The 50,495-nt window shown below is 71.0% G+C and carries 47 protein-coding genes, 1 tRNA gene, 1 pseudogene and 1 riboswitch (1 of these 50 only partly in view); of the genes and pseudogenes, 32 read left to right on the forward strand and 17 right to left on the reverse strand.

What is annotated here, in order from left to right:
- Positions 1–524, forward strand: the 3' portion of a protein-coding gene (hppD, locus tag ACIQMU_RS25280) for a 4-hydroxyphenylpyruvate dioxygenase (protein ID WP_352241293.1). It extends 622 nt beyond the left edge of the window; 524 of the gene's 1,146 nt are visible here — the last part of the coding sequence; its start codon lies beyond the left edge, outside the window; it ends in the stop codon at positions 522–524.
- Positions 525–700: 176 nt separating this feature from the next.
- Here the strand turns inward: hppD and ACIQMU_RS25285 are convergent, their stop codons facing one another.
- Positions 701–2,293 carry a tetratricopeptide repeat protein gene (locus ACIQMU_RS25285; RefSeq protein WP_402689744.1) on the reverse strand — a complete coding sequence of 531 codons (1,593 nt, stop codon included), beginning with the start codon at positions 2,291–2,293 and terminating at the stop codon, positions 701–703.
- A 97-nt stretch (positions 2,294–2,390) separates the two neighbouring features.
- Here ACIQMU_RS25285 and ACIQMU_RS25290 point away from each other — a divergent pair, with 97 nt between their 5' ends.
- On the forward strand, positions 2,391–3,758 hold the full coding sequence (locus ACIQMU_RS25290) for an FAD-binding oxidoreductase (RefSeq protein ID WP_402689745.1): 1,368 nt from the start codon (positions 2,391–2,393) through the stop codon (positions 3,756–3,758).
- Positions 3,759–3,780: 22 nt separating this feature from the next.
- Here ACIQMU_RS25290 and ACIQMU_RS25295 read toward each other — a convergent pair whose 3' ends face one another.
- Complete coding sequence (locus tag ACIQMU_RS25295; protein ID WP_352241296.1) at positions 3,781–4,263, reverse strand: SsgA family sporulation/cell division regulator; 483 nt, start codon at positions 4,261–4,263, stop codon at positions 3,781–3,783.
- Between the two features lie 247 nt (positions 4,264–4,510).
- On the opposite strand from ACIQMU_RS25295, the gene ACIQMU_RS25300 reads away from it, so the two are divergent.
- Both ACIQMU_RS25300 and ACIQMU_RS25305 read left to right on the forward strand, forming a co-directional pair.
- Positions 4,511–6,181 (forward strand): RDD family protein, encoded by a 1,671-nt coding sequence (locus ACIQMU_RS25300; RefSeq protein WP_402689746.1) that lies wholly within the window; start codon positions 4,511–4,513, stop codon positions 6,179–6,181.
- Positions 6,182–6,306: 125 nt separating this feature from the next.
- On the forward strand, positions 6,307–6,972 hold the full coding sequence (locus tag ACIQMU_RS25305; RefSeq protein WP_352241298.1) for an RDD family protein: 666 nt from the start codon (positions 6,307–6,309) through the stop codon (positions 6,970–6,972).
- A gap of 28 nt (positions 6,973–7,000) precedes the next feature.
- Here ACIQMU_RS25305 and ACIQMU_RS25310 read toward each other — a convergent pair whose 3' ends face one another.
- A complete protein-coding gene (locus ACIQMU_RS25310) occupies positions 7,001–7,312 on the reverse strand; it encodes a hypothetical protein (RefSeq protein ID WP_352241299.1) in 312 nt (103 codons plus the stop codon).
- 425 nt (positions 7,313–7,737) lie between these two features.
- Between ACIQMU_RS25310 and ACIQMU_RS25315 the strand changes: the two genes are divergently transcribed.
- Positions 7,738–10,140, forward strand: a complete 2,403-nt coding sequence (locus ACIQMU_RS25315) for an immune inhibitor A domain-containing protein (protein WP_352241300.1) — start codon at positions 7,738–7,740, stop codon at positions 10,138–10,140.
- A gap of 124 nt (positions 10,141–10,264) precedes the next feature.
- On the forward strand, positions 10,265–10,672 hold the full coding sequence (locus ACIQMU_RS25320; protein ID WP_352241301.1) for a hypothetical protein: 408 nt from the start codon (positions 10,265–10,267) through the stop codon (positions 10,670–10,672).
- A 27-nt stretch (positions 10,673–10,699) separates the two neighbouring features.
- On the opposite strand, the gene ACIQMU_RS25325 is transcribed toward ACIQMU_RS25320, so the two are convergent.
- Both ACIQMU_RS25325 and ACIQMU_RS25330 read right to left on the reverse strand, forming a co-directional pair.
- Positions 10,700–11,287 carry an isochorismatase family protein gene (locus tag ACIQMU_RS25325; protein WP_352241302.1) on the reverse strand — a complete coding sequence of 196 codons (588 nt, stop codon included), beginning with the start codon at positions 11,285–11,287 and terminating at the stop codon, positions 10,700–10,702.
- Positions 11,288–11,495: 208 nt separating this feature from the next.
- On the reverse strand, positions 11,496–12,824 hold the full coding sequence (locus ACIQMU_RS25330) for a nicotinate phosphoribosyltransferase (RefSeq protein ID WP_402689747.1): 1,329 nt from the start codon (positions 12,822–12,824) through the stop codon (positions 11,496–11,498).
- Positions 12,825–12,903: 79 nt separating this feature from the next.
- Between ACIQMU_RS25330 and clpS the strand changes: the two genes are divergently transcribed.
- The 9 genes from clpS to ACIQMU_RS25375 all read left to right on the forward strand — a co-directional run bounded on the left by clpS (position 12,904) and on the right by ACIQMU_RS25375 (position 19,132).
- The gene (gene clpS / locus ACIQMU_RS25335) at positions 12,904–13,221 is read left to right on the forward strand and encodes an ATP-dependent Clp protease adapter ClpS (protein WP_352241378.1); all 318 of its coding nucleotides are present in this window, start codon (positions 12,904–12,906) and stop codon (positions 13,219–13,221) included.
- Positions 13,222–13,279: 58 nt separating this feature from the next.
- Positions 13,280–13,891 (forward strand): DUF2017 domain-containing protein, encoded by a 612-nt coding sequence (locus ACIQMU_RS25340; protein WP_402689748.1) that lies wholly within the window; start codon positions 13,280–13,282, stop codon positions 13,889–13,891.
- Positions 13,892–14,042: 151 nt separating this feature from the next.
- Complete coding sequence (locus ACIQMU_RS25345; RefSeq protein WP_352241305.1) at positions 14,043–14,465, forward strand: M67 family metallopeptidase; 423 nt, start codon at positions 14,043–14,045, stop codon at positions 14,463–14,465.
- A gap of 78 nt (positions 14,466–14,543) precedes the next feature.
- Positions 14,544–14,644: riboswitch (cobalamin riboswitch) on the forward strand.
- Between the two features lie 58 nt (positions 14,645–14,702).
- Positions 14,703–15,701, forward strand: coding sequence for an ABC transporter substrate-binding protein (locus tag ACIQMU_RS25350; protein WP_402689749.1), 999 nt, complete (start codon positions 14,703–14,705; stop codon positions 15,699–15,701).
- The gene (locus ACIQMU_RS25355) at positions 15,698–16,738 is read left to right on the forward strand and encodes a FecCD family ABC transporter permease (protein WP_402689750.1); all 1,041 of its coding nucleotides are present in this window, start codon (positions 15,698–15,700) and stop codon (positions 16,736–16,738) included. Before ACIQMU_RS25350 ends, ACIQMU_RS25355 begins: the two co-directional genes overlap by 4 nt.
- A 64-nt stretch (positions 16,739–16,802) precedes the next feature.
- Positions 16,803–17,624, forward strand: a complete 822-nt coding sequence (locus ACIQMU_RS25360; protein WP_352241308.1) for an ABC transporter ATP-binding protein — start codon at positions 16,803–16,805, stop codon at positions 17,622–17,624.
- A 44-nt stretch (positions 17,625–17,668) separates the two neighbouring features.
- Positions 17,669–17,797, forward strand: coding sequence for a putative leader peptide (locus ACIQMU_RS25365; protein WP_352241309.1), 129 nt, complete (start codon positions 17,669–17,671; stop codon positions 17,795–17,797).
- Between the two features lie 97 nt (positions 17,798–17,894).
- Positions 17,895–18,182 carry a MoaD/ThiS family protein gene (locus ACIQMU_RS25370; protein WP_352241310.1) on the forward strand — a complete coding sequence of 96 codons (288 nt, stop codon included), beginning with the start codon at positions 17,895–17,897 and terminating at the stop codon, positions 18,180–18,182.
- Positions 18,182–19,132, forward strand: a complete 951-nt coding sequence (locus ACIQMU_RS25375; RefSeq protein ID WP_352241311.1) for a cysteine synthase — start codon at positions 18,182–18,184, stop codon at positions 19,130–19,132. The genes ACIQMU_RS25370 and ACIQMU_RS25375 overlap by 1 nt, the downstream gene beginning before the upstream one ends.
- Positions 19,133–19,194: 62 nt before the next feature.
- Here the strand turns inward: ACIQMU_RS25375 and ACIQMU_RS25380 are convergent, their stop codons facing one another.
- The gene (locus tag ACIQMU_RS25380; RefSeq protein ID WP_352241312.1) at positions 19,195–19,704 is read right to left on the reverse strand and encodes a type II toxin-antitoxin system PemK/MazF family toxin; all 510 of its coding nucleotides are present in this window, start codon (positions 19,702–19,704) and stop codon (positions 19,195–19,197) included.
- Positions 19,705–19,941: 237 nt separating this feature from the next.
- Between ACIQMU_RS25380 and ACIQMU_RS25385 the strand changes: the two genes are divergently transcribed.
- A complete protein-coding gene (locus tag ACIQMU_RS25385; RefSeq protein WP_352241313.1) occupies positions 19,942–20,694 on the forward strand; it encodes an MBL fold metallo-hydrolase in 753 nt (250 codons plus the stop codon).
- A 246-nt stretch (positions 20,695–20,940) separates the two neighbouring features.
- Here the strand turns inward: ACIQMU_RS25385 and ACIQMU_RS25390 are convergent, their stop codons facing one another.
- Together ACIQMU_RS25390 and ACIQMU_RS25395 are read right to left on the reverse strand one after the other, a co-directional pair.
- Positions 20,941–22,203 carry a PTS transporter subunit EIIC gene (locus ACIQMU_RS25390; protein ID WP_352241314.1) on the reverse strand — a complete coding sequence of 421 codons (1,263 nt, stop codon included), beginning with the start codon at positions 22,201–22,203 and terminating at the stop codon, positions 20,941–20,943.
- Positions 22,204–22,482: 279 nt separating this feature from the next.
- On the reverse strand, positions 22,483–23,742 hold the full coding sequence (locus ACIQMU_RS25395; protein WP_402689751.1) for a PTS transporter subunit EIIC: 1,260 nt from the start codon (positions 23,740–23,742) through the stop codon (positions 22,483–22,485).
- 163 nt (positions 23,743–23,905) lie between these two features.
- On the opposite strand from ACIQMU_RS25395, the gene ACIQMU_RS25400 reads away from it, so the two are divergent.
- From ACIQMU_RS25400 to rdgB, 4 genes are all read left to right on the forward strand, one after another.
- Positions 23,906–24,196, forward strand: a complete 291-nt coding sequence (locus tag ACIQMU_RS25400) for a PTS glucose/sucrose transporter subunit IIB (RefSeq protein ID WP_352241316.1) — start codon at positions 23,906–23,908, stop codon at positions 24,194–24,196.
- Positions 24,197–24,345: 149 nt separating this feature from the next.
- Positions 24,346–25,083 (forward strand): ribonuclease PH, encoded by a 738-nt coding sequence (gene rph / locus ACIQMU_RS25405; protein ID WP_402689752.1) that lies wholly within the window; start codon positions 24,346–24,348, stop codon positions 25,081–25,083.
- A gap of 123 nt (positions 25,084–25,206) precedes the next feature.
- Positions 25,207–25,596 carry a hypothetical protein gene (locus tag ACIQMU_RS25410; RefSeq protein ID WP_402689753.1) on the forward strand — a complete coding sequence of 130 codons (390 nt, stop codon included), beginning with the start codon at positions 25,207–25,209 and terminating at the stop codon, positions 25,594–25,596.
- A gap of 66 nt (positions 25,597–25,662) precedes the next feature.
- On the forward strand, positions 25,663–26,265 hold the full coding sequence (gene rdgB / locus ACIQMU_RS25415) for an RdgB/HAM1 family non-canonical purine NTP pyrophosphatase (RefSeq protein WP_352241319.1): 603 nt from the start codon (positions 25,663–25,665) through the stop codon (positions 26,263–26,265).
- Positions 26,266–26,321: 56 nt separating this feature from the next.
- Here rdgB and ACIQMU_RS25420 read toward each other — a convergent pair.
- The 4 genes from ACIQMU_RS25420 to bcp all read right to left on the reverse strand — a co-directional run bounded on the left by ACIQMU_RS25420 (position 26,322) and on the right by bcp (position 29,756).
- Positions 26,322–26,405 (reverse strand) — tRNA-Leu (locus ACIQMU_RS25420).
- A 42-nt stretch (positions 26,406–26,447) separates the two neighbouring features.
- The gene (locus ACIQMU_RS25425) at positions 26,448–27,452 is read right to left on the reverse strand and encodes an HNH endonuclease (protein ID WP_352241320.1); all 1,005 of its coding nucleotides are present in this window, start codon (positions 27,450–27,452) and stop codon (positions 26,448–26,450) included.
- A gap of 161 nt (positions 27,453–27,613) precedes the next feature.
- Positions 27,614–29,110 (reverse strand): glycine betaine/L-proline transporter ProP, encoded by a 1,497-nt coding sequence (proP, locus tag ACIQMU_RS25430; RefSeq protein ID WP_352241321.1) that lies wholly within the window; start codon positions 29,108–29,110, stop codon positions 27,614–27,616.
- 178 nt (positions 29,111–29,288) lie between these two features.
- The gene (gene bcp / locus ACIQMU_RS25435; protein ID WP_352241322.1) at positions 29,289–29,756 is read right to left on the reverse strand and encodes a thioredoxin-dependent thiol peroxidase; all 468 of its coding nucleotides are present in this window, start codon (positions 29,754–29,756) and stop codon (positions 29,289–29,291) included.
- A 130-nt stretch (positions 29,757–29,886) separates the two neighbouring features.
- Between bcp and ACIQMU_RS25440 the strand changes: the two genes are divergently transcribed.
- The gene (locus tag ACIQMU_RS25440) at positions 29,887–30,204 is read left to right on the forward strand and encodes a DUF3618 domain-containing protein (RefSeq protein ID WP_352241323.1); all 318 of its coding nucleotides are present in this window, start codon (positions 29,887–29,889) and stop codon (positions 30,202–30,204) included.
- A 70-nt stretch (positions 30,205–30,274) separates the two neighbouring features.
- Positions 30,275–30,649, forward strand: coding sequence for a GroES family chaperonin (locus ACIQMU_RS25445; protein WP_388539086.1), 375 nt, complete (start codon positions 30,275–30,277; stop codon positions 30,647–30,649).
- Positions 30,650–30,868: 219 nt separating this feature from the next.
- On the opposite strand, the gene ACIQMU_RS25450 is transcribed toward ACIQMU_RS25445, so the two are convergent.
- Entirely contained in the window at positions 30,869–33,352 is a 2,484-nt protein-coding gene (locus ACIQMU_RS25450) for a transglycosylase domain-containing protein (protein WP_402689754.1), read from the reverse strand.
- Positions 33,353–33,539: 187 nt separating this feature from the next.
- Between ACIQMU_RS25450 and ACIQMU_RS25455 the strand changes: the two genes are divergently transcribed.
- The 4 genes from ACIQMU_RS25455 to ACIQMU_RS25470 all read left to right on the forward strand — a co-directional run bounded on the left by ACIQMU_RS25455 (position 33,540) and on the right by ACIQMU_RS25470 (position 37,119).
- On the forward strand, positions 33,540–34,340 hold the full coding sequence (locus tag ACIQMU_RS25455) for an ABC transporter permease (RefSeq protein WP_402689755.1): 801 nt from the start codon (positions 33,540–33,542) through the stop codon (positions 34,338–34,340).
- 133 nt (positions 34,341–34,473) lie between these two features.
- A complete protein-coding gene (locus ACIQMU_RS25460; RefSeq protein WP_402689763.1) occupies positions 34,474–35,277 on the forward strand; it encodes an ABC transporter permease in 804 nt (267 codons plus the stop codon).
- A gap of 50 nt (positions 35,278–35,327) precedes the next feature.
- Positions 35,328–36,314: an ATP-binding cassette domain-containing protein gene (locus ACIQMU_RS25465; protein WP_388539263.1), complete on the forward strand. Its 987-nt coding sequence runs from the start codon at positions 35,328–35,330 to the stop codon at positions 36,312–36,314.
- A 103-nt stretch (positions 36,315–36,417) separates the two neighbouring features.
- Entirely contained in the window at positions 36,418–37,119 is a 702-nt protein-coding gene (locus tag ACIQMU_RS25470) for a DUF1707 domain-containing protein (protein WP_352241380.1), read from the forward strand.
- Between the two features lie 136 nt (positions 37,120–37,255).
- Here the strand turns inward: ACIQMU_RS25470 and ACIQMU_RS25475 are convergent, their stop codons facing one another.
- On the reverse strand, positions 37,256–38,503 hold the full coding sequence (locus tag ACIQMU_RS25475; RefSeq protein ID WP_402689756.1) for an SGNH/GDSL hydrolase family protein: 1,248 nt from the start codon (positions 38,501–38,503) through the stop codon (positions 37,256–37,258).
- 475 nt (positions 38,504–38,978) lie between these two features.
- On the opposite strand from ACIQMU_RS25475, the gene ACIQMU_RS25480 reads away from it, so the two are divergent.
- The 4 genes from ACIQMU_RS25480 to ACIQMU_RS25495 all read left to right on the forward strand — a co-directional run bounded on the left by ACIQMU_RS25480 (position 38,979) and on the right by ACIQMU_RS25495 (position 43,109).
- Positions 38,979–40,313: a DUF445 domain-containing protein gene (locus ACIQMU_RS25480; RefSeq protein ID WP_402689764.1), complete on the forward strand. Its 1,335-nt coding sequence runs from the start codon at positions 38,979–38,981 to the stop codon at positions 40,311–40,313.
- Positions 40,314–40,359: 46 nt separating this feature from the next.
- Complete coding sequence (locus ACIQMU_RS25485) at positions 40,360–41,184, forward strand: alpha/beta fold hydrolase (RefSeq protein ID WP_402689765.1); 825 nt, start codon at positions 40,360–40,362, stop codon at positions 41,182–41,184.
- 20 nt (positions 41,185–41,204) lie between these two features.
- Positions 41,205–41,528 carry a hypothetical protein gene (locus tag ACIQMU_RS25490; RefSeq protein WP_352241328.1) on the forward strand — a complete coding sequence of 108 codons (324 nt, stop codon included), beginning with the start codon at positions 41,205–41,207 and terminating at the stop codon, positions 41,526–41,528.
- 363 nt (positions 41,529–41,891) lie between these two features.
- Positions 41,892–43,109 carry a benzoate/H(+) symporter BenE family transporter gene (locus ACIQMU_RS25495; RefSeq protein WP_402689757.1) on the forward strand — a complete coding sequence of 406 codons (1,218 nt, stop codon included), beginning with the start codon at positions 41,892–41,894 and terminating at the stop codon, positions 43,107–43,109.
- Between the two features lie 70 nt (positions 43,110–43,179).
- On the opposite strand, the gene ACIQMU_RS25500 is transcribed toward ACIQMU_RS25495, so the two are convergent.
- A complete protein-coding gene (locus ACIQMU_RS25500) occupies positions 43,180–44,028 on the reverse strand; it encodes an excalibur calcium-binding domain-containing protein (protein ID WP_402689758.1) in 849 nt (282 codons plus the stop codon).
- Between the two features lie 414 nt (positions 44,029–44,442).
- Here ACIQMU_RS25500 and ACIQMU_RS25505 point away from each other — a divergent pair, with 414 nt between their 5' ends.
- Positions 44,443–45,456 (forward strand): phosphotransferase, encoded by a 1,014-nt coding sequence (locus ACIQMU_RS25505; protein WP_402689759.1) that lies wholly within the window; start codon positions 44,443–44,445, stop codon positions 45,454–45,456.
- Positions 45,457–45,539: 83 nt separating this feature from the next.
- Positions 45,540–45,854: pseudogene (locus ACIQMU_RS25510) on the forward strand (DUF4241 domain-containing protein); the annotation flags it as partial.
- A gap of 117 nt (positions 45,855–45,971) precedes the next feature.
- Here ACIQMU_RS25510 and ACIQMU_RS25515 read toward each other — a convergent pair.
- Together ACIQMU_RS25515 and ACIQMU_RS25520 are read right to left on the reverse strand one after the other, a co-directional pair.
- Complete coding sequence (locus ACIQMU_RS25515) at positions 45,972–46,958, reverse strand: endonuclease/exonuclease/phosphatase family protein (protein ID WP_352241333.1); 987 nt, start codon at positions 46,956–46,958, stop codon at positions 45,972–45,974.
- A gap of 153 nt (positions 46,959–47,111) precedes the next feature.
- Complete coding sequence (locus tag ACIQMU_RS25520; RefSeq protein WP_402689760.1) at positions 47,112–50,249, reverse strand: DUF3427 domain-containing protein; 3,138 nt, start codon at positions 50,247–50,249, stop codon at positions 47,112–47,114.
- Positions 50,250–50,495: the final 246 nt, after the last annotated feature.

Below are 50,495 nucleotides of genomic sequence, written 5' to 3' on the forward strand. Positions count from 1 at the left end.
TGGGCTTCACCAACATGAAGGAGTTCGTGGGCGACGACATCGCCACCGAGTACTCCGCCCTGATGTCGAAGGTCGTCGCCGACGGCACGCTCAAGGTCAAGTTCCCGATCAACGAGCCGGCCATCGCGAAGAAGAAGTCGCAGATCGACGAGTACCTGGAGTTCTACGGCGGCGCGGGCGTCCAGCACATCGCGCTCGCCACGAACGACATCGTCTCCACGGTCCGTTCGATGCGCGCCGCCGGTGTGCAGTTCCTGGACACCCCCGACTCGTACTACGACACCCTCGGCGAGTGGGCCGGCGAGACCCGGGTGCCGGTCGAGACCCTGCGGGAGCTGAAGATCCTCGTCGACCGCGACGAGGACGGCTACCTGCTGCAGATCTTCACCAAGCCGGTCCAGGACCGCCCGACCGTCTTCTTCGAGATGATCGAGCGCCACGGCTCCATGGGCTTCGGCAAGGGCAACTTCAAGGCCCTGTTCGAGGCGATCGAGCGCGAGCAGGAGAAGCGCGGCAACCTCTGAGCCGCCTCGGCCGGGCCCGCGCGTCTCCCGGCCGCCCCGCACAGGGCCGCGCTTCCGCCCGATGCGCGGCCCTCACGCGGAAGCCGCCGCGGTCCGGGGCAGTACCCCGGACCGCGGCGGCCCACGCCGCTCACGGCGCCCCCGTCACGGGCTCTGCGCCGCCCGGCCCCCGGCCGTCACGGGCGCACGCCGCCCGGGCCGCCCGACGGCGGCTCGCCCAGCGCCTCCAGCGCCCGGCGGGCCAGCGGCGCGGCGAGCGGCGAGAAGGCCGGGTTGGTGCGTACGGCCTCCTCCAGACGGCGGCGCGCCGGACCGTAGTCCTCCAGCTCCCGCTGGATCACGCCCAGGTGGTACGCGTACGAGGCGTTCCGCACCCCCGTGCCGACGGCACGCTCCGCGTACCCCAGCCCCTCCTGCGACTTGCCCGCCCGGTGCAGCGCCCAGCCCAGGGCGTCCGCCACCGCCGCACTGCGGTGCTGCTTGCGCCACTGGCCGCGCAGCAGCTCCACGGCCGTCTCCGGGTCTCCGTGGTCGGTCTCGAAGCGGGCCAGCAGCAGGGACTCGTCGACCCCGGCCTTCTCCGCCCCGGCCACCATCTTCCGCAGGTTCGCGTACTGGGTGCGGGCGTCCCCGTCGAGCCCCAGCGACTCGTACAGCTCGCCCAGTTCCAGGGCGTACTCCGGACGCGGCAGCTGTTCCAGCGCGCGCTGGTACCCGGCCAGCGCCTCCGGGGCGCGGTCGAGCGCCACCAGGGCCCGGGCCCGGCCGGCCAGCGAGGCGTGGTGGCCGGCGTCCGTGCGCAGCGCCGCGTCGAACTGCGCCACCGCCTCCTCCGGCTCGCCCCGCTCCCAGGCCAGCTCGCCCAGCCGGTGCAGCGCCGCCGCCTTCTCGGCGGGCCGCGTCGCCCGGTCGGCCGCCTCCCGGGCGGTGGCCAGCGCGTCCTCGCGCCAGCCCTGGTTCCGGTACAGCTCGGAGGTGCGGGCCAGTGCCGGGACGCCCTTGCGCAGCTCGCCGAACTTCTCCGTCGCCGCGGTCGCCGCCTTCTGGTCGCCGAGACCGGTGTACGCGTCGATGAGGACCGGGTACACGCTCCAGGTCTTCGGCTGCCGGGCCTTCACGGTCTCGCCCCATCGCTTCGCCGCGACGAAGTCGTGCCGGGCGTTGGCCAGGGCCGCCAGCCCCACCCACGCCTGCTCGTTCCCGTGCTCGCCCGGCCGCGCGTCCAGCGAACGCTTCAGGGCCTCTTCGGCGCGGGCGTAGTACGCCGTGTCCGCCGAGCGCCGTGCCCACTCCACGTAGGCCGTGCCGAGCGTCGCCAGGGCCGGGGCGTCGGAGGGGTGGGCCTCCACCCACCTCTGACGGTCTCCGATCAGCGCGGTGAGGTCCGAGAGCGAGGCCGGGGAGCCCGCCCTCGCCGCCGCCTCGGCCCGCTCGACCGGCCCCGGCTCCCTCGGCCCCTCGTCCTTCCCGTCCCCCACCGCCACCAGCGCCCCGGCCAGCAGAACCCCGGCGGCGACCGCGCCGAACGCGGCCCGGCGCAGGGTCGTCCGCAGGGTGGGAGGCGGCGGAGGCACGGCGGTGGCGCCCTCGGCGGGCAGTGCGCCGGGGTCCTGCGGGTTCCGCACGCCCGTCGGGTCCTGCGGGTCCTGCGGGTTCCGTACGTCCGTCGGGTCCTGCGGGCTCTCCGGATTCCGCACGTCCCGCGGGTGCCGCGGGGACGGCTCGGGCGGCTGGCGGGGCTCCGGGTCCTGCTGCGGCATGACATCCATGGCGATCACTGTGCGTCAGTCATACGAGCACACCGCGCCTTGGGATCGTTGCCGCCCACGGGTTCACACCATTGGCCCCGGGTGCCACGCTTGGATCATGAGCGATCTCCTCGAACGGCTGCGTGCGGGACTGCCCTCCGAAGCGCTGGTCACCGATCCGGACGTCACCGCGTCCTACGCCCACGACATGGCGAGCTTCTGCGAGGCCGGCGCCCCGGCCGTCGTCGTGCTCCCGCGTACGGTCGAGCAGGTCCAGCACGTCATGCGCACCGCCACCGCGCTGCGCGTGCCGGTCGTCCCCCAGGGCGCCCGTACCGGCCTGTCCGGCGCGGCCAACGCCTCGGACGGCTGCATCGTGCTGTCCCTGGTGAAGATGGACCGGATCCTGGAGATCAGCCCGGTCGACCGGATCGCCGTCGTCGAGCCGGGCGTCGTCAACGCGGTGTTGTCACGCGCGGTGAACGAACACGGTCTGTACTACCCGCCGGACCCCTCCAGCTGGGAGACGTGCACCATCGGCGGCAACATCGGCACGGCCTCCGGAGGTCTGTGCTGCGTGAAGTACGGAGTCACCGCCGAGTACGTCCTCGGCCTCGACGTCGTCCTCGCCGACGGGCGGCTCCTGACCACCGGCCGCCGCACCGCCAAGGGCGTCGCCGGGTACGACCTGACCCGGCTCTTCGTCGGCTCCGAGGGGAGCCTCGGGATCGTGGTCAAGGCCGTTCTGGCGCTCAAGCCGCAGCCGCCCCAGCAGCTCGTCCTCGCCGCCGAGTTCCCCTCGGCGGCCGCCGCCTGTGACGCTGTGTGCCGGATCATGGAGCGTGGTCACACCCCGTCACTCCTCGAACTGATGGACCGTACGACCGTGCGGGCCGTCAACGCCCTGGCCTCCATGGGCCTGCCCGAGAGCACCGAAGCCCTGCTGCTCTGCGCCTTCGACACACCCGACCCCCAGCCCGACCTCGCCGCCGTCGGAGCGCTGTGCACCGCCGCCGGGGCCACCGAGGTGGTCCCCGCGGACAATCCCGCCGAGTCCGAACTCCTCCTCCAGGCCCGCCGGATGTCGCTCACCGCGCTGGAGGCCGTCAAGCCCGCCACGATGATCGACGACGTCTGCGTACCGCGTTCACAGCTCGGCGCGATGCTCGCGGGCACGGCCGCCATCGCCGAGGAGTACGGCCTCACCATCGGCGTCTGCGCCCACGCGGGCGACGGCAACACCCATCCCGTCGTCTGCTTCGACCACCACGACCCCGACGAGTCCCGGCGGGCCCGCGCGTCCTTCGACGCGATCATGGCACTCGGCCTCGGTCTGGGCGGAACCATCACCGGCGAACACGGCGTGGGAGTCCTCAAGAAGGAGTGGCTCGCCCGCGAACTGGGCGAGACCGGCATCGAACTCCAGCGCGGCATCAAGGCCGCCTTCGACCCGCTCGGCCTCCTCAACCCCGGCAAACTCTTCTGACCACCGCCGCTGTCGGCCCCCCTCACACCTCACCGTCCGGGGACGGCGACTCGTCCGCCGCCCACGGGTCGCTCAGCCACAGGTCGTCGGCCGGCAGCGGGGCCAGCAGCTCCGCCAGCGCCTCGTCGATGCCCAGCCGGTCGCTCTCGGCACCCGGCGGCACCACCCGCAGGGTGCGCTCCACCCAGGCGGCCACGGCGGCCGAGGACACTTCGAGCAGGGCGTCGCCGTCCGGGGAGGTGAGGGCCACGCAGATGACGCTGCGCCCGCCGACCTTCGTCGGCCAGATCCGTACGTCCCCGTGCCCGCACGGCCGGAACACGCCCTCCACCAGCAACTCCCGGGCGAAGGTCCAGTGCACGGGCGTCTCGGAGCCGATGTGGAAGGCGATGTGCACGGCGTACGGGTCGTCCGTGCGATACGTCAGCCGGGCGGGTACCGGGATGGACCGCTCGGGGGACAGGACCAGCTGCAGCTCCAGCTCACGTTCCACGATGCTCATCATGGGAATGCACGACCTTCCGGTGCTCATGGGCCGGTCCCGTGACCGTCCCGCACAAGGAGAGAGCGCCCTTCGCGCCACCTATTACGCGACTTCCCGAAAAAACTTCGGACCGTCCCGAAAGTGGTCCCAAACAGGTGGACCGGCCCGGGGGCGGGCGGCTGTCTGATAGATGTGGACCCTTGTATCGAGGCCGTCCGCCCGCACCTCTGGGACGGCCTGAGGCCGCGAAGAGATACGGGACCCGCTGATGAGCGCGCCAACTCCGGCACCCGGTGACGAAATCCCCCGCGAGGGCTACTACCCCGACCCCTCCATTCCCGGCTACGTCCGGTACTGGAACGGCGCATCCTGGGTCCCCGGCACGAGCCGCCCGGCGCCCCGGCAAGCGGGCCCGGCCGCGGCCCCCGCCGCCGGTGCGCGGACCGGGCGGGTGGCGGAGTCCGGGCCGGTGGAGGAGACCGGGCCGATCTTCTTCGACGAGGAGGAGGGCCTTTCGGACGCCCCGGACGCCCCGGACGCCCCGGAGGCTCCCGCCGGCCCCGGGCAGCCCGTGGGCGGTCACGCCGGCCAGGCGGACGCCGCGTCCGTCTGGCAGGCGGACTCCGCGCGCCAGAGCGGTTTCGGCGGCGAACGGGACCGCCGCGTGGAGTGGGGCGGACCGGCGCAGGAGCAGGTCGGCCCGCCGTCGCCGCCGGCCGACCCGAGGGCTCCGCTGTCCCAGGGCCCGGCGGGCGGTGTGTTGCCGGGAGCGCGGGACGGCGGCGGCCCTGCCGAGGAGGCGGGGGCGCGTCCGCCGACCGAGGGGACGGTCACGATCCGCGCGGTGGGACCACGGCCGGACGCGGCACGGGGGAGCGCCCCGAGCCCCCACGCCGCCCCGCCGGCCGCCGTACAGTCCGCCGCCGCACAGCCCGACCCGGCACCGTCGAACGCCCGTACGCCGCAGGGGCCGCAGGCCATGGGCGCACGGCACGGGAGCGCGCAGAACAGCCTCGCGTCGGCTCCGGCGGCCCGGGCCCTCCCGGCGCCGGCACGACAACAGCCGCAGCCGCACCAGCCGCACCAGCCGCACCGGATGCCGCAGCCGCAGGCTTCCACGTCCGTCCCCGCCCCGGCTCCCGTCCCCGCGCAGGAAGGGCGGCAGGGCCCGGTGCAGGCCCCCGCGGCCACGCCGTCCCCCGCTCCCGTTCCTCCGGTGGCCCCGCACGTGCCCCGGACCCCCGGCCCCGGAGGCGGCTCGGCCTCCTGGGCGGAGCAGGTCCACCAACTGGCCCAGCCCGAACCGCGCCAGCACCAGCCCCAACAGCAGCCGCACCAGCAGCGACAGCCGTTCCAGCACCAGGCGCCGGAGGCGGGACCGCAAGCGGACCAGCCCGTCGTGCCCTGGAAGCCGCCGGTCGACGACCACTTCCAGCAGCTCGCCCGCAACCAGACCTCCGCCCGGCCCGCCGGGCTCGGCAAGCGGTTCGCCGCCCGGCTGGTCGACAGCCTGGTGCTCGGCGCGGCCGTCGCGGCGGCGGCGTTCCCGCTGGCCACCCGGGCGCTCGACCACATCGACCGGAAGATCACCGCGGCGAAGGAGACGGGGCAGACGGTCACCGTCTGGCTGCTGGACTCCACCACCGGGGCGATGCTGGGGGCCCTGCTCGCCGCCTTCCTCCTTCTCGGTTTCCTCCTGGAGGCGCTGCCGACGGCCAAGTGGGGCCGGACGCTCGGCAAGAAGCTCTGCGGGCTCGACGTACGGGACATCGAGTCCCACGACGCGCCCACCCTGGGCGCCGCCCTGCGCCGCTGGCTCGTCTACGGGGTGCTGGGGCTGCTCGTCATCGGCGTGGTCAACGTCCTCTGGTGCCTGGTCGACCGTCCCTGGCGGCAGTGCTGGCACGACAAGGCCGCCCGTACCTTCGTCGCCGGCTGAGCGGCCCCCGGGAACGCGTGGCCGGGCGGGTGGCGACCGCCCGGCATAGACTCGTATGCCGCTCCGTGTCCCCCGAACGCACCTGAGCCGTTGCGGGCCCCGGTGGTGCGGGATGCACTGCCCCCATGAGCAACGACCAGCCGACGCCCGGCCAGCCGCCCGAGGACGACGATCCGTTCCTCAAGAAGCCGCAGGAGCCCCCGCCGCCGTCCGAGGGTCGGCCCTACGGCAGTGCGCCGCCCCCGCCGCCGCCTCCGCCCCCGCCGAACGATCCGTACGGCAGCGGCGGCTTCGGGGCGCCCGATCCGCTGGCCGGGATGCCGCCGCTCGGTGAGCCGGGGAAGCGCATCCTGGCGCGGCTCATCGACTTCCTCGTCATCTCGATCCCGCTGTATCTGATCTCGCTGCCCTGGGGCGGCGCGGTCGACGTCAACGGGGACGGCGACGACGGGTTCGGCGACGCGGTCGCCAACGGGTACGGCGGGAGCCAGCTGCTGTGGTCGGTCATCGGCCTGGTGGTCTACGTCGCCTACGACACGTACTTCACCCACAAGGACGGCCGCACGCTGGGCAAGCGGCTGCTGAAGCTGCGTGTCGCGATGCTCAACGACGGGCGGGTGCCCGACACCGGAGCCGCGCTGATGCGGGCCGTGGTGCTGTGGGCCCCGGCGCTGCTGTGCTGCCCGTGCCTGTGGTGGCTGATCAACATCGTGCTGATGTTCACCGACAAGCCCTACCGGCAGGGGCTCCAGGACAAGGCGGCGAAGACGGTCGTGGTGGCCGTCCGCTAGCGGACGACCGGTCCAGCCGGCCCCGAGGTCACCGATCGAGGTGGTCCGCCCGCGCCGGCGAACCGCCCGCCGTGACCCGCTCCCGGGTCCCGACGTCCTCCGGGGCGTGGTGGGTTCGGGCGGCGGCCGGGCCGGTCGCCGCCGGTCCGGCTCCCTCCGCCGCACCGTGGCGGGGGAGTGGCAGGCGTACGGCGACGAGGAGGCCGAGGGCCAGCGCGGTCGCGCCGATGGCGGACACGCCGGCTGCGGACTCCGTGCGGAACAGCAGCAGCAGGGCGAGCGTCGTGACGACGACGGTGGCCGAACCGTAGGCGAACTGTGCGGCAGTCGGACGCGGCATGGCGGTTTCCGTCCTCGGGACGTCGGATGGGCGGGGCGGTCGGCACGGTCGCAGGTGTCGAACGACCCTACGACGGTGGATGCCCGACCCGGACCGGTAGTAAGCGTGACCTAACCCACGGTACCGGTGCACAGGGGGCGCATGGATTCACGCCTCTCAGCAACCGGACGTGGCGGCGCGCCCGTTGAGGCGTGCCGTCGGACCGGTCAGGGGCGGCCGACCGTTCTTTTACCGTTCCCATGCACTCCACATACCGTCCGCATACCGGAAGAACGCTCCGCATAGTGCACTTGGTCTGTTCAAGTCAAGGTCTGTCTTTTCTCTCATAACTCCGATCGAATGTCGTCACTTGTGACGCGTTTACGCGCACGGCCCGCTTCCTGCCCCCTGGCCGTTGCGCGGACGCCCGGGGAGGACTGCATCAAGTGACCAATCAGAGACGGGCGCTTCGCGCCGCTGCCGTTGTCGTGGCCATGGCTGCGACTGCTGCTACGGCGTCGACCTTCGCCACCGCCCAGGCGCACGACAGCTCATCAGGTTCCGGTGTCTCCACCGTCGACCGCCATGACCCGGCGCCGGCCAAGGGGCATGTGGAGCACAACCTGGAGGGCCCCTTCAGCGAGAAGCAGGCCGCCCAGCGCGAGGCCGCGCTGGAGCAGGTGCTGTCCGGCGACAAGAAGGTGGCGAACCGGAGCGGCTCCAAGGTCGTCAAGCTCGGCCACAAGAAGTACGTGGAGCTCGGCCGGGAGAAGACCGACAAGATCTTCACCATCCTGCTGGAGTTCGGCGACCAGGTCGACGACACCACCATGTTCGACCCGGACGGTGACGGCCCCAAGCCGCCCGTGAAGAAGTTCGGCGGCGCCCCGGGACCGGCGCACAACCAGATCGCCGAGCCGGACCCGGCCAAGGACAACAGCACCGCCTGGCAGGCCGATTACAACCGGGAGCACTTCCAGGAGCTCTACTTCGGCGAGGGCAAGGGCGTCAACTCGCTCAAGACCTACTACGAGAAGACCTCCTCGGGCCGCTACTCGGTCGAGGGCGAGGTCTCCGACTGGGTCAAGGTGCCCTACAACGAGGCCCGCTACGGCTCCAACTACTGCGGCCAGTCCAACTGCGCCAACGTGTGGGACGCGGTGCGCGACGGCGTGAACGCCTGGGTCGCCGACCAGAAGGCCAAGGGCCGCACCGACGCGGAGATCAAGGCGAACCTCGCCGAGTACGACGAGTGGGACCGCTACGACTTCGACGGTGACGGCAACTTCAACGAGCCCGACGGCTACATCGACCACTTCCAGCTGGTCCACGCCGGCGAGGACGAGTCGGCCGGCGGCGGCGCCGAGGGCACCAACGCCATCTGGGCGCACCGCTGGTACGCGTACGGCACCGACGCCGGTGCGACCGGCCCCGCGGACAACAAGGCCGGTGGCGCCCAGATCGGCGACACGGGCGTCTGGGTCGGCGACTACACCGTCCAGCCCGAGAACGGCGGCCTGGGCGTCTTCGCCCACGAGTACGCCCACGACCTCGGTCTGCCGGACCTGTACGACACCTCCGGCGGCGGCGAGAACTCGGTCGGCTTCTGGTCCCTGATGTCGGCGGGCTCCTGGCTCGGCACCGGCGACGGCGAGATCGGCAACCTGCCGGGCGACATGACCTCGTGGGACAAGCTCCAGCTGGGCTGGCTCGACTACGACACGGCCAAGGCGGGCAAGACCTCGCTGCACAAGCTGGGCGTCTCGGCGTACAACACCAAGAACCCGCAGGCGCTCGTCGTCGAGCTGCCGGAGAAGGCCGTCACCACCACCGTCGTCAAGCCCGCCGAGGGCTCGAAGCAGTGGTGGAGCGACATGGGCGACGACCTGTCGAACACCCTGACCCGCTCGGTCGACCTGACCGGCAAGTCAGAGGCCACGCTGGACCTTTCGGGCTGGTACGACATCGAGGCCGACTACGACTACCTCTACACCGAGGTGTCCGACAACGGCGGCGCCAGCTGGACCGCGCTCGACGGCACCGCCGACGGCAAGGCCATCCCGCGCGACGCCAGTGACAAGCCGGCCCTGACCGACGTCTCGGGCGACCACAAGAAGCTCTCCTTCTCCCTGGACGCCTACGCGGGCAAGAAGGTCGACCTCCGCTTCCGCTACCAGACGGACGGCGGCGCGGGCGGCAAGGGCTTCACGGCCGACGAGATCACCGTCACGGCCGATGGCGCCGTGCTCTTCTCGGACAACGCCGAGGGCGACGACAACGGCTGGACCGCGAAGGGCTTCTCGCGGGTCGGAGCGTCCTTCACCCAGGACTACCCGCAGTACTACATCGCGGAGAACCGCCAGTACGTGTCGTACGACGAGACCCTCAAGGTCGGCCCGTACAACTTCGGCTTCTCCGGCACCCGTCCGGACTGGGTCGAGCACTACGCCTACCAGAACGGTCTGCTGGTCTGGCTCTGGGACACCTCCCAGAAGGACAACAACACCTCCGTCCACCCGGGCCAGGGTCTGATCCTGCCGGTCGACGCGCACGCCAAGCCGCTCAAGTGGAAGGACGGCTCGCTCCTGCGCAACAAGATCCAGCCGTTCGACGCGCCGTTCAGCTGGTACCCGAACAAGGGCTTCACGCTCCACAACGCGGACGTCCCGCTGCGGATCAGGCCCGCGCTGGGCAACCCGGTCTTCGACGACCGCAAGGGCACCTACTGGTACAAGGAGAACCCCACGGGCAGTGTCAAGGTTTCTGACACGAACACCCGCATCTCCATCGTGAACGAGCCCCGCAACGGCTCGACGATGACCCTGCTGGTCAGCCCCTCGGGCCGCTGATCAAGTAAAGCCGCAGGTCACAGCGTGATCGGCCGCCGCCCCCTAGCGGGCGGCGGCCGATCGTGTTTAGGTGCGTCTTGTTCACATCCTTATTGACACGACGTCTCACGGGGGAGCGCGGAGCATGGCCGGCGGAGGATTCTGCAGATTGCCGAACGGCACGGTGGTGGTGGCCCTGACCCTGACCAGACCGGCCGGCGGGCCGGGGCCGCGCGGCGGTCCGGGAGCGGCGCCCGAGGCCCCGGTACGGGTGCTGGTGCACGCGGCGAACCGGGCGCGCGCCCTGACCAGGCTGCGCAATCTGGGGCTGCGGGCGGTCTACCTGCGCGGCAACGACCTGCCGCCCACGCCGGACGAGGTCACGGCGGTGCTGCACCATCCGGACGGTCTGCTGTGGCGGGCCGCCCCGCAGGCGGGCCCGGCCGGTCCGGCGGGCCTCCTCGGGCCCCAGTCGTGCCAGGAGCTGTGGCACCCGATCAGGGCCCTGCTGGGCCCCACCGGGTATGCCGGACCGGCCCGTCCGGCCGCCTGAGGGCTGTCCGGCGCGGTCCGGGGGCGGTCAGGCGACGACCGGCGTGCCGGAGAGCTTCACGCCCGCCGTGCGCAGCTCCGCCAGCGCCCGTTCGGTGGTCGCCCCGGACACGCCCGCCGTCAGGTCCAGCAGCACCTGGGTGACGAAGCCCTCACGGGCCGCGTCCAGGGCGGTGGCGCGTACGCAGTGGTCGGTGGCGATGCCGACCACGTCGACCTCGGTGACCTCCCGGTCGCGCAGCCACTGGGCGAGGCCGGTCCCGTTCTCCTCGGTGCCCTCGAACCCGCTGTACGCCGCCGAGTACGCCCCCTTGTCGAACACCGAGTCGATCGCACCGGAGGCGACGGCGGGCGCGAAGTTCGGGTGGAAGCCGACGCCCTCCGTGCCGGCGACGCAGTGCACCGGCCAGGAGTGCTCGAAGTCCGGGCTGGGCGAGAAGTGGTCGCCCGGGTCGATGTGGTGGTCGCGGGTGGCCACTACGTGGCGGTAGCCGGGCTGGGCGTCGCCGATCAGGTCGGTGATGGCGGCGGCGACGTCGGCGCCGCCCGCGACCGCGAGGCTGCCGCCCTCGCAGAAGTCGTTCTGAACGTCCACGACGATCAATGCGCGGTGCATGGCGGGTGTCCTTCGGTGGGGGCGGGATCGGACGGGGCGGGGCGGGGCCGGATCTGGACGGGGACGCCCGGGGGCGCCCGAAAGGATGTCCGATGGTTCGAGCCTAGGCACTGGACCGTCACAATCAAGCCCGTCCGGGAAACCCCGGTTGCGGACCCGGCCGGTCCGGATGCCGGGGCGGCCCCCGCGGGGCCGCCCCGGACCTGTCTCAGGCGTACTCGGTCGGGATCACCGGCTCGCCGCGCGACAGCTGGATCGCCGACATCGGCAGCCCGGCACGCGCGGCCACATGCCGCTCCCGCACCGCCTCCAGGGGCTCGCGCGCGACCACCTCGCCGGCCCGCACCAGCTCCACCTGCAACTGCCGTCCGGCCATGTCCTCGGGCACGGGGCCGGTACCGATGACCTCGGCCTCGGCGACCCCGTTCCCGTCGGTCCGGCGCGCGGCCCACTTGCGGCCGCCGAGCGACGACTTCGCGCCGAGCGACTTCTTCGCCACCGGTCGCAGCGGTTCGGCCGGGTCCGCCGAGGCGGCGCGGGCGACCAGCTTGTAGACCATCGAGCAGGTGGGGTGCCCGCTCCCGGTGACCAGCTGGGTGCCGACCCCGTACGCGTCCACCGGTGCGGCGGCCAGCGAGGCGATGGCGTACTCGTCCAGGTCCGAGGTCACCACGATCTTCGTGTCCGTGGCCCCCAGCTCGTCCAGCTGCTGCCGCACCCGGTGCGCGACCAGGAGCAGGTCCCCGGAGTCGATGCGTACGGCGCCGAGTTCCGGCCCGGCGATCTCGACGGCCGCCCGGACCGCCTCGGTCACGTCATAGGTGTCGACGAGCAGCGTCGTTCCCCGGCCCAGTGATTCCACCTGGGCCCGGAAGGCGTCGCGCTCGCAGTCGTGCAGCAGGGTGAAGGAGTGCGCGCTGGTGCCGACGGTCGGGATCGCGTAGCGGAAACCGGCCGCCAGGTCGGAGGTGGCGTCGAAACCGCCGACGTACGCGGCCCGGGCCGAGGCGACCGCGGACAGCTCGTGGGTGCGGCGCGCGCCCATCTCGATCAGCCGGCGGTCCCCGGCGGCGGCCGACATCCGCGAGGCGGCGGCGGCGATGGCGGAGTCGTGGTTGAGGATGGAGAGGATCACCGTCTCCAGCAGCACGCATTCGGCGAAGGAGCCCTCGACCCGCAGGATCGGGGAGCCGGGGAAGTAGACCTCGCCCTCCGGATAGCCCCAGATGTCGCCGTTGAAACGGTAGCCGGCCAGCCATTCGAGGGTGCGCTCGTCGACGACGTTCCGCTGGCGCAGGAAGCCGATCATCTCGTCGTCGAAGTGGAAGTTCTCCACCGCGTCCAGGACTCGCCCGGTGCCCGCGACGACTCCGTAGCGCCGCCCCTCCGGCAGCCGCCGGGTGAACGCCTCGAAGACCGAGTGGCGGTCGGCGGTGCCGGCCTTGAGGGCCGCCTGCACCATGGTCAGCTCGTACTGGTCGGTGAAGAGCGCGGTCGACGGAACGCCGACCCGTCGCCCGAGGTCCGCTGAGTTCATGGCTGAGACACTACCCCCTATTCGTCAGAGTGACGAGATGTGGGGTCCGTTTGTGCGTGGAGGCCGCCCGGGTGGCAGCATGGGAAGGGTGAGCGTTGCTACCCCCCTAGAGATCGAACGTCCCGATTCGGCCGAGGAGACCTTCGCGGTCCCGGAGCCGGACGTCCCGTGGGTGACGCTCGTCCACAATGACCCGGTCAACCTCATGAGCTACGTGACCTACGTCTTCCAGGCGTACTTCGGCTACTCGAAGGACAAGGCGCACAGGCTCATGATGGACGTGCACCAGAAGGGCCGCGCCGTCGTCTCCAGCGGGAGCCGCGAGGAGATGGAACGCGATGTGCAGGCCATGCACGGCTACGGGCTGTGGGCCACCCTCACCCAGGACCGCAACTAGAGCCCCCCGGGCCCGCCCCGCCTCCACCCGCCCCGTTCGACCCACCATCGGAGAATCCATGGCCGGCCATTTCGAGGCCACCCCAGGCGGCGGCGCGGCCGTCGCGCTCGACGAGGTCGAGATCTCCATCCTGCGCTCCCTCGCCGTCCAGCTGCTCGAACTGATCGGCCCCGGCGAGACGCCCGCCGACGGCGAGGACCCCCTCGCCGCCCTCTTCGCGGAGGGTCCCAGCAAGCCGCCGGCCGACCCGGCGCTCGCCCGGCTCTTCCCCGACGCCTACGGCGGCCCCGGCGGGCCCGCCGGGGGCGGAAAGCCGGAGGAGGAGCTGCGCGAGCTGTCCGCCGAGTTCCGCCGCTTCACCGAGAACGACCTGCGCTCCGGCAAACGCGAGGACGCCGTCACCGTCGTCCGCACCCTCGACGCCCTCTCGCCCGCCGGGGGCGGCGGCGCCGTCCTCACCCTCACGGGAGACGAGTGCCGCAGCTGGCTCCGCTCCCTCAACGACCTGCGTCTGACCATCGGCGCCCGGCTGGAGGTCTCCGACGAGGACGAGGGCGAGGAAGGCGCGCTCTACCGGCTCCCCGACACCGATCCGCGCAAGCCCATGGTGATGGCCTACCTCTGGCTCGGGGCGCTCCAGGAAACACTCGTCGAGACGCTGATGCCGTAGGCGCCGGGAGCGTGCGCCCCGCCGCGCCACCGGCGGGGAGCCGCCCGTCCGCCCCTCTCCGTCCTGCCGTGGCCGGCCGACGTGTCCAACATGCGGACCCCCACGTACCACCCACCGGTACTCCGGGGGCCGCCTGCATATCCTGGCTGCCATGCTGACCATCACCCAGACGCTCTACGACCGGATCGTCGCCCACTCCCGCGCCGACCACCCCGACGAAGCGTGCGGAGTCGTCGCGGGCCCGGCCGGGACAGGACGCCCCGAGCGCTTCATCCCGATGCTCAACGCCGCCCGCTCGCCCACGTTCTACGAGTTCGACTCCGGCGACCTCCTCAAGCTGTACCGCGAGATGGACGACCGCGACGAGGAACCCGTGGTCATCTACCACTCGCACACGGCCACCGAGGCATACCCCTCCCGCACCGACGTCACCTACGCCAACGAACCCGGCGCCCACTACGTCCTCGTATCCACCGCAGACGCCGACGGCGCGGGCCCCTTCCAGTTCCGCTCGTACCGCATCGTGGACGGCGAGATCACCGAGGAAGACGTGCAGGTCGTCGCGGCGTACTGAGCCACGGCGTCCGGCCGCCCCGCGAGGAAGCCGAACGGGTCTGGCACACTGCCCCCAGAACCCATCAAGGCAGCAGGCACCAGGAAGCCGGTGCGAATCCGGCACGGTCCCGCCACTGTGACCGGGCCCCCTCCCACGCGGACCTCCGCACCGGAGGGCGGCCCGGAAGTCAGGAACTGGCCCGCCGCCTTCTCGCATCGACCAGGGGACGCGGAAATCCCCCGGAGAGGCCCTGCCATGTCCTGGCGCACCCCCGCGCTCATAGCCGCCGCCGTGCTGCTCCCGCTCACTCTCACCGCCTGCTCCGCCTCGGACGGCGACACCGCCGACGAACGGCCCGAAGCCGCGGCGAAGAGCCCGGGCTTCCCGTACACCGTCGAGAACTGCGGTGTCACCACCACCTACCAGGCGCCGCCGCGACGCGTCGTCACCATGAACCAGCACGTCACCGAGATCGTGCTGGAACTGGGCCTGGCGGAATCCCTCGTCGGCACCGCCTACCTCGACGACCAGGTCCTGCCGAAGTACGCGAAGGACTACGCCTCCGTCCCCGTCCTCGCCGAGAAGTACCCCTCCTACGAGCAAGTCCTCGCCGCCGACCCCGACTTCGTCTACGGCGGTTACGCCAGCGCCTTCGCGGCGGGCGACGGCCGCAGCCGCGAGGCCCTCGGGAAGTCCGGCATCGACAGCCGCCTCAACACCGAGAGCTGCACCGAGGGCGACGCCCCGATGGACACCCTCTACGAGGAGATCCGCGAGGTCGGCCGCACCTTCGGCGTCACCGACCGCGCCGAGGCGTGGATCGAGCGGGCCACGGCCGAGAACGCCGCCACCGCCAAGAAGCTGGCGGACCTCGACCCCGTCTCCGTCTTCGTCTACGACAGCGGCGACAAGACCGCCTTCACCGCGGGCGGCGAGGGCATCGGCAACGAACTCATCGAACGGGCGGGCGGCGCCAACGTCTTCGCGGACCTCGACAAGCCCTTCGGCGACGCCTCCTGGGAGAACGTCGTCGCCCGCAAGCCTGAAGCCATCGTGATCTACGACTACGGCTCCACCACCGTCGAACAGAAGAAGAAGCGCCTCCTCACCGACCCGGCCCTCGCCGGCATCCCCGCCATCAAGAACAGGCGCTTCGCGGTCCTGCCGCTCTCCGACGCGGTCCTCGGCGTCCGCGTCCCCGCCGCCGTCGGCAAGCTCGCGGCCCAGCTCCACCCGGCGGACACCACCCCGTGACCTGCCGCGCCCCCGCACCGCGGCGGCTGCTCCGCCACACGCTGGTGCTCGGCGTCCTCGCCGCGCTCCTCGCCGCCGCCGTGATCGCCGCACTCGCCCTCGGCTCCGTCCGCATCCCGCCCGGCCAGGTCCTCGACATCCTGACCGGGCGGGCCGAGGCGAGCCCCTTCCGCACGATCGTCCTGGACGTCCGGCTGCCCCGCGTGCTGCTCGGCATCGTCGTCGGCGCCGGACTCGCCGTCATCGGCACCGTCCTCCAGGCCCTCGTACGCAACCAGCTCGCCGACCCGTTCCTCCTCGGCGTCTCCTCCGGAGCCTCCGCCGGCGCGGTCCTCGTGATCGTCCTCGGCATCGGCGCGACCCTCGCCACCACCGTCACCATCCCCGCCGCCGCCTTCGCCGGCGCGCTGCTCTCCCTGCTGCTCGTCTGCTCCCTGGCCCGCGGCGGAGGCGGCCTCACCACCAACCGGCTCGTCCTCGCCGGAGTCGCCGTCTCCTACGTCCTCTCCGCCCTCACCAGCCTGATCCTGGTCACCTCCGCCCGCGCCGACCACCTCCAGGAAGTCCTCTACTGGACCCTCGGCGGCCTCGGCTCCGCCCGCTGGGACATGCTCGCGCTCCCTACCGTCACCCTGATCGCCGGCACCGCCGTCCTCCTCGTCCTGGCCCGGCCGCTCGACCTGCTCCTGGTGGGGGAGGAGGGCGCCACCGTCCTCGGCCTCGACACCGCCCGCTTCCGGGCCGCCGTCTTCGTCCTCGCCTCGCTCATGACCGGGGCGCTCGTCGCGTACAGCGGAGCCATCGGCTTCGTCGGGCTGATGGTCCCGCACATGGCCCGGATGGCCGTCGGCGCCGCACACCGCGCACTGCTCCCCGTCGTGGCCCTCGGCGGAGCGGTGTTCCTGGTCCTCGCGGACCTGGCCGCCCGCACGATCGCCGCCCCCCAGGACATCCCGGTCGGCGTCCTCACCGCGCTGACCGGCGGACCCTTCTTCCTCTGGATGCTCCGCCGCCGCCCCGAAGGAGCCCCCGCATGACGACCGCACCCCGCCGGGCGAGCACCCGCACGACGACCGCACCATCCGCCGAGGGAGCCCGCCCGTGACCACCCTGCGCACCGAGGGCCTCTCGTACGGCATCGGCGGGGGCCGCCACCTCGTCGACGCCGTCGACCTCACCGCCGCCCACGGTGAGACCGTCGGCCTCGTCGGCCCCAACGGCAGCGGCAAGACCACCCTGCTGCGCTGCGTCTACGGCACCCTGCGCCCCACCCACGGCCGCGTCCTCCTCGACGGCGACGACCTCGCCACCCTCCCCGTGAAGGCCCGCGCCCAGCGCATCGCCACCGTCCCGCAGGACGGACACGCCGGGTTCGAGCTCACCGTCGGCCAGGTCGTCGCGATGGGCCGCGCCCCGCACAAACGGTTCTGGGAGGCGGACACCGCCGTCGACACCGCCCTGGTCACCGAGGCCCTGACCCGGGTCGGCATCGCCGCGCTCGCACCCCGGGCGTTCGCCTCCCTCTCCGGCGGCGAACGCCAACGCGCCCTCGTCGCCCGCGCCCTGGTCCAGCAGCCGTCCCTCGTCGTCCTGGACGAGCCGACCAACCACCTGGACATCCGCTACCAGCTGGAGATCCTCTCCCTGGTCCGCGGCCTCGGCACCACCAACCTCCTCGCCCTGCACGACCTCAACCTCGCCGCCTACTACTGCGACCGCCTCTACGTCCTCCAGGACGGCCGCGTCATCGCCTCGGGCCCCCCGCGGGAAGTCCTCACGGCCGAACTGCTGGGCGAGGTGTACGGCGTCGCCGCCGAGGTCAGCAGCCATCCGAGGACCGGCGCACCCACCGTCGTCTACCTCCCGCCGGACCGAACCGACCCCACAAGTCCACATGATGAACGCTCACCATCCGCGATGTGAGATGGCACTCGGGTTTCCGCACAGGGAATCGATACGATGCCCGCATGGTTCCCCATGACGTGAGCAACAAGACGCCGGGCGCGCTGCTCGTCGCGCGGCTGCACGTCGACCTGTGCAGGCTCGCCAGCGCGATCTGTCCCGCCCGAAGCCTGCCCGCGAACCGCCCGGCCTGAGCCGCGGTCCGCGCGCCCACCCACCGCACACACCCCCGCGCGGGGGCAGAAACGCGCGCCCCACGTCACCTCCACGCTTTCGACAGGAGCCCACGCCATGGCCATCGAGGTCCGCATCCCGACCATCCTCCGCACCTACACCGACGGCGCGAAGGCCGTCGAAGGCAACGGGGACACCCTCGCCGACCTCTTCACCGACCTGGAGAGCCGCCACACCGGCATCCGTGAGCGACTCGTCGACGGCGCCAACGGCGAACAGCTCCGCCGCTTCGTGAACGTCTACCTCAACGACGAGGACGTCCGCTTCCTCGACGGCATCAACACCAAGCTCGGCGACGGCGACAACGTCACGATCCTCCCGGCCGTCGCCGGCGGCATGCGCTGATGCGGTACGACTCCCCGCTGGCGGCCGTGGGGGGCACCCCCCTCGTCCGCCTCCCGCGGCTGTCCCCGTCCGAGGACGTCCGCATCTGGGCCAAGCTGGAGGACCGCAACCCCACCGGCTCGATCAAGGACCGCCCGGCGCTCCACATGCTCGAACAGGCCGAGAAGGACGGCCGGCTCACCCCCGGCTGCACCATCCTGGAACCCACCAGCGGCAACACCGGCATCTCCCTCGCCATGGCCGCCAAGCTCAAGGGCTACCGCATCGTCTGCGTCATGCCCGAGAACACCTCCCAGGAACGCCGCGACCTGCTCGCCATGTGGGGCGCCGAGATCATCTCCTCCCCGGCCGCGGGCGGCTCCAACACCGCCGTCCGCGTCGCCAAGGAACTCATCGCCGAGCACCCCGACTGGGTGATGCTCTACCAGTACGGCAACCCGGACAACGCGGGCGCCCACTACGCCACCACCGGACCCGAGATCCTCACCGACCTCCCGTCCATCACCCACTTCGTCGCGGGCCTCGGCACCACCGGCACCCTCATGGGCGTCGGCCGCTACCTCCGCGAGAATGTTCCCGGCATCCGGATCGTCGCCGCCGAACCACGCTACGACGACCTGGTCTACGGACTGCGCAACCTCGACGAGGGCTTCGTCCCCGAGCTCTACGACGCCTCCGTCCTCACCACCCGCTTCTCCGTGGGCTCCGCCGACGCGGTCACCCGCACCCGCGAACTCCTCCAGCGGGAGGGCATCTTCGCGGGCGTCTCCACCGGCGCGGCCCTCCACGCGGCGATCGGCGTGGGCGACAAGGCGGTCAAGGCGGGAGAGAGCGCCGACATCGTCTTCGTCGTCGCGGACGGCGGCTGGAAGTACCTGTCGACCGGCGTCTACACGGCGGAGACGACGGAAGCGGCCATCGAAACGCTTCAGGGCCAGCTCTGGGCATGAGCCCCTCCGGCGCCTGAGGAGCCGGGCCGAGGGGCGGAACCCCGAAACCGGGGCCCCGCCCCTCACCCCGCTCCGAGCCCGCGCACCCGCTCCCACAGCTCCGGATCCACCGTCCCCACCCGCCGCCGGAACCCGGCGATCCGCACCTCGCGCAGCTCGTCCGTCTCCAGGAAACTCCGCCGCCCCTGGCGGTCCCCGACCGTCCCGGGGGGCAGCGCGATCACCCCGGGGCGCTCCTCCTGATGCTTGCTGGTGATCTTGGCGACCAGCGCCGTGCGCCCCCGGCCCCGCCCCCGCACCGAGATCACCAGACACGGCCGGTCCTTCGACCCGGGCCCGTCCTCGTACGGCACATCGGCCCACCACACCTCGCCCGCCCGCGGCGTACGTCCCTCCCCGCGCCCCGCCGGGCCCGACGGTCCGGCCGGCGGCCCCGTACCGGCCGACGGCTCCCGCCGGCGCGGCCGGCGGGAGCGGGGACCGCGGTCCGAGCGCCCCCGCCCGTCCACCACCGCGGCCACGAGCGCCAGCAGAACCACGGCGACCAGCGCCACCCACCAGAACGTGTTCATCCCCCGACCGTACCGGCGGCGAGGACCGGACCGGCGGGACGCCCCGGTGGCCGCGCTTCCATCGAACCGGTGACAGAGCAGGTGAGTTCCCCCACAACGGAGGGCGGCAAAGGAGCGACGCGGAGTTTCGCGCCTTACGCTCGTCGAACCGCAGAACCCGTCCCGCAGGAACCCCACGAAGCTCCGGCGGAATCGCACGAACCCTCCCCGTTCCCGCGTCCCGGAGGTTCACGCTCCATGAAGCTCACCGTCGTCGGCTGCTCCGGCTCGTTCCCCTCCACGGGTTCGGCATGCTCGAGCTACCTCGTAGAGGCCGACGGCTTCCGGCTGCTCCTCGACATGGGCAACGGCGCCCTCGGCGAGCTGCAGCGCCACGTCGGTCTCTACGACCTCGACGCGATCTTCCTCAGCCATCTGCACGCCGACCACTGCATCGACATGTGCGCGTACTTCGTCGTGCGCTACTACCGGCACGACGGCGCCCGCCCCGTCCCCCTCCCGGTCTACGGCCCCGAGGGAACCGAGCAGCGCCTGACCGCCGCCCACGGCGACACCCCCTCCGACCGGGCGATGAGCGAGGTCTTCGACTTCCACACCCTCAAGTCGGCGTCCTTCGAGATCGGCCCGTTCTCGGTCCGGACGGAGAAGCTCCGCCACCCCGTCGACACCTTCGGCATCCGGGTCGAACACGGCGGCTCCGCCCTCGTCTACTCGGGTGACACCGGGGCCTGCGACGCCCTGGAGGACCTGGCCCGGGACGCGGACCTGTTCCTCTGCGAGGCGTCGTTCGTCGACGGCAAGGAGGACATCCCCGACCTGCACCTCAACGGCCGCGAGGCCGGCGAGGCGGCGGCCCGCGCGGGAGTGGGCCGGCTCGTCCTCACCCACATCCCCCCGTGGACCGACGCCGGCCGCAACGCCGCCGACGCCCGTGCGGTCTACCCGGGCCCGGTGGAGCTGGCCGCCCCGGGAGCGGTGTACGAGCTCTGAGAGCGGGGCCGCCGGCCCGTGCCCGCTCCGCGAGACTCCCGGGATGATCACGATCCGACCCGCCCGGGCCCGGGGGCGGCTCCCGCCGGATCCACCGCATGCCCGCGCCCGCACCCGTACGCCGGATGTGAAAGACGCGGCCTGCGGCGGGTACGCCGAAGCCCCCGCGCCCGGAAGACGTCTCCGGGAAGCGGGGGCTTCGGCGTACGGGCGTGGCGGAGGCTCGTACCCCCATGCCGGTGGGTCCTACTTCGCCTCGGCCTTCTGCAGCTCGGCGAGCTCCTCGTCCGACTCCCGGCCCGGGGTCGGGAGGTTGAACTTGGTGATCGCGAAGCGGAAGACCACGTAGTAGATCACCGCGAAGCAGAGGCCGACCAGGACCAGCATCCAGGGCTTCGACGCGATGCCGAGGTTCAGCAGGAAGTCGACCAGACCGGCCGAGAAGCCGAAGCCGTCCTTCATGCCGAGCGCCCACGTCAGGGCCAGCGACACACCCGTGAGCACCGCGTGGATCGCGTACAGCACCGGGGCGATGAACATGAACGTGAACTCGATCGGCTCGGTCACACCGGTGACGAACGAGGTGAGCGCGAGGGAGAACATCATGCCGCCGACGACCTTGCGGCGCTCGGGGCGGGCGCAGTGGACGATCGCGAGGCAGGCCGCCGGGAGGGCGAACATCATGATCGGGAAGAAGCCGGTCATGAACTGTCCGGCTGTGGGGTCGCCCTCCAGGAACCGGGCGATGTCGCCGTGCTTGCCGTTGTACTCGCCCGCCTGGAACCACGGGAAGGAGTTCAGCAGGTGGTGCATGCCGACCGGGATCAGCGCACGGTTGGCGACACCGAAGATGCCCGCGCCGACCGCACCGGAGCCGACGAGCCACTCGCCGAAGTTGTGCAGACCGGAGCCGAGGACCGGCCAGATCAGACCGAAGGCGATACCGATGAGCAGACCCGCGAAGGCGGAGAGGATCGGGACCAGACGGCGGCCGCTGAAGAAGCCGGCCCAGTCGGGCAGCTTGGTCCGGTAGAACTTCTGGTAGAGCAGGGCGACGACGATGCCCATCACGACACCGCCGAGGACCTTGGCATCCACCGGCGCCTCGATCATGACGATCTTGCCGTCGACGACCTCGGGGACCTTGTCCAGGTTCGGGTCCGTGAACGTGGCCAGAACATTCTGGAAGACCAGGTAGCCGGTGACGGCGGCCAGGGCGGTGGAGCCGTCCGACTTCTTGGCGAAGCCGATCGCGATGCCGACGGCGAACAGCAGCGCCATGTTGTCGAGGAGCGCGCTGCCGCCGGCACTCATGTAGCCGGCGAGCTTCGTCACGAGGGTCGGGAACGACTCGCGACCCAGCATGTCGTCGTCGCCGAGGCGGACCAGGAGCGCGGCGGCCGGCAGCACGGCGACCGGCAGCATGAGGCTGCGGCCGATGCGCTGCATGACGGCCATCACGCCGGCGCCCCTTTTCTTGGCCGCGGGTGCGGTCTCAGCCGTGGTCATCAACTTCCTCCATGGGACACGGTGCCGCCCAGACGGTGGATGCGGGGAGGCGGCGACTCGGCAGACGGCGGCAGACAGCCGTGGTCTGGACCACTCAGTGGTGTAGACCAGTTTTAGCACGGTGAGGGTTAGATAAGGAACCTGCAATTACCTGCTTATTCGCAGTAGCAGATCCAGCACGTTCGGTGACACGGCGAAGGCCCCCGGACCGGATGGTCCGAGGGCCTTGCGCGAGCCGGGTGCGGCCGGGCCGAAGCCCCGCTGTCCTGCGGCTCCCTGTTATTTGGTGAGGTCCTGCTCGATCTCCTTCTCGATCTCCTCCGGTTCGCGCCCCGGTGTCTTGAGGTCGAACTTGGTGATCGCGAAGCGGAAGACCACGTAGTAGATCACCGCGAAGCACGCGCCGATCGGGATGATCAGCCAGGGTTTCGTATCGAGATGCCAGTTGACGACGTAGTCGATCAACCCGGCCGAGAAGCTGAACCCCGCATGCACCCCCAGCAGCCAGGTGAGGCCCATGGACGCCCCGGTGAGCACCGCGTGCACGCCGTACAGCAGCGGCGCGACGAACATGAACGAGAACTCGATCGGCTCGGTCACACCCGTGACGAACGAGGTCAGCGCCACCGAGACCATCAGGCCCGCCACCTCCTTGCGGCGCTCGGGCCGCGCGGTGTGGGTGATGGCCAGGGCTGCGGCGGGCAGCCCGAACATCATGATCGGGAAGAAGCCCGAGGTGAACTGTCCGGCCGTCGGGTCCTGCGCGAAGAACCGGGAGATGTCGCCCTGCACGGTCTGGCCGTCCGCCCCGGTGAACTCACCCGCCTGGAACCAGAAGAAGGTATTCAGGAACTGATGCATCCCGATCGGGATCAGCAGCCGGTTCGCGAAGCCGAAGATCGCCGCGCCCCACGAGCCGAGATCGATCAGCTGCTTGGAGAACCAGGTCAGCCCGTCACCCACCGGCTGCCACAGCAGCCCGAACAGCACGCCCAGGATCACGCAGAGGAACGCCATCAGGATCGGCACCAGGCGCCGCCCGTTGAAGAACCCGAGCCAGTCCACCAGCTTGGTGCGGTGGTAGCGCTGCCAGACGACCGCCGTCAGCAGCCCGATCAGGATGCCGCCGAGCACGCCCGGGTTCTGCGGCTCGCCCTCGGGAAGCTGTTCCGTCACGGTGTTGTCCATGGGGAAGGCGGTCAGCACCCCCCGGTAGACCAGGAAGCCGACGACGGCCGCCAGGGCGGTGGAGCCGTCCGCCTTCTTCGCGAAGCCGATCGCCACGCCGATGCAGAACAGCAGCGGCAGGCCGAGCTGGCCGTCGAGGATCGCGGTGCCGCCGTTGAGCAGCACCTTGGAGGTCTTGTCCCAGAAGGCGCCGTCCAGGTAGGAACTGAACAGGTTGCCGAGGCTGACGAGCAGGCCGGCCGCGGGGAGGACGGCCACCGGGAGCTGGAGACTCCGCCCGACCTTCTGCAGGCCCTGGACCGGTCCGTTCCACCATTTTTGCTGCGGTGCCGCAGCGGCGCTCGAACTCATGGGCGTCCTCCCGGAACACTTCACGTTTGGCGGTCGTTGCAAACTGGTGTAGACCAGTTGCGTCACGGTCCGGGGTCCGTCCCGAAGGCAGGGCGCCGGTGATCGTCATCTTTCGGGATCGTCCGGCTACCCGCCCGCGAAGTTGGGCCAACCGTGCGTTACCGTGACGAAACGGACCCGCAGCGGGCGGCCGTCTGCGCGCGAAACCAGGGAGAAGGACATGGCCACCAAGGCTGAGAAGATCGTCGCCGGGCTCGGCGGTATCGACAACATCGACGAGATCGAAGGCTGCATCACCCGCCTCCGCACCGAGGTCCACGACCCCGGCAAGGTCGACGAAGCCGCCCTCAAGGCCGCCGGCGCCCACGGCGTCGTCAAGATGGGCACCGCGATCCAGGTCGTCATCGGCACCGACGCGGACCCCATCGCCGCCGACATCGAAGACATGATGTGACCGGCTGACCCCACGCCGGACCCCGCAGGCCCCGTCCGCCACCGCAGGACGGGGCCGCGCTGTGTCCGGACAGCCCACGGAACGCGGTCCACCGAGGCGGCCACCGCACCCGAACGGAGCCACCCCCTCCAGCGGATAAAGTCGGGCCCATGTCTCGCATCGACGGCCGCACCCCCGAACAGCTCCGCCCCGTCACCATCGAACGCGGCTGGAGCAAGCACGCCGAGGGCTCAGTCCTCGTCTCCTTCGGCGACACCAGAGTCCTCTGCACCGCCTCCGTCACCGAAGGCGTCCCGCGCTGGCGCAAGGGCAGCGGAGAAGGCTGGGTCACCGCCGAGTACTCCATGCTGCCCCGCTCCACCAACACCCGCGGCGACCGCGAATCCGTACGCGGCAAGATCGGCGGACGCACCCACGAGATCAGCCGCCTCATCGGCCGCTCACTCCGCGCCGTCATCGACTACAAGGCCCTGGGCGAGAACACCGTCGTCCTCGACTGCGACGTCCTCCAGGCCGACGGAGGCACCCGCACCGCCGCCATCACCGGCGCCTACGTCGCCCTCGCCGACGCCGTCGCCTGGGCCCAGGGCAAGAAGATCATCAAGGCCGGGCGCAAGCCGCTCACCGACACCGTCGCCGCCATCAGCGTCGGCATCGTCGACGGCACCCCGCTCCTGGACCTCTGCTACGAGGAGGACGTCCGCGCCGAGACCGACATGAACGTCGTCTGCACCGGCGACGGCCGCTTCGTCGAGGTCCAGGGCACCGCCGAGGGCGCACCCTTCGACCGCAAGGAACTCGGCGCCCTCCTCGACCTCGCCACAGCGGGCTGCGTGGACCTCGCCACCCTCCAGCGCGAAGCACTCGCCGGCGCCCAGGACGCGTAGCGACCCACCTTCCCCGGGTAAAGAAGCAACCAAATACGCACCGCACAGCGTCGTTACGGACACGGACGCACGGGTCGAACCGTGCGTCCGTCCACGTACCGACCCCCGGGGAGGGACCGCACCATGGCTTCGCGCCGCCACCAACGCCTCGCACTCGCCACCGCCGCCACCCTGCTGACGCTGACCACCGCCGTGGGCTGCGCCGGCCTCGACAAGGCGCTGGACTGCGTCCGCACCGCCGACGCCATCGCCACCAGCGTCGGCAACCTCCAGAAGGCCGTCTCCAGCGCCTCCGAGGACATCACCCAGGCATCCGAAGCCCTCGACGACATCGACCGCGAGCTGAAGAAGCTCGACGACACCACGGACAACGCCGACCTCTCCAAGGCCGTCGACGACCTCCAGGCAGGGGTCACCAGCGTCCGCGACTCCATCGAGAACGGCGACGCCACCCCCGACATCACCCCGGTCACGGACGCGGCCACGGAGATCGGCAAGGTCTGCAGCCCCTAGTACGGCACGGCCGGCCGTGCCGGGGGCGCGACCGGCCGGCCGCGCCCCCGGGGCGATAATCGCCCCATGAAGCGCCTCATCCTCGCCACCCGCAACGCCGGGAAGATCACCGAACTCCACGCCATCCTCGCCGACGCGGGACTCGACCTCGACCTCGTCGGCGCGGACGCGTACCCCGACATCCCCGACGTCAGGGAAACCGGCGTCACCTTCGCCGAGAACGCGCTCCTCAAGGCCCACGCCCTGGCCCGCGCCACCGGCCTCCCGGCCATCGCCGACGACTCCGGCCTCTGCGTCGACGTCCTCGGCGGCGCCCCCGGCATCTTCTCGGCCCGCTGGTCCGGCGCCCACGGCGACGACACCGCCAACCTGAACCTGCTCCTGGCCCAGCTCGGCGACATCGCCGACGAGCACCGCGGCGCCGCCTTCGCCTGCGCCGCCGCCCTGGCCCTGCCCGACGGCACGGAACGCGTGGTCGAGGGCCGCCTGAACGGCACGCTGCGCCACACCCCGTCCGGTGCCCACGGCTTCGGCTACGACCCGATCCTCCAGCCGGAGGGAGAGACCCGGACCTGCGCGGAGCTGACGCCGGCGGAGAAGAACGCGATCAGCCACCGCGGGAAGGCGTTCCGGGCCTTGGTGCCGGTGGTGCGGGAGTTGGTGGGGTAGGGCCCGAACCGACAGGGCCGAGCCGCATCTCGTGCGGACCGGCCCCGTCCACGGGGTGCGCGAGGAGGGACTCGAACCCTCACGCCACTAGGACACTGGTACCTAAAACCAGCCTGTCTCACCAATTCCAGCACTCGCGCGTCCTGCGCAGTCTACAAGGGAGGGGACGTCGGTCCTGTGAGTTATGCGGTGTCCGACCTCGCACGTCGGCCCTTGCGGCACCACGTTTCGGTCAGCGCGTGACAGTTGGGACACAGGTAGCGCAGGTTCTCGGCCCGGTTGTCGAGCCAGTCACCATTGATGTGATCGATCTGGAGCGTGAACGACCGCCCCAGCCATTCGCCCGGGTTGCCGCAGGACACGCAGCGGTACGCGACACCGAGCTCCCGCAGTGCGCGGTGAAGCCGGCTGCGGTTGGTGCGGGTTGATCCGAGCGGTTTGACGACGAGGGTGGTCGGTGCGGTCGCGCGGGGCTCGGGCGCCCGCGCCGCTGTCCAGGAGCGCCGGGTGAAGTGGCCGGTGTCGAGCTTCAGCTGAACGACCTTGCGGCGTACGCGGCGATGGTTGGTGTCGTTGACTTCGAGGCCGAGCGTTCGCATGACGTCCGCGTAACTGGTACTCCGGGGAACCGCCTGCCGCAGGGCCTCCTCCGGGATCGCCAGCCTCGCGTTGCGGAAATGTGAGGTGTCGACACCCCGCCTCCGCAGCAGGCTCGCCAGCGCCGAGCGTGACCGGCCGTCGTCGGGTACCCCCAGAACGCGTGCTGTGGCCCGGACGCTCTCGGCCGACGCCGCTGCCGCCCGTAACTCGTCGATGGTGAAGGGGAGCTCCGGCCGGGGGCGGTTCAAACCGGGGAAGTGGCTGACATCGATCCCGGAGGCGGTGATGCGGCGGCTGATGTGGGAGAGAGTGCCGCCGGCCGGTGCGGCGCCGAGCTTGGTGACGACCTCGCGCAGTGAGGACGAGGATTTCACCGCTGCTGCGATCGCTGAGTCCGGATACTTCCTCCACGGGCTGCGCCGCGTGAAATGCGAGGTGTCCAGCCCGTACTCCGCCGCCTTCTGCTGGAGCACGCGCCGCCTGCCGCCGTTCGTAGGCAGCTCCAGCCGACGCATCAGGTCCGTCCAGTTCGCCGACGCGGCTATGCCCTCCGCCAGCCGCTCACGTGTGTACGGGCTGTTCCCCATGTGGCCCCCTCCGTCCAGGCTGCCCGTTCGCAGCCTCGTACGGAGTAACGAACCGTTTATCGGACCGTCACGCCCGAATGCCGGTGAGGACGCGGAACGGCCCGTACCGCCGGTGTCGAGCGGTACGGGCCGTTCCGTCGAGGAGGCCGGAAGGGAGAGGCTCAGAACTTCGGGTCCGGCGACTGGGCCTGGACCAGTTCCGCCGCCTCCGCGTCCGTCTCGACCGATGGCGGGGAGCCGATCAGCGGCTGCTGGGCGGTCTCCTTCATGCAGAGGACCGCGATCACGCCGACCAGGGCCGCCGCCATCGCGTAGTACGCGGGCATCAGGTTGGAGCCGGTCCAGCTGATCAGGGCCGTGATCACCAGCGGGGTCGTGCCGCCGAAGATCGAGGCGGAGAGGTTGTAGCCGACCGACAGGGACCCGTAGCGGACGTTCGTCGGGAACAGGGCGGGCAGCGCCGCCGACATCGTGCCGAGCATGCAGACCAGGGAGAGGCCCAGCATCAGCATGCCGATCGTGATCGGGAGGATGCCGTCCACCCGGATGAGCAGGAACGCGGGCAGGGAGAGGAACAGGAAGCCGAGCATGCCCGTCATCAGCAGCGGCTTGCGCCCGAAGTGGTCGGAGGCCCTGCCGATCTGGCTGATGATCGTCATCAGGAGCACCATCACCGCCAGCAGGATCAGCAGGCCGTGGGTCTCGCTGTAGCCGAGTTCGTCCGAGAGGTACGTCGGCATGTACGACAGCAGCATGTAGTCGGTGATGTTGTACGCGCCGACCAGGCAGATGCAGAGGATCAGCGTCCGCCAGTGCTGCCGGAAGATCTTCGCCAGGTCGCCCTTGGCCGTGGACTCGACGCCGTCCGCCGCCTCGGTGGCGTGCGCGATGCCGCCCTCCAGTTTCTGGAAGGCCGGGGTCTCGTCCAGGCGCAGTCGCAGGTAGAGGCCGACCAGGCCCAGCGGGCCCGCGACGAGGAACGGGATCCTCCAGCCCCAGGTCTCCATCTGCGCGTCCGTCAGGAGGGCGTACAGGGCGGTCACGAGGCCCGCCGCGCCGACGTAGCCGGCCAGGGTGCCGAATTCCAGGAAGCTGCCGAAGAAGCCGCGCCGTTTGTCTGGGGCGTACTCGGCGATGAACGTCGAGGCGCCGCCGTACTCGCCGCCCGTCGAGAAGCCCTGGAGCATCCGGAAGAAGATGAGCAGGACCGCGGCCCATACGCCGATCGTGTCGTGCGAGGGGATCAGGCCGATCGCGAACGTGCCGATGGCCATCAGGATCATCGTGAGCGCCAGGACCTTCTTGCGGCCGAGCTTGTCACCCATCGGGCCGAAGAACATGCCGCCGAGGGGGCGTACGAGGAAGGCCACGGCGAAGGTCGCGAAGGAGGAGAGGAGCTGGGTGGTGTCGTTCCCGGACGGGAAGAACACGTGTCCGATGGTGACGGCGAGGTAGGAGTAGATGCCGAAGTCGAACCACTCCATGGCGTTTCCCAGCGAGGCCGCTTTCACGGCCCGCTTGACCGCGGCGTCGTCCGTGACCGTGATGTCGGTCCGGCGCAGTCGCGGGTTCCGCCGCTTGCGGACGGCCCGGAAGAGCGTGGGGTGGCGTTTGACCGCTTCGGGGTCGGCCACCTGGTGGGGGTCGGGGGCCGCCATGGCCGGGTCCTTTCCTCGGAGTGTGTTCCAGGAAAGGCTTCTGCGCAATCGCGGCGGTCGCAAACCGACTTCGGGGGCCGATGCGATCTCCCTCACATGATCTCGACATGTTCCCCGGCCGGGGAACATGTCGAGATCACCGGGGAACACGTCGAGATCATGTGAGGGGCGGGCGGGCTCAGATGCCCAGATCCCTGATGATCTTCGCCACGTGGCCGGTCGCCTTCACGTTGTAGAACGCGTGCTCGACCTTGCCGTGCTCATCTACGACGACGGTGGAACGGATCACGCCCGTCACGACTTTGCCGTAGAGCTTCTTCTCGCCGAAGGCGCCGTACGCCTCCAAAGTCTCTTTGGCCGGGTCGCCCAGCAGAGTGACCTTGAGGTTCTCGGTGTCGCGGAACTTCGCGAGCTTCTCCGGCTTGTCGGGGGAGATGCCGATGACGTCGTACCCGGCGCCGGCCAGGAGGTCGAGGTTGTCCGTGAAGTCGCACGCCTGCTTGGTGCATCCGGGGGTAAGAGCCGCCGGGTAGAAGTACACGATGACCTTGCGGCCCTTGTGGTCCGCGAGCGACACCTCGTTGCCGTCGGCGTCGGGAAGGGTGAAGGCGGGAGCGGTGTCGCCGGGCTTCAGTCGCTCGCTCATGTGGATCTCCTCGGGTGGTGCGCGGGGCGGACGGGACCGAGGGTAATAGGGGTGCCGCCGGGTGTGCGGCGGTTCGAGCTGACAGACTGTCGATGAAGGTTTACCGGACGACGACCACGGAGGCGGCGCAGTGTCGGATGCCAGGAGCCCTGCGCAGATCGAGGCGGACATCATCAGCAGGCGCGAGCAGCTCGCGGTGGTGCTCGACGAGATCGGGGTGCGGGTACACCCGAAGACGATCATCGCGGATGCCAAGGCGAGGGCGGCCGAGTCCGTGGACCGGACGGCGGGCCGTGCGTTCGTGGCGGTGAACCGCTCGGTGTCGGAGGTGAAGGCCCAGTTCGTCGCGGAGGACGGCTCTCCGCGGCTGGAGCGGGTGATTCCCGCGGCGTTGCTGGTGGCCGGTGTGGTGGGGCTGCTTGCCGTGTCCAGGCGCCGCCGCACGTGACCGGTACGCGCCGGGGGGTGTTCCGTACCCGGAGGCGTGGGGTCCGGGGGGCGGCAGGTAGGTTGCGGGCGTGAGCGACAACACCCACGAGGACCGCCGCGGTGCCGCCGGTCCCGCCGATGACGACAAGCTGCCCATCCGGATGCTGCATGACCGGGTGCTGGTGCGGAACGACGCGTCGGAGGGCGAGCGGCGCTCCGGCGGGGGCATTCTGATCCCGGCGACGGCCGCGGTGGGCCGGCGGCTGGCCTGGGCCGTGGTGGTGGCGGTGGGGCAGAACGTGCGGACGGTGGAGCCTGGGGACCGGGTGCTGTACGACCCCGAGGACCGTGCCGAGGTCGAGGTGCGGGGTGTGGCGTACGTGCTGATGCGGGAGCGTGATCTCCACGCGGTGGCCGCCGACCGGTTCGAGGGTTCGGTGGATTCGACCGGGCTGTATCTGTAGGACCCGCGGTTGTCCGGGGGCCTGGTGGCGGGTGTCACCAGGCCCCTCTTCCGGTTCTGCGCTGTGGCTGTGGCTGTGGCTGTGGCTGTGGCTGTGGCCGCGGTTGCGACTGCGGCTGCGGCTGCGGTCAGTGTGTTCTTCGCGGGGGGCGCGGTGGTCGTTCTCCGCTGGTCGGCGGTTGTCGTCGGCCGGCCGTCGTCCGTGGTTGCCGCCGGCCGGTCATACCGGTTGGCTGCCGGGGAAGTCGGGGCCGCGGACGCCCTCGATGAAGCCGCCCCGGCCCCCGCCCCCGCCCCCGCCCCCGCCCCCGCCCCCGCCCCCGTCTGCGCCTGCGTTGTCGCCGTCTCCGCTGGCTTCTCCGGTGTTTCCGGTGGCGCCCGTCGCTCCGGCGGGGCCGTTCGTTCCGCCGCTGTCCGCCGTGCCGGTGGTGCCGTCGGTGCCGCCTGTTCCACGGGTGTCCGTGCCGGGCGGGGCCGGGGTGCCGGCGGCGGGGCGGCTCGGGGTGGTGCCGGGCGGGGTGGTGGGCCGCGTCGAGGGGGAGGCGTCCGTGCTGCCGTCGGGGTTCTCGTCGACCGGGGGCTCGTCCTCGGCGGAACCCGGGGCCGGCTTGAGGTCGAACTGCCGGGCGGGGGAGGAGCGCAGCGCCGCTTCCGTATAGGCGGCCCAGGTCTCGGCGGGGGCGCCGCCGCCGTTGAGGCGGGGCAGGCCGAGGGCTCCGTACAGCGGGGTCTGGGCGCCGGTGTCCGGGTTCTGGCCCATGACGGCGACGACGGTGGCGAGGTCCGGGGTGTATCCGGCGAACCAGGCGGCCTTGTCCTCCTCCGCGGTGCCGGTCTTGCCGACGGCGGGGCGGCCCACCGCCTGGGCCGCCGTGCCGGTGCCGCCCTGCACGACGCTGCGCAGGACGGAGGTGGTGGTGTCGGCGGCTTCGCGGCTGATGGCCTGGTCGGTCGTGCGTTCGGGCAGTTCGATGGCGGTGCCGTTCTTGGTGACCTTGTCGACGAGGACGTGGCTGCCGTGCCGGCCGTGGTCGGCGAGGGTGGCGTACGCCTCGGCCATGTCCAGGACGCTGGCGTTGGCGGGACCGAGGGCGATGGAGGGGGAGGCGGTGAGGTCGGGGGTGTCGGTGGGGATGCCGAGGGCGACGGCGGTGTCGCGGACCTTTCCGGGGCCGACGTCCTGCGCCATCTGCGCGTAGACGGAGTTGACGGACTTGTCGGTGGCGGTGCGTACGGTGATGTCGCCGTAGTCGACGTCGTCCTCGTTGGCGGGGGCGTAGCCGGTGGGACCCTGCGGGCCGACGACCATGCGTTTGTTGCTGCCGTCGTAGACGGTGTCGGGTGTGATGCGGCGGCCGTCCTGGGTGGTGGAGTCGTTGACGACGGCGGAGGCGAGGACGAACGGCTTGAAGACGGAGCCGACCTGGTAGTCGCGTCGGGTGGCGTTGCTGACGTACTGCTTGGTGTAGTCGATGCCGCCGTACATGGCGACGACGGCGCCGGTGTCGGGGACGATGGAGACGCCGCCGACGCGGACGTTGCGGTCGGCCTCGCGTTCGGCGCTGGTCTTGGCCATCACGTTGGTGTCGACGGCTTCGACGAAGGCGTCCTGCTTGGCTTTGTCGAGGGTGGTGGTGATGCGGTAGCCGCCGGTGGCGAGGGTCTCCTCGTCGAGGATGCCGCGCTGGTTCAGGTAGTCCTCGACGGCCTGCACGATGTAGCCGCGCTGCCCGGAGAGTCCGGTCGACGCCTTGGCCTCGCCGGGGGTGGGGAAGCGTGTCGCCGCCCGTTCGGCCGCGTCGAGCCAGTCCTCCTTGACCATGCCGTCCAGGACGTAGTCCCAGCGGTGCCGGGCGGCGGATTCGTTGTCGGGGTGGGCGACGACGTCGTAGGCGCTGGGGGCGTTCAGGAGGGAGGCGAGGTACGCGCCTTCGGCGGTGGTGAGGTCCTCGACGTTCTTGCTGTAGTACGCCTGGGCGGCCGCTTGGATGCCGTACGCGTTGCGTCCGAAGTAGCTGGTGTTGAGGTAGCCCTCGAAGATCTGGTCCTTGGTCTCCTCGCGGTCGAGCTTGACCGCGATGAAGAATTCCTTGGCCTTGCGCACGACGGTCCGTTCCTGGCCGAGGTAGTAGTTCTTGACGTACTGCTGGGTGATCGTGGAGCCGCCCTGTTTGCCCTTGCCGGTGACGGTGTTCCAGCCGGCCCGCACCATCGCCTTCACGTCCACGGCCCGCTCGGAGTAGAAGTCCCTGTCCTCGGCGGCCAGTACCGCGTGCTGGACGGTGTCGGGGACCTGGGAGAGCTTGACCTTCTCGCGGTTCACCTCGCCGTCACGGGCGATGACGCTGCCGTCGTTGTAGAGGTAGACGTTGGACTGGGCGGTGGCGGCGGCGTTGGCGGCCGGGATGTCGACGAGGTGGTAGCCGGCGAAGAACCCGCCGATGAGGAGGAGGGCGAGGCCCAGCACGGTGCCGAGGGTCATCCGCCAGGTCGGGACGGCGCGCCGCCAGCCGGTGCGCCGGGGCCGCTTGGTCCGCTGCTTCTTTCCGCTCCCCCCGCTCCCCCCGCTCGGCCCGTTCTCCCTGTTCTCCCCGCTCTCCCCGCTCTCCCCGTTCTTCCCGGGTGGCTTTCCCCGGCCGCTCCCGGGTGCGGCCGCCGCGCCCGAGGGGTCGCGGGGGTCCCAGTGCTGTGACGCGTCGCTCATGTCCGTGGGGCTCCTCGGGCGTGGTCAGTTCTTCCATAGTGCCCGTTTTGCCGGAAAATCATCGGTTTCTTCCCGGGTCGTTCCCTCCACCGGTCGTCCCGAAATGCGGTCGCGGCGGCTGAGGCGGGTGCACTAGGGTCGGACGCTTTGGTGTCGGGGCCGGCGGCGGCGGGGGAGAGGGGACGGCGTGCGGCTCTACACGGTGGTGGCGGGGGGCGCGTTCCGGCGGTACGCCACCTACCGGACGGCTACGGCCGCGGGTGTGTTCACCAACACCGTCTTCGGTTTCATCGTGGCGTACACCTACATCGCGTTGTGGGACGCACGCCCGCAGCTCGGCGGGTACGACACCTCCCAGGCGCTGACCTACGTCTGGCTGGGGCAGGCCCTGCTGATGGCCTGCGCCATGATGGGCGGCGGTTTCGAGGACGAGCTGACGGAGCGGATCCGCACGGGGGACATCGCCGTCGACCTGTACCGTCCCGTCGATCTCCAGCTGTGGTGGCTGGCGGCGGACCTGGGCCGGGCCGCCTTCCATCTGCTGGGCCGGGGCATCGTGCCGATGCTCCTGGGGGCGCTCGCCTTCGATCTGGCCCTGCCCGGTTCGCCGTGGACCTGGCCGGCCTTCCTCGTCTCGGTGTTCCTGGGCGTCGTGGTGAGCTTCGCGGTGCGCTATCTGGTCGCGCTGTCGGCGTTCTGGCTGATGGACGGGGCGGGGGCGATGCGGATCGTGTCGCTGGCCGGTCTGTTCTTCTCCGGGATGCTGCTGCCGCTGAACCTGTTCCCCGGGCTGCTGGGCGAGGTGGCGCGGGCGCTGCCGTGGTCCTCGCTGCTCCAGGTCCCGGCCGATGTGTTCCTCGGCAAGCACACGGGGTGGGGGCTGGCGGGGGCGTACGCGTTCCAGGCCGGGTGGGCGGTGGTGCTGCTGCTGGCGGGCCGTCTGGTGCAGGCCGCGGCGACCAGGAGAGTGGTGGTGCAGGGTGGCTGACAGTGTGGTGCGCGAGGACGGGGAGGGCCGGGCGGGCGAGGGGGCCGGGGCGCAGGACCCGGCCTCCCGGGGCGGCCGTGCGGACGGCGAGGCCCGGACGGCGGAGGCGTTCGCGTTCCCGGAGCGGCCCCGGCTGCTGGAGGGCGTACGGGCGTACGGGCTGATCATGGCGATGTGGGTGCGCTCGACGATGGCGTACCGGGCCTCGTTCGCCATGACGGCCTTCGGGGACTTCGCGGTGACGGCCTTCGACTTCGTGACGATCCTGCTGATGTTCTCGCACGTCGACGCGTTGGGCGGCTACACCTTGCAGGAGATCGCCCTGCTGTACGGCCTGTCGGCCACCGCGTTCGGGCTGTGCGATCTGCTGCTGGGTTCGATGGACCGGGTGGGCCGCCGGGTCCGCGACGGGACGTTCGACACCTTGCTGGTGCGTCCGGTGCCGGTGCTGGCGCAGGTCGCGGCCGACCGGTTCGCGCTGCGCCGGCTGGGGCGGATCACGCAGGGGCTGCTGGTACTGGGCTACGCGCTCCTCTCGCTGGACATCGCGTGGACGCCGCTGAAGGTGACGATGCTGCCGATGATGGTGGTGAGCGGGGCGGCGATCTTCGGGGCGGTCTTCGTCGCGGGAGCGGCGTTCCAGTTCGTCGCGCAGGACGCCTCGGAGGTGCAGAACTCCTTCACGTACGGCGGGACGACGCTGCTCCAGTACCCGCCCACGGTCTTCGCGAAGGACCTGGTGCGGGGGGTGACGTTCGTGGTGCCGCTGGCCTTCGTCAGCTGGCTGCCCGCGCTGTACGTGCTGGACCGGGACTACCCGGTGGATCTGCCGCAGTGGGTGGCGTTCCTGCCGCCGCTGGTGGCGGCGGGCTGCTGGGTGCTCGCGGGCCTCGCGTGGCGGGCGGGACTGCGGTCCTATCGGAGCACGGGCAGTTGAGGAAACGGGATTCGGGCGTGTCGGGCGGGTTCACGCGGAAGGGCACGGGCATGGACAACGACGGCTTCATCAGCCTCGACGGAGTCGAGAAGGTCTTCCAGGTCCGCCGCCGCACCGGGCTGCTGCGCCGCGAGCGCCGCGAGGTGCGGGCGGTGGACGGGATCAGCTTCCGGGTGGCCCGGGGGGAGATGGTCGGCTACATCGGCCCGAACGGGGCCGGGAAGTCGACGACGATCAAGATGCTGACGGGCATCCTCACCCCGAGCGGTGGCCGGCTGCGGGTCGCGGGCATCGACCCCTCCCGGGAGCGCACCCGGCTGGCGCACCGCATCGGTGTGGTCTTCGGCCAGCGGACGACCCTGTGGTGGGACCTGCCGTTGCGTGACTCCTACCGGCTGATGCACCGCATGTACCGCATCCCCGACCGGCGTTACCGCGAGAATCTCGACCGCTGCGTCGAACTCCTCGATCTGGGTGCGCTGCTGGACGTTCCCGTACGGCAGCTCTCGCTGGGGCAGCGGATGCGCGGCGATATCGCGGCGGCGCTCCTGCACGATCCGGAGGTGCTCTACCTGGACGAGCCGACGATCGGCCTGGACGTGGTCTCCAAGGCCAGGGTGCGGCAGTTCCTGAAGGAGTTGAACGCGGAGCGGGGGACGACGGTCCTGCTGACGACACACGACCTCACCGACATCGAGCAGTTGTGCGGCCGGGTGATGGTGATCGACCGCGGCCGGCTGATGTACGACGGTTCGCCGGCGGGCCTCCATGAGGTGGGGGAGAGCGAACGCGTGCTCGTGGTGGATCTGGAGAGTGAACTGCCTCCGATCGTGCTGGAGCAGGAGGGGGCGGGCGGCGGTCCGGCGGTGCGGGCGGTCAAGGTGGAGGGCCCGCGCCAGTGGCTGCCGTTCCCCGCCGCCGCGTCGGCGGCCCCGCTGGTGGCGCGGATCGCCGCGGAGTACCCGCTGGCCGACCTGTCGGTGCGGGAGCCGGACATCGAGGCCGTGATCGCGAGGATGTACGCGTCCGGGACGTGACGGGCCCCTTGGGGGCGGCGCGCGCAGGTCGTGGGCCTGCACCTCTGTGCCGGGAACGGCTGCGTTCAATAGGCTGCGCGGTATGACAAGTGAACGTCCGGACATGCGCGCCTCCGATGCCGAGCGCGAGCGGATCGCGGAACTGCTGCGCGAGGCCGTGGCCGAGGGCCGACTGGATATGGACGAGTTCGGCCAGCGTCTCGAAACGGCCTACAAGGCCCGCACACACGGGGAGTTGGAGCCGCTGGTCCAGGACCTTCCGGCACCGGGCTCGGCCGTCGCCCCGGTGGGCTCCTCCGCTCCCGTCCCGCTGCGGGGCTCCGCGGCGAACTGGCCCGCGCGGATCGGCGGCACCGCCACCTCGAAGGGGGCGTTCGCCTTCTGGGGCGGGTTCAACCGGAAGGGCCGCTGGACGGTGGGCCGGACCTTCACCGCGTTCGCGATGTGGGGCGGCGGCGAGATCGATCTGCGCGAGGCGAACTTCGAGGACCGCGAGATCGTCATCCGCTGCTTCACGATCATGGGCGGCCTCCAGGTGACCGTGCCGCCGGAGCTGAATGTCGAGGTGAGAGGCGTCGGCATCATGGGCGGCTTCGGCGAGGGCTCCAGCGAGGACGGCGAGCCGGCCCCGGACGCCCCGACCGTGCGGGTCACCGGCTTCGCCCTGATGGGCGGCGTCGGCGTGGAGCGCAAGCGGACCAAGGCGGAGCGCCGCCGCCTGAAGGAGGCGAAGGAAGCGGAACGGGAAGCGCGCCGGGGACGCGAGGTGGAGGGCCCCGCCGAGGGGCCCCGCAAGGAACTCTGAGGGCAGGTCCCCCGCCGGTACGGCCGTGTGCCGCCCACCACCGGTACGGCCGTACCGCACGCACGCACGGCCCCGCATGCCCGCCCGGCCCGTACGCCCTGCCCGCCCGGCCCGTACGCGGCTCCTTCTCAGTGACTCACAGCGCGTCGGCCCGGGGCGTGCGGGCCCGGTCCACGGACGTCAGGTCCACCCGGTCGCCGAGCGCGCGGTAGCCGACGTCGTTGAGGTGCAGGTGGTCTCCGGAGTCGTACGAGGCGAGGATCCGGGTCGGCGCGGCGGGGTCGCGTACCGCCGCGTCGAAGTCCACGTACGCGTCGAAGACCGTGCCGGCCCGGATCTGCTCGTTGACCGCCCGGCGCACGGCTTCGCGCTGCGGAGTCCAGGTGGCGAAGCCCTCGAACGGGGTCAGCGTCGCCCCGACGACGGTGAGTCCGCGGGCGTGCGCCCGGTCGGTGAGGGCGCGCAGGCCGTCCACGAGACGCTGGGGGTCGGTCTCCTGGGGGCGCTGCTGCACATCGTTGACGCCGAGGGCCACGACGACCGTCCGGACCCCGGCGACCGACAGGACGTCACGGTCGAACCGGTCGGTGCCCGACGGTCCGCCGGTGCCGCGGCCGATGCCCAGGACCCGGTTGCCGGAGATGCCGGCGTTGGCGACTCCGTACCGGCCGCCCAGCCGGTCGGCGAGGACGTCGGGCCAGCGGGCGTTGGCGTCGGTGGTCGAGCCGCTGCCCGCCGTCAGGGAGTCCCCGAGGGCGACGATCGCGCCGAGCGCCCTCTCGTTGCGGACGTCCACGGCGGTCAGGTAGCGCCAGTGGGTGGTGCTCCAGGTGCCGCGCTCGTCGATCAGGTACGAGGTCTGGTGGGAGGAGGGGTGGTAGGTGACCGGCCCGCCCGCCTGTGGGGTGCGGAAGCTGACCTGGAGGTCGGAGTCGGGGGCCACGGGCACCACGACGGGGTCGCTGATGACCCGTCCGCCGGCGGCGACGGTGACGGCGGCGGCACCGCCGAAGGTCACCGGCCGGGTGTTGACGGCGGCCTGGTCCACGACGAGGGGGGCCGTGCCGAAGAGGTTCGACAGGGTGATGCGGGCGACGTTCCCGCCGATGCTGGTGTGCACGACGTTACGTATGGTGCGCCCGGGGAGTCCGTTCTCGGTGCCCGGTTCGGCGCGGACGGGCGCGGCGGTCCAGGTGGCGACCCAGGAGCCGCCCGAGGCGGCGGGATCGACCGGGTTGCGGGCCGCGGCCTGGGTCTCGGTGGGCGGAAGCGGTGCCGGCCGGGAGCCGGAGAGCAGCGTCGTGCCGAAGGCGACGGCGGCGGCGAGCACGGCGGTGCCCGCCACTAGGGCGATGAGCAGGGCATACCCCTGGCGCCTGGGCATGTGCGGTGTTTCTCCTTGCGATGGTCGTGCTCGTCCCATGATGCGACAGGCCGCCGGGAACTCGACGTGCGGCCCGGGAGTAGGGGAGGCAGGGACAATGTGTAGGTCACGGGGGCGAGGCGTACGCGGACGGGTGGAGCGGATGGAACGGACCGGATCCGGCGAGCAGGGGCAGGGCGAGGACGCGGTGCGGAAGTCGGAGCGATCGGAGTCGTCGGGGCCGTCGGGGCGAAAGGACGGGACGGGGCCGTCGGAGCCGTCGGAGCGAGCGGCGGAGCTGGAGTCCGGGCGCGAGGCCGGATCGGAGCCGGAGGCAGTGTCCGGGCACGCGGCTCGATCGGAGCCGGAGGCAGTGCCGGAGCCGGAGTCCGGGCACGCGTCCCGATCGGTGCCGGAGCCGGAGCCGGAACCAGCCCCGGCACTGGGGCAGGCACAGGGGCTGGGGCAGGCACAGGGGCTGGGACAGGCACAGGGGCTGGGACAGGGACAGGGCTCCGGGTGGAAACGCGAGGGCTCCGGTCCGCCGCGCACGGCGGGCCCGCTGGCCTCGTTCGCGTACACCGCCGCCGACGAGGAGAAGCAGCGCGGCGTACGGCGCATGAAACTCACGGCCACCGGCCTCCTTCTGCTCGTCGCGCTCGTCTACGTCCTGGCCACCTGGGCGAAGAACTCAGGCGTGGGGGGCTGGCCGGGCTACGTCGCGGCGGCTGCCGAGGCGGGGATGGTGGGTGCGCTGGCGGACTGGTTCGCCGTGACGGCGCTTTTCCGGCGTCCGCTCGGCCTGCCGATTCCGCACACGGCCATCATCCCCACCAAGAAGGATCAGCTGGGACAGTCCCTCGGTTCCTTCGTCGGCGAGAACTTTCTCTCCGGAGACGTCATTCGTGACCGAATTCACGCTCTGGGGGTCGGCCGGAGGCTCGGTGCGTGGCTCGCGGAGCCGGCCCATGCCGACCGGGTCACCGCCGAGTTGGCGACGGCCCTGCGCGGTGCGCTGACGGTCCTTCGGGATTCCGACGTGCAGGCGGTGGTCGGCGAGGCCATCACCCGGCGCGCGGACGCGGCGGAGGTCGGTCCGAGCCTCGGCAAGATGCTGGAGAAGGTCGTCACGGACGGCGGCCACCGCAAGGTCGTCGACCTGGTGTGCGTACGGGCGCACGACTGGCTGGTGGAGCACGGCGACTCGGTGATGAACGCGGTGCAGGGCGGAGCCCCGGGCTGGACGCCGCGCTTCGTGGACAAGCGGGTGGGGGAGCGGGTCTACAAGGAACTCCTGCGGTTCGTCACGGAGATGCGCGACATGCCGGAGCACCCGGCGCGCGGCTCCATCGACACGTTCCTGAACGACTTCGCGTCCGACCTCCAGAGCGACGCCGACACCCGGGCCCGCGTGGAGCGGCTGAAGTCGGAGATCCTGGGCCGCGGCGAGGTCCAGGACGTCATCGCCTCGGCCTGGTCCTCCGTACGCACGATGATCCTCTCGGCGGCGGAGGACGAGCGGAGCGAACTGCGCCTGCGGGCGCGCGCGTCGCTGATGTCGCTCGGTGCGCGGCTGGCGAGCGACGAACGGCTCCGGGGCAAACTGGACGGCTGGCTGGAGGACGCGGCGGTGTACGTCGTGACGACGTACCGCGCGGAGATCACCTCGCTGATCAGCGAGACGGTCGCGGGCTGGGACGCGGACCAGACCTCGAAGAAGATCGAGGCGCACATCGGCCGGGACCTCCAGTTCATCCGCATCAACGGCACGGTGGTCGGCGCGCTGGCGGGCCTGGCGATCTACACGGTGTCGCACGCGCTGAGCGGCTGAAGGCCGGGTGACGGCGACGGGGACGGCGGTGGAGACGGCGACGGTGATGGAGACGATGACGGTGACGGTGACGGTCGAGGAAGGCGGAGCGGCGGGCGGGGCCGGTCCCGTACGTCTCATCTGCACCGACCACGGCGGTGAGGGCCCTCCCCTGCTCCTGCTGCACGGCCTGGCCGGGCATTCCGGCGAGTGGGAGGCGTTGGCGGCCCGGTTCGCGTCCACACACCGGGTGATCGCCTTCGACGCCCGGGGCAGCGGGGCGAGCACCCGCCGGCCCGGGGACGTGACGCGGGCCGCACACGTGCGCGACGTGCTCGCCGTCGCGCGCCGGTTCGGTCTGGCAGGGGAGGACACGGTGCTGGTCGGCCAGTCGATGGGCGGCCTCACCGCTCTGCTGACGGCGGCGGCCCACCCGGAGGTGTGCCGGGCACTGGTCCTGATCGAGGCGGGACCGGCGGGGCCGAGCCCCCGGTTGCCGGAGCAGATAGGCGACTGGCTCGACTCGTGGCCGGTGCCGTTCCCGGACGCGGGGGCGGCCGAGGCGTTCTTCGGCGGCGGGCCGGCGGGCCGGGCCTGGGCGGCGGGCCTCGTGCCGGGCCCCGGCGGTCTGCATCCCCGCGTCGACCGGGACGTGATGGTGGCCACCGTCCAGGAGAACGCGCGGCGGCACTACTGGGACGACTGGGACCGGGTGCGCTGCCCGGTGCTGGTGATACGGGGCGAGAACGGCACGATGAAGCCGGACGAGGCCGACCGGATGCGGGCCCGGCACCCGGTGACGCGGATCGGCGTGATCCCGGGGGCGGGTCACGACGCCCACCTGGACAACACGGCGGCGGTGTACGGGGAGATGGCGGCGTTCCTCGCCTGAGTCCCGGCCGCGGCGCCGCCGTGCAGGCGCACGAGGCCCACGAGCTCGACGCCCGCGCGGCCTCCTTCAGGCGGTCGCCGCACGGGCTCCAGGCGGCCGCCGCCCGGGCCTTCGCCTGCGGCCTGGCCCGGCGCAGCACCGACGAGGTCCGTAAACCGGTAGGGACCACGGAGGAGACGTTCCTGGCGGCGTCGGTTTCGGTTTCGGCGTCGGCGGCCGAGGGCGTCGCGCTCACCCGTGGTGGCTTCGGCGCTTCCCCCTGGGGGCTCGTCGCCGCCGTCCGGAGCGGTGGTCTCCGGCCGGCGTGCCAGGTCCCGAACGGCGCGGAGTTCGCCCGAGGTTGAGGCCGGCTCGCCGTGGTGCGGGAGGCCGAGCGGGAACAGCGGCAGGGGCGGCGCCGGCAGACGCGCAACCGGTAGGTGCGTGACGGGGAAGGGGACACGATGGCCGACGCCGAACAGGGCGCCGAGGACGACACGGACGAGGCGCCCGGACCGGATGAGCGGGTCCGTACCGATGGGCAACGTACCGATGGGCAACGGTCCGAGGGGCAACGTACCGATGGGCAACGGTCCGAGGAGCAACGTACCGATGGGCAACGGTCCGAGGAGCAACGTACCGATGGGCAACGGTCCGAGGAGCAACGGTCCAACGGGCAGCGGGCCGATGGGCAGCGGGCCGACGGGCCCCCGGCCGGGAGACCCCCGTTGCCGGGCGGCACACCGTCCGGTCGGCGCGGTCTCCTGGCGGACGCCTCGCTCACCGCCGTCCTCGCGGGCCTGATCACCGTCGTGGTGTCGTGCTCCGGCCCCCTCCTCGTGGTCCTGGCCGCGGCCTCCGCCGGCCGGCTGACCGACGAGCAGACCGCGTCGTGGGTGTGGGCGGCGTGCGTGGGCAGCGGAGTGACCGCCGCCGTGCTCAGCTGGTGGACCCGGATGCCGGTCATCACCGCGTTCTCGACGCCGGGTGCCGCGCTCCTCGTGGGCAGCCTCGGGGACTACACGTACCCCGAGGCCGTCGGGGCCTTCCTGGTCAGCGGTCTCCTCATGGCGCTGTTCGGGCTGACGGGGGTCTTCGGGCAGGTCCTGCGCCGCGTACCGCCGGGAATCGTGGCGGCGATGCTGGCGGGCGTGCTGTTCTCCTTCGGCGTCGGTCTGTTCTCGGCGCTGGACGGCGCGCCTCTTCCGGTCCTCGCCTCGCTCGCCACCTACCTGGCGGTCAAACAGCGATCGCCGAGATACGCGGTGGCGTGGGCCCTGGTGGCGGCCGTGCTCGCCACCGCCGTAGCCCCGGGCATCGACGCCTCGTCCGTCGACATCGGTCTGACCCTGCCCGTCTTCACGGCCCCGGAGTTCTCCGGTTCGGCGCTGGTGGGCCTGGCCGTTCCGCTGGCCGTGGTGACGACGGCCTCGCAGAACGCGCCCGGGCTGGGCGTGCTGGCGGCCTGCGGCTACCGCCCGAACGACCGGCTGCTCATCACGGCCACCGGACTCGCCTCGACGGTGTTCGCGCCGCTGGGCGGCCACGCCGTCAACCTGGCGGCGATCACGGCCGCGATCAGTACGGGCGAAGAGGCGCACCGCGACCCGCGACGCCGCTATGTGGCCGGTCTGGCGTGCGGCGTCTTCTACCTGCTGGCAGGTGTCTGCGGAGCCGCCCTCGTGGGCCTCTTCGCCGTGCTGCCGCCCCAGCTGATCGCCGTCATAGCGGGGACGGCCCTGCTCGCCACGCTCTCCACGAGCCTCACCCAGGCCGTGGCGGACGAGCCGGGCCGGGACGCGGCCGTGGTCACCTTCCTCACCACGGCCTCCGGCGTCACCCTCGGCGGCATCGGGTCCGCGTGCTGGGGCCTGGTCCTGGGACTGGCGACGCACGCGGCGCTGACCGCGTGGCGGCGGCGCGACCGTCAGGAGAAGGCGGTATGAACGGCCCGCAGGCGGCCGGGCGGCGGGTCAGGGGAGGGCGGTGGCACCACTGCGTCGGGCGAAGCGAGGGTCACTCGCAGCCGACGCCGTCGCCGTCGCGGTCCAGGTGGCGTCCGTAGCCGGGGTCTCCGGTCCGGATGGGCGCGGCGCCCGCGTTCCGTACGGCGGTGCAGTTCGCGTACGTGGTGCTGCCATCCCCGCCCCCGCCGCTCGTACTGCCGCCACTGTCACCGCCGCCGCTCCCACCGCTTCCACCGCTTCCGCTTCCGCTTCCGCCGGAGGATGACGTGGACTCGCCCCACGGCTCGCACCCCACACCGTCGCCGTCGCGGTCCAGGTGGGGCGCGTAGCCGGGATCTCCCTCCTCGACCGGAGCGGCCCCGGCGGCACGCGCGGCATCGCAGTTCTTGAAGTACGCCGGGGCCGGTGCCGTCGTCTTCGGCGCGGGCTTCGACGCGGGGGTCGGCTCCGGGTCGGGCGAGGCGACCGTGATGCGTACGACGGCGGTGGCGGCGGGTACCTCGGTGCCCTTCACGAGGACCCGGTACGTCAGCTCGTCCTCACCGGCGTACCCGTCGCCGGCGGTGTACGTGAGCGTGGTCCCGGACACCGATGCGGAACCGTGGCCGGGTGCGCTGTCGATGCTCAGGGTCAGCTCGGCCGGGTCGTAGGTATGGAGCAGCGCCGCGCGGGTCCCGCTCTCCAGGGTGACGGAGTCGTTGTCGAGGACGTCCACGTCCAGACTGCTGCCCGCGTCCAGGCTCTCCTCGTCGTCCATGAGTGCCAGGGCTCGTTCCACGGAGGGCGACGGACTGACCGACGCGGCGCCCTTGGCGGGGTTCTTTCCGTCCTGACCGTCCGTACCGCCGTCGTCGCCTCCGCACCCCGCCAGCAACAGGGCGAGTGCGCCCGCTCCCACAGACGTCCGTATCCGGAGGAGCCCGCCTCTCGGACGCCGTGACTGCTTTCCCGTCTGCATGTGTTGCCCCCATGGCCGAACTCTGTGCGGTGGAGCAGCCGATGTTCGCAGCGCGCCCGGGATTGCATCAGAGGCATGCGGGAAGCGAAGCGGAATTGTGATGAGAGCGTGTACAAAGCGTGCAGGGATGGTCGGACAAGCGGCCGGGAGCGAGGGCCATGTCAGGTCAGGCCGGGCCGCGTCGGGCCATGCCGGGTGGCGTCGGGCGGCTTGGGGCGGCGTCGGGCCGTGCCGGAACGTGCCGCGCGGTGGCCGGTCATGCCGGAACGTGCCGGGTGGCGTCGGGTCATACCGGTACGTGCCGGGTGGCGTCGGCCGCCCCGCCCGTCGCGGGCGAGCGCTACCGTGGTCCGGGTGAAGGACCGCCCGACCGACCTCGACGTATCCGTCCTGGCTTCCGCCCTCGGGGCCTGGGGCTTCGAGCCCGTCACACTCACCCACGCCCCGGTCGGCTTCGGCGACCACCATTGGGTCGCGGTCGGGACGGAAGGCCGGCGGACCTTCGTCACGGTCTCCGACCTCGCGCACAAGCCGCACTGCGGACCCGACGCGGCCACGGCCTGGACGGGCCTGAACCGCGCCATGAACACGGCGGCCGTCCTCGCCTCCGCGCTCGACCCACCCGCCGGGGAGCGCGTGTTGGTGGCTCCGCTGCGTACCGGGGCGGGCCGGACCCTGCTCCGCCTGACCGAACGGTACGCCGTGAGCGTCTTCCCGTACGTGGACGCGCCCGCCGGTCACTTCGGCCAGGCGCTTGACCCCGGTGCGCGCCGCAGGCTGGTGGAGAGACTGGCCGGACTGCACGCCGTACCACCCCCTTTGGAGACACCGGCGCCGCATCCGGCGCTGCCGGGCCGCTCCGTACTCGAAGCGGCACTGGCCGATCCGCGGCGCTTCCGGACGGGGTCGGGCCCGTACGCCCAGAGCTGCCGAACGCTGCTGGCCGCCAACGGGGCTTTGCTGCGCGCTACGTTGGGGCGCTTCGACGTCGGCACGGCACGGCTCACGTCGGACGCGCCGGCCTCCGCCACGGTCGTCACCCACGGCGAACCCCACCCCGGCAACATCCTGGACCCCGGCGGCCGCACCCTCCTCGTCGACTGGGACACCGTCGCTCTCGCGCCGCCCGAGCGGGACCTCTGGCTGGCCACCGGCGCGCCGGCGGACCTGTCCCGCTACGCCGAACTCACCGGCCACCGACCGGGTTCCGCCCTGCTCGCGCACTACGGCCTCCGGTGGGCCCTGGACGACATCGCGGCCGCGCTAAAGGTCTTCGGCGCTCCGGTGCACGCGGACACGGCCGACACGCGGCAGGCGTGGGAGGGCCTGGTCGACGCGGTGTCGCGGCTGGCCGACCGGCGCGCATAGGCGGCGAACAGGAGCCGGCCGTCCAGGCCGCTGTACGCGTGGGACGGCCTCCGTCGGCCTTACCGAGTCTCGGGGTGTCCGGACCGGGTGACGACCCCCGGCTGTTCATCGAGCAGCAGATAGCCGGCTTCGACACCGACGGCGCCACTGGCTGCTTCGCTGACGCCGGGGCCTGGGAGCCGCTCATCGCGCTCTTCGAGCGGGGGCTGATCCAGGGGGAGTCGGACCTGGACGGGTACGAGGACATCGACGACGGTTCCATGTTCATGCAGCGCACCAGGGACGAGGCTCCCGGCGGCGAGCTCATGGCCTTCGCGACGACCGGGGACGGTACCTACCCGGTGTGGGTCGGCCGTTCCGAGGCCGGCGAGGTAGCTGGCGTCGTGGTGCTGGTGGACTGCCGCGGGGCGACGGCGTGCGCGAGCTGGATGGTCGACACGGACACCTACGACTTCCCCCAGGACATGACCTGGCGGCAACGCGTAGCGGCGGTCCGCGAGGCGGACGCGCGGGCCTCATGCCAGGGCGACGCGGGCGACGACGGGCAGATGGTCGCTGCCGGTGGCGGGCAGGGTGCGGAGGTGGGCGACGGTGGCGGAGCGGGCCATGACCTGGTCGATCCGGGCCAGCGGAAGGGACGCGGGGAAGCTGAAGGCGAAGCCGCGCTCGGCCACGTTCAGGCGTGAGGTGAGCGGCTCAAGCCCCCGGTCGTCCACGGCCCCGTTGAGATCGCCCAGCAGAATCACCGTATCGACGCTCTCGGCGGCGATGGCGCGCCCCAGCAACTCGGCGCTCTCGTCTCTCCGGTCGGACGCGAGACCGCCCGCCCCGACACGGACGGAGGGCAGATGGGCGACGTACGCCGCGACGTCCCCGTACGGCGAGTGGACGACCGCGCGCACGCCGCGGCTCCACCCTTCGGCGATGCTGCGGGGCTTGATGTCGACCAGCCGCTCACCACTCAGCGGGTACGTGGACCAGAGCCCGACGGTGCCCCGTACGACGTGATGCGGATAGTCGGCGGCGAGTTCCTTCTCGTACACCGGCAACTGCGGGGCCACCACCTCCTCCAGCGCGATGAGGTCGGCCCCGGTTTCGATGAGGGCGCGGGCGGTCCCCGCCGGATCGCCGTTCTCATCACTGACGTTGTGCTGCACGACGACGAGCCCGCGCCCGCCGGCGTCCTCGGCAGGCAGCAACAAGGCGCCGAAGAGGTGTACCCAGACGCCCACGGGCAGAAGCACGGCCACCAGCGCGACAGCCGCCCGCCGCACCAGGGCGGCCCCCAGCAGAAGGACGATGACCACCCCGAACCACGGCAGGAAGGACTCCAGCAGGCTCCCGATCCTCCCGGGCCGGTTGGGCACCGCCCGATGGAACGCCAGCACGCCGGCCACGACCACGGCGAACCCGGCGAGCACCCACCCGCGCCGCCCGCCACCCGCGCCAGGCACCACCGGCTTCGCCCCCGACGCCACACCGGCCCCTGCCTGTTCCACCATGTCTTCCCATCCTCTTGGTCCCGCCTCCCAGGACGAGTGACCAGGGGGGCCGGGTTCCGGTCTCTCGCCGAGATCTGAGAACGGAGCCGTATTCTGCTCTGGCGAGTCTCTGTCAGCGCAGCTGGCCAAGCCGTCGAACATGGGCGCGCCGACTCAGCCCGCGGCGATAGCCGAGTAGGTCAATACATCGGCCGGGATCTGATGGGAAAGCTTCCACTCGATCGCCATAGGTTTGCTGCCTGTGTGTTTAACGTACTCCGCCGGCCCCATGAGCATCCACGGTTGAGGTCCACCGATATCCGTCTGCTTGTATCGGCGCACAAAAAGCAGGACGTGCGTGCCCTTTTCTCTGTGCGTCTGATAGCGGACGCCTGTGGGTGACTGCTCTGAAGTCTGGTTCTGCGACTCCCAGTGGAACAAGGAGTCGTTGAGAGCGTAGTCTTTATAACGAGTTTCGGGGGAGAAGTCTTTCTCGTCTTTCTCTAGAGTGACTAGCAGGGCATCGGTTTGGATGTTCTCGCACCACTTCACACCCTCGCGGAAGTGGCCGGGCTTGCGGCCGTCCACGGCGGCCTGGCCTAGTGCGGGGAGAATTTCTTCGCGGCTGTACGACGCGTGGACCGTCAGTGGGATCGCGGCGTGCGCTCCAAGGAGCGGCACAGGGACGTGATCTGTCTGCTCCAGGACGTGAGCAAGCACTTGGCGCAATTCGTCCCTAAATGCGTGCTGATGCCTCAGCGAATCCAGTCCTGCCTGGTAAGTGGGGAAGTTCTCGCCCAATGGCCAGAGCGAGAAGAAGAACATGCGGGCGTACCCTTGCTCCTGCTCGCTGAGTTCACCGTAGGCAGGGGCATCGTCGGAAAGCAGTTTGCTGTATGCCGCAACACGCAGCGGGTCGTCGACATGCAGGAAAGCCGAGATCCGCTTGAGGAGTGGCGACTCACCTTCAGGGCCGGTCGGGTCCAGTAGTTTCGCTCGACGCAATAGAGACGTCCATGAGTTGCCGTTGCCTCGGTAGAGCTCTTTGAGCTCCCGGCCGCTCTCCTTGAGAAAATCTGCAAGACGTGCTCGTGCGTAGTGGGCGACCTCGCGGGTCAACTGTGTGACGTTTACCGCGATCTGGGTGCGAATATTGTCAATAATCGTCTCCTTGGCCTTCGTTTCAAGGATGATCTGACAACCAGAAGGAAGCTGGGGGAAGTCTTGCTCGATGCTATCGAGGAGGCGGTTGCGCGTCAGGTTGGTCAGAGCTCGGAACTGTTCCTCGAACCGGAACTCCTTGCGGTGCTGGCCGATGAAGTCCAAGACGGTGAGCACTGCCTTGTCCTCTGTGCGGCGCAATCCCCGCCCCAACTGCTGAAGGAAGACCGTGGAGCTGGAGGTAGGGCGTAGCAGGAGCAAGGTGTCGACGTCGGGGATGTCGAGACCCTCGTTGAACAGGTCGACAGAGAAAATGATTTGGAGCGTGCCCGAGCGCAAGTCATCGAGTGCAGCCTTGCGCTCGATTGCTGGGGTCCCGCCGGAGAGGGCGACAGCGCCGAGACCGGCCCGCCGGAAAAAGTCGGCCATGAAGTGTGCGTGCGCAACCGATACGCAGAATCCCAGTGCACGCATCGAGTCAGGGTCGGTGACCTTATCTCGCACTGCTTGCACAACGAGCCGAGCTCGGGCGTCGTTGCCCGTGAATAGATTGCTCAGCGCTGTCGAATCGTACGCCCCACGCTTCCATGTGACGGCGCTCATGTCCGTGTTGTCAGTGACTCCGAAATAGTGAAAGGGGCTGAGGAGTTCGTTCTCCAACGCTTCCCAGAGCCGCATCTCCGCCGCGATTCGGCCATCGAAGAACTCGTCCTGGACGTTCAATCCATCCGTGCGCTCCGGAGTTGCTGTCAGGCCCAAGAGTTCCTGGGGCTGGAAATGGGCCATGATCTTGCGGTAGGTAGGCGACGTGCTGTGATGGAACTCGTCGATCACGATGACGTCGAAGTAGTCCGGGGCAATACGGTCCAGGGCCTCCGTCCTGAGCGACTGGACGCTGGCGAACACATGGGTCCAACGGCTGGGGATCTCGCCACCGAAGAACATCTCGCCGAAGTTGGCGTCGATGAGGACGTTCTGATAGACGCGCAAGGATTGCTCCAGGATTTCCTTGCGGTGAGCTACGAAAAGTAGCCGCGGGTCACGTCCGAGCTTCTGGCGTAGGCGCTTGTAGTCCAGCGCGGCCATGACGGTCTTTCCGGTACCCGTTGCTGCGACCAAAAGATTTCGGTGCCGGTTGTGCACTGTCCGTTCGACTTCGAGGCGTTCGAGCATGTCTCGTTGGTGGGGGTACGGGCGGACCTCTAGGCCGGAAAGGGTGATGCCCGTAGGTCCGGGGCGTCCGCTGCCGCCGGCGCGGGACAAGGCGTCGTCTAGCCGCTGTGCGTCCCTGTCAGGGTCGTACGACTCGAAAGCGGGATCGCTCCAATAAGCGTCGAAGGTCGCCTCGAACTTGCGGATCACCGAGGGCGTCGCGACGGAGGAGAGGCGGACGTTCCATTCGAGCCCATCCAGGAGTGCTGCCTTGGAGAGATTTGAGCTGCCGACGTACGCCGTGTCGAAGTTGCTGGCCCGGCGGAAGAGCCACGCCTTGGCGTGGAGGCGCGTGGACCGGAGCTCGTAGTTGACCTTGACCTCGGCGCCGAAGTCTCGCACCAGTCGGTCCAGGGCGCGGCGTTCCGTGGCGCCGATGTACGTCGTTGTAAGTACACGGATGGGAACACCCCGCTCTCGCGCCGACGACAGGGACTTCTCCAAGACGCGGAGTCCATGCCACTTCACGAATGCGCAGAGGAGGTCGACTCGGTCGGCGGTGGCCAGCTCGGCGCGCAACTCGAATCCGAGACTGGGATCTTCAGGGGCGTTCGTCATGAGTGCCGTCTCGGACAAGGGTGTCGCCGGGCGTATCGAGTAGACGCCCGGTGCCTCCTGTTCCGCGATGGACAGCAGCTGACGCGGCCCATCGGTGATGAGATCAACCCACTCTGTGGCGCCCTCGATCGTCTTGAGTGATTCCAGTATGTGATTGGCTGCAATCACCTGTTCGGCAGGGGACAGACCCTGGAACACCCGCCGCACAGTGGTGCCGATATGGCGGGAGAGGGCATGTGGTGCCGATTCTGCGCCGACTGAGGCGTCGATGGAGTGCCAGCCTGTGGAGTCGAGCTGACGCATCCGCTCCGCGAGCCGATGCGTGATGAGCGATTCATATAGCCCAGCAACTGGTGCGTCGTCCGAAATGTCACTGGGCATGCCCCGAGTCCCCCTCATTTGGCTGTGCTCTCCCTGTAGTTGTATCAAGAGGGGCTGACAACGCCGTGGGTTGGTCGTCGCACTCAGTCTGGGGGCGCGGGTTGCGCGTGTTGCTAAGGGTTGTCCCGCCGGGAATTGCGGGACAACCCTTACTGACGGTTTCAAAATGAGGTTTTGAGTCGTCTCAAGCAGATGATGCTGCAGGCGAGTTGGAGAAGGCCGAGATGGAGGTCGGCGCGTATCTCG

Origin of the sequence: Streptomyces sp. NPDC091649 (assembly GCF_044756785.1) — a bacterium.
In the GTDB taxonomy this organism is placed as follows: Bacteria; Actinomycetota; Actinomycetes; order Streptomycetales; family Streptomycetaceae; genus Streptomyces.

Bases quoted from the DNA above. Each gene is read 5' to 3' on its own strand.
- ACIQMU_RS25285 (WP_402689744.1), bottom strand. From the start codon at position 2,293: ATGGATGTCATGCCGCAGCAGGACCCGGAGCCCCGCCAGCCGCCCGAG.
- ACIQMU_RS25290 (WP_402689745.1), top strand. From the start codon at position 2,391: ATGAGCGATCTCCTCGAACGGCTGCGTGCGGGACTGCCCTCCGAAGCG.
- ACIQMU_RS25295 (WP_352241296.1), bottom strand. From the start codon at position 4,263: ATGATGAGCATCGTGGAACGTGAGCTGGAGCTGCAGCTGGTCCTGTCC.
- ACIQMU_RS25300 (WP_402689746.1), top strand. From the start codon at position 4,511: ATGAGCGCGCCAACTCCGGCACCCGGTGACGAAATCCCCCGCGAGGGC.
- ACIQMU_RS25305 (WP_352241298.1), top strand. From the start codon at position 6,307: ATGAGCAACGACCAGCCGACGCCCGGCCAGCCGCCCGAGGACGACGAT.
- ACIQMU_RS25310 (WP_352241299.1), bottom strand. From the start codon at position 7,312: ATGCCGCGTCCGACTGCCGCACAGTTCGCCTACGGTTCGGCCACCGTC.
- ACIQMU_RS25320 (WP_352241301.1), top strand. From the start codon at position 10,265: ATGGCCGGCGGAGGATTCTGCAGATTGCCGAACGGCACGGTGGTGGTG.
- ACIQMU_RS25325 (WP_352241302.1), bottom strand. From the start codon at position 11,287: ATGCACCGCGCATTGATCGTCGTGGACGTTCAGAACGACTTCTGCGAG.
- ACIQMU_RS25330 (WP_402689747.1), bottom strand. From the start codon at position 12,824: ATGAACTCAGCGGACCTCGGGCGACGGGTCGGCGTTCCGTCGACCGCG.
- clpS (WP_352241378.1), top strand. From the start codon at position 12,904: ATGGGAAGGGTGAGCGTTGCTACCCCCCTAGAGATCGAACGTCCCGAT.
- ACIQMU_RS25340 (WP_402689748.1), top strand. From the start codon at position 13,280: ATGGCCGGCCATTTCGAGGCCACCCCAGGCGGCGGCGCGGCCGTCGCG.
- ACIQMU_RS25345 (WP_352241305.1), top strand. From the start codon at position 14,043: ATGCTGACCATCACCCAGACGCTCTACGACCGGATCGTCGCCCACTCC.
- ACIQMU_RS25350 (WP_402689749.1), top strand. From the start codon at position 14,703: ATGTCCTGGCGCACCCCCGCGCTCATAGCCGCCGCCGTGCTGCTCCCG.
- ACIQMU_RS25365 (WP_352241309.1), top strand. From the start codon at position 17,669: ATGGTTCCCCATGACGTGAGCAACAAGACGCCGGGCGCGCTGCTCGTC.
- ACIQMU_RS25370 (WP_352241310.1), top strand. From the start codon at position 17,895: ATGGCCATCGAGGTCCGCATCCCGACCATCCTCCGCACCTACACCGAC.
- ACIQMU_RS25375 (WP_352241311.1), top strand. From the start codon at position 18,182: ATGCGGTACGACTCCCCGCTGGCGGCCGTGGGGGGCACCCCCCTCGTC.
- ACIQMU_RS25380 (WP_352241312.1), bottom strand. From the start codon at position 19,704: ATGAACACGTTCTGGTGGGTGGCGCTGGTCGCCGTGGTTCTGCTGGCG.
- ACIQMU_RS25385 (WP_352241313.1), top strand. From the start codon at position 19,942: ATGAAGCTCACCGTCGTCGGCTGCTCCGGCTCGTTCCCCTCCACGGGT.
- ACIQMU_RS25390 (WP_352241314.1), bottom strand. From the start codon at position 22,203: ATGACCACGGCTGAGACCGCACCCGCGGCCAAGAAAAGGGGCGCCGGC.
- ACIQMU_RS25395 (WP_402689751.1), bottom strand. From the start codon at position 23,742: ATGAGTTCGAGCGCCGCTGCGGCACCGCAGCAAAAATGGTGGAACGGA.
- rph (WP_402689752.1), top strand. From the start codon at position 24,346: ATGTCTCGCATCGACGGCCGCACCCCCGAACAGCTCCGCCCCGTCACC.
- ACIQMU_RS25410 (WP_402689753.1), top strand. From the start codon at position 25,207: ATGGCTTCGCGCCGCCACCAACGCCTCGCACTCGCCACCGCCGCCACC.
- rdgB (WP_352241319.1), top strand. From the start codon at position 25,663: ATGAAGCGCCTCATCCTCGCCACCCGCAACGCCGGGAAGATCACCGAA.
- ACIQMU_RS25425 (WP_352241320.1), bottom strand. From the start codon at position 27,452: ATGGGGAACAGCCCGTACACACGTGAGCGGCTGGCGGAGGGCATAGCC.
- proP (WP_352241321.1), bottom strand. From the start codon at position 29,110: ATGGCGGCCCCCGACCCCCACCAGGTGGCCGACCCCGAAGCGGTCAAA.
- bcp (WP_352241322.1), bottom strand. From the start codon at position 29,756: ATGAGCGAGCGACTGAAGCCCGGCGACACCGCTCCCGCCTTCACCCTT.
- ACIQMU_RS25450 (WP_402689754.1), bottom strand. From the start codon at position 33,352: ATGAGCGACGCGTCACAGCACTGGGACCCCCGCGACCCCTCGGGCGCG.
- ACIQMU_RS25465 (WP_388539263.1), top strand. From the start codon at position 35,328: ATGGACAACGACGGCTTCATCAGCCTCGACGGAGTCGAGAAGGTCTTC.
- ACIQMU_RS25470 (WP_352241380.1), top strand. From the start codon at position 36,418: ATGCGCGCCTCCGATGCCGAGCGCGAGCGGATCGCGGAACTGCTGCGC.
- ACIQMU_RS25475 (WP_402689756.1), bottom strand. From the start codon at position 38,503: ATGCCCAGGCGCCAGGGGTATGCCCTGCTCATCGCCCTAGTGGCGGGC.
- ACIQMU_RS25485 (WP_402689765.1), top strand. From the start codon at position 40,360: ATGGAGACGATGACGGTGACGGTGACGGTCGAGGAAGGCGGAGCGGCG.
- ACIQMU_RS25515 (WP_352241333.1), bottom strand. From the start codon at position 46,958: ATGGTGGAACAGGCAGGGGCCGGTGTGGCGTCGGGGGCGAAGCCGGTG.
- ACIQMU_RS25520 (WP_402689760.1), bottom strand. From the start codon at position 50,249: ATGCCCAGTGACATTTCGGACGACGCACCAGTTGCTGGGCTATATGAA.